We start from the raw sequence: 57,671 nt of genomic DNA on the forward strand, positions 1-57,671 counted from the left end.
AATATGAAAAACAATATAAAATTTATCTTTTTAGCACTTATTTTGTTGTCTGGTACCGCCTTTTCTCAAGTCGGAATAAACACAAAAAATCCACAAGGTGTTTTCAATATAGATGGTGGAAAAGACAATCCTGAAACTGGAAATGCACATACCGCTGAACAGCAACTAAATGACCTAACGGTTTTAGACAACGGAAATATGGGACTTGGAACAATAAACCCATCACACAAAGTTCACATTGTAACTGGTGGTGATGCAACAACTCCAGTAAGAGGTTTTAAACTGACTGATGGAAATGAGGGCGACCAACGAGTTCTTGCTACTATAAGTGGAGCAGGAATCGGAACTTGGAAAAAACTTGATGCTACAAAGAAACTAGTAGAAGGTGATTTTTCTGCAGTATCTCATATAACATCCGATAATAGCGGTGGAGCAAAATATTCTGGAGCAAAAATTACCCTTACTCCTGGTGTATGGATTGTGAATCTTGGGATGACTTTCTACTACCCAACCACAGGTGCAGGTAGTACTTACGAAAATCCTTACTGGTTACACGTTTATCTATCTACCAGTACTACAACCAATACAAAAGCTGGTTACACACCACTTGGTCCATCTGGAGGAAACAGTGGATATGCAGGTGTGATACTAAAAACCACTGACCCAGGTTCTCCAAATTTTCTTTCTGGTTCTATGGTAATCCGTGTAAATGGCACAGACCCAAGAGAGATTTATGTATTGATAGAAAATAAATCTTTAGTAAGTCCAGCAACAGGTGGTAGTATGTGGGGATATAACAATAGTAGCTGGGAAAATTACCTTTATGCAATTCCTGTAAACGAATAACGCTTTAAACAAAATCAAAATGAAAAAATATATACTTGTACTATGTACATTTTTAGGATATACTTCGGTATTTTCTCAAGTGGGAATCAATACCAATACACCACAAGGTATTTTTAATATAGATGGTGGAAAAGACAATGCAAATCCGCCAACCGCTACACAACAACTCAACGATTTGGTCGTTCTCCCGAACGGAAATATGGGGTTAGGAACTACTACACCCACTACCAAACTAGATATTGTAACAGGGGGTACCAGTGCTTCGCCCGTTACAGGTTTCAAATTATTTGACGGTACACAGGGTACCAATAAATATTTGCGAAGCGATGCCAATGGTGTAGGAACTTGGCAAGAGATTAATATTACAAGAAAAGTACAACTAGGCAAGTTTCCATCATCTCAGACAACAGTATTGTCCGATGGTGGCGCAACGCCCAAATATTCTACAACTTACCTAACATTAGGGCCAGGGAAATGGGTGGTACACGTTGGTTTAACGATTTCTGTGACGTCAGGACTTGCTAATGGAGAAAATTATCCTATTAGACTATATTTATCATCAAATCAAACAGTATTAGAAAATACGACTTTTAATTTTATCGGTAACAACCAAATAAGAGGAAGAATGATAAGAAATACTTGGAGCGGTTCTCCTGTATTAATACAAGGTGTAAATGTAATTGATGTAACAGACCCAGCAGGTACAACGATATATGTAATGATAGAAAACAAATCTGCCTCTACAGAACAATGGCGTTTTGTTACCACAAACTGGGAAAATTATCTACACGCATTCCCAGTAAACTAAGATTCTAAAAACACAACATAAATGAACTTCAAAAAAAATTCCCTATCACACAAATGATGAGAGAGAGGTTGCAGAAAGTGGGATAGCAATATCCCACATCTGTAACTAAAAAAAGTTGCAATAAAATCTATTGATGTAAAAGGTGAATTTTAAAAATATTCATATAGGCACTTTAATCAACCAAGCTGTTACAGAAAGCGGGATAGCAATGTCCCGCATCTGTAATTTTATGAAATGTGAGGAAGAAGAAGTAAAACAAATATATCTACAGGAAAACCTGTCCACCGACATTCTCCTAAAATGGTGCAAACTATTTCTCTATTCGTCCTCCGCCTGTGGTTGAATTTATTTCGAGTATGTAATTAGAAAAAATTAATTCAAATTTTAAAACAAATGAAACAAAAAATACTAGTGTTGGCACTTTTGTCAATTTCATTATCAGTATATAGCCAAGTTGGAATAAAAACCGAAAAACCAATTGGTATTTTCAATATTGATGGACAGAAAGACAATGCAGGTTCTTTAACACCAACTGCAGCACAACAACTTAATGATGTGGTAGTTCTCGCAAATGGAAATGTCGGATTAGGGGCAACTTCACCTAATGTTAAATTCACCGTTGTTACTGGAGGTACATCAACTTCACCAAAACCAGATATAAAAATTGTGGATGGCAACCAGACCGCAGGGCATACAATGATTAGCGATGCAAACGGTATAGGAACTTGGAAGTTACTGAATTTAGGGGTAACATCTACAATATCACCAATTGCAAATCAGTCGTCGTCGACTACTATTTCTTCGGATAATTCAGGTGCCACATTCATCAACACAGGGGAAACGTTGCATATCCCCGAAGGCAGATGGATCGTTAATGTTGGTATGAGGTTTAACTATGTAGCTTCAGGAGGAACAATTGATTACAAAAGTAGTTATTACCTTAATGGATATATTTCTTCCAGTCCAACAACAATTTCGCAAACTGGTTTTACAGTTGAGAGTGTAACCAATAATCCTGATTTTTCGTTTGGTGGTGTTATTATACGAGGTTCAAATTATATTTCAGGTACAGCTAATGACAATAATGGTAGCTTTATACAAGGAAGCTCAATAATTAATGTAGGACCTGGTGGTGTAGATTTGCATATTTTAATAGAAAACATTCCAACTCCTGCTGGTGCAACAGGTGCAGCGTGGCAATATACACCTACAAATGCAGAAAATATTTTTTACGCAGTTCCCATTAATCCAGCTTAAAAGTAATAATATTATAAATAAGCATAATAATTTAATATGTCTACAATGAAAAAAAATATAATTATACTCATTTCATCTTTATTTTGTGGAACTTTATTTTCACAAGTCGGAATTAATACTCCAAACCCTCAAGGTGTTTTTAATATTGATGGAGGAAAAGATAACCCTAAAACTGGTTCCGCACATACACCAGCACAACAACTAAATGATGTTACCGTACTACAAAACGGTAACGTAGGACTTGGAACAATAACCCCTACTGCTAAATTAGAAATACAGACAGGCGGAACTACTGCAGTGCCTGTACCCGGATTCAAATTGATTGATGGTTCTCAATCGGCTGGTGCCATGCTTACTTCAACTACCGATCAAGGAAATGCAAAATGGACAATCTTGGGAACAGCCAAAGGAGCTGTAGTCGGCACTATAGAAACACCTGGCTTAATTGTTACGTCTGATGAAAATAGTGGTCAATATAGATATACCAATTATAAAATTGAATTAACTACGGGCAATTGGATTGTAAATACAGGACTGAGACTGAATAATACAATGAATGTAAATATTGGTGATGGAACATGGGTACATGGTCTTGTATCTACCGATAAAGTTGTAAGACAACAGATTGGGTTTTCTCAGGATGGTAATGTTAATGCTGGTTATGCAGCTGCTCTAATCAAGAATGAAACGGCAAATTCTCCTAATTTTTTTGCTGGAACAACCAACATAACGGTAACTGCTCCATCTGTTACGCTCTATTTACTCTTAGATAATGTTAAGAGATATGGTGGTGCTACATCTGGCGTGCAATGGTCGCTTGATCCAAATGCAAAAGGAAATTATTTTTATGCAATTCCTGTTAACAAGTAATATCTAAAATTTAACTACAATGAAAAAAAATATATTATTCATATTATCCTTTATAATTTGTGGAGGACTTTCGGCTCAAGTGGGCGTAAATACAGGTAATCCCCAAGGAACTTTTCACATTGATGCGGACAAAAACAATCCTACTTCTGGAAGTACCTTTACTTTTGCAGAACAAAATAATGATGTAATTGTAATGCCTGACGGAAAAATGGGAATAGGAACAATACATCCTGATACTAAGTTGGATATTAGATCCGTTGATGCAACTCTAACAAATCCTACATATAATACAGGTTTTAGATTAGTAGATGGTAATGAAAAGACTGGAAGAGTTTTACAAACAGACGCAAATGGACTTGCTACATGGAAGGACATCAGTAAACGAGATATTGTAATAGGGAGGTTTTCTGCTCCACCTCGAGTTTTTTCTGATAATGACCCTGCTGTAGTAGCAACAGTTCCTTATAAACTGATAGGTGCAACAATAAATCTAAAACCCGGAAAATACGCTGTATATTTAGGTATATCAGTATATTTACCTGTTTCATATCCATTGGGTTACAGCTATTATTTACCAGTATTTTTCAGTTCATCAAATACATCTATTGATACAACAGGTTTTAGTTATCAATCTGGTGCAGGTACTGCAGCTGCTTTTGGAGGTAGGATGGTTAAAAACAGAGGTAATACCAGTCTCAATATGATACAAGGAAGCTTAATTGTGAATGTAACCAATCCCGCAGGCATTACACTTTACACTTTTTTAAAAAACATACCGCTATATAATGATGTTACACTGACTGCTACCCAGCCAACACCCCCACTTACAAGCTATAGATTCGATGCCGGAAACTGGGAAAATTTCTTTTATGCATTACCTATAAACTAAGAAGCGATTCTAATAACACAAAATGATTTTCAAACCTCACGGATTTCCAAAACCCGTGAGGTTTTATACCAATTATAAAAAACTCGTTTAAAAAAGCGATTCTAAGAACACAAACAAATGACTTTCAAAGAAATAAACATAGGACAAATGATTGAAAAAGCAGTTACAGAAAGCGGGATAGAAATGTCCCGTATCTGTAACTTCTTTAAATGCAAAGAAAAAGAAGTTACTGAAATGTATCAGGCTAAAAGTTTAGATACAGAAATTTTATTGAAATGGAGCAAGCTCTTAGAATATGATTTTTTTAGAATATACACACAGCATCTTATTTTGTATGCACCACCAGTCAAACAAGAAGAGAATGAAAATAATAAAAAATCATCACTCCCGCAATTCCGAAAAAATATCTATACCAAGGAAATAATCGATTTTATTCTAGAACAGATTTCAAATGGTAAGATGACAAAAAATGAAGTAATAGAACGGTACAGAATACCAAAAACTACTTTGTACAAATGGATAAGTAAATATAGCGAGATAAAATAAGCAACCATAAACCAAGAGGATGGACTTAACTAAACCATTTTAAACCTAAATTCAAGTTCTGCTAACTGTTGAAAATATGGTTAGCAGTTTTTTTATAATGAACATTTTGAAAAAAAATACTTCAAACAAAGAAGATAAGGTAATAGTTTAATACACAAAAAATAAATATGAAAAATAATCAGCCCAACTATAGAAAAATTTATTCAGATATCCTCAACAAACACCCAGAAAAGAAAGCGGAATGTCATCCCTTATTGAAAAAGGAGAATCTTTCGGTTTTAGACATCATCGAACTTAACAAAATAATATTTGGTATTGTTGATAAACAAAAACAAGCAGAAAACCAAAAACACCGCTCTTATAGCAAATCTGATATTCTTAAGATATTGGATTATCAGAAAAAAAACAATCTGAATAATACTCAATTGGCAAATAATTTTTCATTAAGCAGAAACACTATTGCCAAATGGAAAAAAATGTTTTTAATTATATAATACATTATACAAATCAAACATCAAAACCCAAGACTGTAATAGAGCTTTTCTATGTTCTTATTTCCTTACTGCCAAAAAAGAATAAATTTTCCTCACCATTCCGGTATATTTCATGTTAAAAGATATGATTTTGACAGATGATGAAAAAACAGAAATTGATCTACTTGGTACAAATCAAGAATAATATTAATTTTATCGAATGTTAGCAAAGCATTCGATTTTTACGAAAATGAATGAATTGGGAGCTGCAAAAGTTCCCTTTTTTTTTATGATCGATTTTTTGAAAGAAAATGGAGAAGTAATTCCGTTAAATGAATTACCTGATGAGATAAAATTTGAAATAGATTCGCGAAAAAAAGAATCTTTTCAGAAAGATTTTAAATTCAATAAATTCCCGATTTCCTTTGACGAATATTTGCCAAAATTCAATTATGTTCATGAGAATCTTTTGTTTGGAAATTCATATTTAACGAATTTAACGCTTCCAACAAAAATCGAAACTGATTTGTCTTTAGACGAAATTTTTCAGTTTTCTGAAGCAAAATATAAATTGAAATATAAAGATGAATTTGTTTGTTTTTCTCCCGAACGTTTTGTGAAAATTGAAGATCAAAAAATCTTTTCAAACCCAATGAAAGGAACTATTGATGCCTCGATTCCAAATGCGAAACAACTCATTTTAAATGATGAAAAAGAAGCTGCCGAACATGCTACAATTGTCGATTTAATCAGAAATGATTTGAGCCTTGTTTCCGAAAATGTTGAGGTGACAAATTATCGATATATCGATGAGGTGAAGACAAATGATGCAACACTTTTACAAGTGAGTTCTGAGATAAAAGGTGATTTGAATGATGATTATTACCAAAACTTAGGAACGATTTTCGATCAACTTCTACCTGCTGGTTCTATTTGTGGTGCTCCAAAAAAGAAAACCATCGAAATTATTTTAGAAGCAGAAAAGTATCATCGAAATTTTTATACAGGTGTTTTCGGTATTTTTGATGGCGAAAATCTTGATAGTGCTGTGATGATTCGTTTCATTGAAAATAATCAAGGCGGATTGTTTTTCAAGAGTGGAGGAGGAATAACGGCAAAAAGCAAAGCGAAAGCAGAATACGAAGAATTAATTCAGAAAGTATATGTTCCAATTTATTGAATCGATTTGTTGTGTGAATAAACAACTTCGAAATTTAGAATTTCATCAAGCGAGATTTGATCGGACAAGAAATGATAATTTTACTGAAATCAATCCGATTTTATTGAACGAAATTATTAAGTTTCCAACAGATTTAACGGATGAAAAATATAAAGTTAGAATTGTTTATGATCGAGAAATTCAATCGGTAGAATTTCAACCGTATCAAATCAAACCAATTGAAAGTATTCAACTTTTTGAAATCGAAAATAAAATTGATTATTCCTACAAATATTTAGATCGTTGGTTTTTTGATGAGTATTTAAAAGAATCAGAAACAGATGATTTGGTGTTGGTAAAATCAAATTATATTACAGATTGTATTTATTCGAATATTGTTTTTTTTGATGGTTCGCAATGGGTCACGCCACGAACTTTTTTGTTGAAAGGAACAATGCGAGAAGCTTTGTTGCAATCAGGCGAAATCATTCAGAAAAATATAAAGGTTTCAGATTTAGTTAATTTTAAATCATTCAAACGAATCAATGCAATGATGAATTTGGATGAAAGTCAAGAATTAGATATTTCATTGTTAATTCAATAACTCTATAAAATTGATAGAGTATTATTTGCTTTTTCATTTTTTAACATTACCTTTGCACAACTTATCAAGAAAGGTGGAGGGATTGGCCCTGTGAAACCTTAGCAACCAGATGACTTATAATCTAAGGTGCTAAATCCAACCTATTAGAGGGAAAGATGAGTAAAAGTATTTCACTTTTATCTGTTGGTTTCTTGAGAGTTTTATGAAAATTAAAAATGAAAAGAAACAAATTTTTACTTGCTTCATTCGCATTTATTTGCGCATCTACACTTTTCGCTCAAGAAGTTGAAAAAGAGGAAACAAATCTTAACGAAGTTATTTTAATCGGTGGTCGTACATCAGAAAGAACGGTGGTTAATTCGTCGGTTCCTGTCGATATTATCGATGTTGAGAAATTGAAAACGTCTTCTCCTCAATTGAGTGTGAATGATATTTTGAATGTGGTTATTCCTTCTTTTAATTCGGTTCGTCAATCATCTGCCGATGGAACGGAGCATATCGATCCTGTGACGTTGCGTGGAATGGGACCAGATCAGGTTTTGGTTTTGATTAATGGAAAACGTCGTCACACAACATCTTTAGTGAATTACCAAAATACGGTAGGGAATGGTTCTGTAGGAACAGATTTAGGCGCAATTCCGATTTCAGCGATTGATAAAATTGAAGTTTTACGTGATGGTGCAGCTGCGCAATATGGTTCTGATGCGATTGCGGGGGTTGTAAATATTGTTTTGAAATCTAAACCAGGTGGTGACGCGTCTTTAACGTATGGTCAGACTTCTCGAAATGATGGAGAAACGTACAATTTTAACGGCAGTTATGGAACGAAATTAGGACAATCGGGTTCGATTGTTTTTTCGGCAGTTGTAAGTGAGCGCAAGAAAACGAATCGTTCGAAAGATCATAATTTAGATATTTTTGGAGATAATTTCGCCTACGATTTTGCAGATGATCCAGATGCTGCAAGAGCTGCGGATGACGCTAAAATTGCTGCTTTAGGGCTTTCGAGAAAAGATTTTAGATTTCAAATTGGAGATGCGGCAATCAAAAATCAACAATTTTTTGTAAATGCTGAAACGGCGATTAATGATCGATTAGATTTTTATTCATTTGGAGGCGTTTCATTACGCCAAGGAAATGGATTCGGTTTTAGAAGATTGCCAAGCGAATTGTCTGAAGATGCGTTAAAAATTTATCCAAATGGTTTTCAAGCAACGTTAAAATCTAATGTAAATGATTATTCAAATTCGACAGGATTACGTTATTCATATGATGGATGGAAAGTTGACTTGAGTAATACTTTTGGTTTAAATTCATTCAAATATGATTTAGAAAATTCAATTAATCAATCATTAGGTTTAAATTCTCCAACCGATTTTTACGCAGGGAAACATCAATTTTTACAAAATACAGTCAATTTAGATTTTTCAAAACGAATCAACCAAAATGTTAGTTTAGCGTTTGGAGGAGAATATCGTTTTGAACAATATAAAATCGAAGCTGGAGATGAAGCTTCTTACTCAGGTTCTGGATCTGAATCTTTTGTAGGATTTTCTCCGTTAAATGCTGTAAAAGGTGATCGTCATTCTGTTGCGGCTTATGTAGATGGAGAATTGAAATTTGGAGATTTTACGGCTGATTTAGCAGGACGTTTCGAAAATTACTCAGATTTTGGAAGTACAATCAACGGAAAATTAGCGATGCGATATGAATATGCAAAAGGATATTCGGTTCGTGGTGCGATTTCGACAGGATTTAGAGCGCCTTCTCTACAACAAAAATACTTCAGTAATTCATATACCGATTTATTCTTGAATGATAATGGTGATCAAGTTTTGGTAACAAAAGGAATTATCCGAAATGAGTCTGAATTGTCGAAAGAAATTGGTTTGGATAAATTGAAAGAAGAAAAATCAATCAATGCAAGCTTAGGTTTAACATTTCGTCCGACTTCAAAATTATTCATCACATTGGATGGATATTTTATAAAAGTTGATGACCGAATTGTCTTGACTTCTGATATCACAGATCCTGCTTTAGAAAAATATAATGTTGCGACAGCGCGTATTTTTACGAATGCAATTGATACTGAAACCAAAGGTTTGGATTTAGTAATTTCCTATGATACTCGTTTAGGTCGAGGAAAATTGAATGCAAGTTTATCAGGAAATATCAATGAAACAAAGATTGTCGGTTATCATTTTCCAACAGCTTTGACAATTCCAACAGAAGAATTTTTTGGTCCTGATCAAGTCAATATTATCGAATCATTAAGCCCAAAAACAAAAGCAACTTTAGGATTAAATTATGCAATTTCTGGATTCAATTTTATGGTACGTAACACGTATTTCGGAAAAGTGACAAAAGATGGATATCCTTGGGGAAGTATCCAAGAACACACGGGAAAAGTGGTGACGGATGCTTCGATTGGTTATGATATTACAAAGAATTTCAACTTTACAATTGGTGCAAATAATTTGTTTGATGTTTTCCCAGACAAGCAAGTTTACGAAAATTCTTATTATGGAGTTTTTCCGTATGCACCGGTGCAAATGGGGATGACAGGAGCGTATTATTTTGCGCGTGCAAGTTTTAAATTTTAATCAATAATAAAATATTCTAAGTGTCAATTTTAATGTAAATTCAAACATTCAATTGGCACTTTTTTGTGTATGGCACATTCAAAAATTGGTTGGAAAACCGCAGCAGCATTAGTGATTTCGAATATGATCGGAACAGGTGTTTTTACCAGTTTGGGTTATCAAATTTCTGATCTAAAAAATACAACTTCTATCTTATTATTGTGGGCAATAGGAGGATTGTTAGCGTTGATTGGCGCATTTATTTATTCGGAATTAGCGTCAAAATTTAAACAATCAGGTGGAGATTATATTTATTTATCTCGGACATTTCATCCCGTTTTTGGTTATTTATCAAGTTGGATTTCTTTGTTTGTAGGTTTCTCTGCTCCAATATCTTTAGCGGCTTTGGCAATGGGAAAATACCTCAATGTTTTTGGATTGGATTTAGGAAAAGAATTTGCAATAGCAATGATTTTGATAGTCGCAGTTTTTCAATCATTCAGTCTAAATTTGAGTAGTAAATTTCAGAATGTTTTTACTATTCTAAAAGTTGTATTTATCATCGTTTTAATTGCTTTAGGTTTTTATTTTGCTCCAGCAGTTGAGCCAAACGCGGTACTTTTTGATTCGACTTGGAAAAATGAACTATTACTTCCAGCATTTGCGACTTCTTTGGTTTATGTCACTTTCGCATATACAGGTTGGAATTCGGCTTCATATATCGTAGAAGAAATTGAGCAACCAAAACGAAACTTACCAAAAGCGTTATTTATAGGTGTTATTTTTGTCACGATTTCTTATGTTTTATTAAATTATGTTTTCTTGAAACATTCATCATCAGAAGCTTTGGTTGGACAAGAAAATGTGGCGAATATTTCGTTTGGTAATCTACTTGGAAATAATGTAAAATGGGTGAGTTGTTTTATTGCTTTGCAATTGATTGCGACGATTAGTGGTTATTTGTGGATTGGTTCTCGTTTGACGCAAGCCACAGCGCGTGAAAATAAATTGTGGAATTTTATGGCGAAAGAGAATAAAAATAGAATTCCGGTTCGCGCAATTTGGGTGCATACAGCAATTAGTATTTTGCTGATTTTCTCAGGAGATTTTGAAGTGATTTTTACTTACACATCTTTCGTTTTACAAATATTAGCAACATTAGCAGTTTGTACAGCGTTCTTCATCAAACAAGATCAATTAACCATTATCAAAAGTAAATTCTTTTATGTTTTACCTGCCATATTTTTAGCATTTAGTTTATACATCTGTTATTTCGTTTTGATGCAAAAACCAAAAGAAAGTTTATTTGGTTTAGGTATTATTGCATTAGGAATTGTATTATTTTATTTTGATAAGAGAATTGAGGAAAAAGATTAAATATAAGTTCATAATAACACAAAACCCACTCAAATTTGAGTGGGTTTTTATTTTTTTTAATCTTTTATTCCATTAAAAATATATTGTAAAATCGGATTGATTTCTGGATTTTCAAGATGTTTTTTGAAAATTTTGGTATGATATTTCGGTTTATTAATCATTTTACGTTCAACTAATTCGTCAATTGTATCAATGTATTCAACCGAAGTTTTTCCAATCAATAAGTTATCCAAAGAACGTCCTTGATCAACATAATTCAAAATTGTTTTCAAACCTTTCAAGTAAAGCGCATCTTTTGTAAAACCACCACCACGATAAACACGAGTTGTCAGATAAAATGCGTCTTCTGGTAGCATTTTGTATTCTTCCATCAACGTCATAAATGTTTCGTTGAACGATTTTCCATTTGTCAACATATGTACCGCCATAACGCGCAAACCAAGTTCTCTTAAACGGCTATGATTAATAGAATCAGAATAATACTCACTTAAAATCGCCAAACCTTCTTGCGTCAACGTATTCACAGGTAAACCAATACTAAAGATTTTTAATGGTTGATCCAATGCGTTCATCGTTGTCACCATATGAACTCCAATTTCGTGCTCAATTAAACCATTTGTAAAACGTTTATCAAACTTAACGCCACGCTTAATCACAACTTTTCTTTTGCTATTAATCACAAGCGCTTTTGATGCGATATCATCCGAAACTTCGATGTCAAATTTGAAACCATAATCATTTGTAGCATTTCTAAAAAGATTAACCACTTCTTCCTCTGTATAATTTCCTTGTTTATCCATTCTAAACTCGGGACAATAAAGGATAAAGTTCGCGTTTTCGATATCTTTTTTAGATGGTTCGCCAAAATAACGCAACGAATTGTACAGAAATTTATCCGTACCAAGATTCGCCAACAAATCTACCTTGTCAAAATAAGCGTTAATCGTGTTAACATACATATTTTGAATACTAATATCATTGATTTTTTCGACTTTAATATTCGATAATTTTCGTTTAAATTCGAATGGATCAATGTTAAGCGGATTGTACTTAAATTGTGGTTCGTATGTATATTTTGAAGCTAAGAATTTCTTCTTTTCAAATTCTAAATTAATTGGATTGATAACACTTAACAGCTCAAAATTCTGAACCAATTGATACAATTGTTTATCAATTTTGACCAAATCAGATTCTAATTCATTGTGCAAAATATTCACTTGCTTAGAACCTACTTTATATGTCGTTTCCGTTTTTACAAACTCGTAAGCGTGGTTAAGAATCGCCGATTTGAAACCTTCTTTTATTTGGTTAATAATCTCTGGAAAAGATTCTCCAGTCAATTCATCGCAATAAATTTTTGAAACTTCTGTGGCTAAAACCAATGTATTTTTGAATCGATTTGTAACAAATTCTAACAAATATCCTCGTCCATAAAATACATCGTTAATTGCTGAATAATTGTGAATATTTTCTAACTCAATATTCGCTAATTCATCGCGCCAACTTTCTACATAGTTTCCGTAGCGTTCGTTATCAACTCGCTCTGCACCAATGTTGAATACAGGAACCGGACGATCCCAACGTTTCCAATTGTACGAATGAATATCATAAACCAAACACGATTTAAATTTAGTTTCAAGTTTGTTAATTAAAGCTTCTAAAACTTCATAAAAAGCGTGATGTTTTGCAATACTTTTTTGTTTTTGAGAAACCGACAAAGGCTCTTTCCAAACCTGTTTTCCCCAAGCTTCTTCGTACACAGCAGTTTCTGGACCACGATTTAGATCGTATTCAAATCGAGAATCGCAACCTTGAATTAAGATTGGAAAAGTTTCTACAAACTCAGCTGTATGCGGATCTTCCTCGTACCAACGTTCATAATTGCTTAATAAACATTTTTCGCGAATATCTTCGCGCATTTGTCCACCATCATGAATGGCAGCACAAACGTAAGGAATGTATTCGTCGATTTTTATTTTGAATGATTCGTCTTCTGCATAAGCTTCAAATACAATTTCGTTCTCAATATTATCTAAAATTTGCTGTATACTTATGGATTTCATGCTTTAAATTCTTTATATTTCTCCAATAACATCGACACAATTTGTTTCTGAATTTCGTTGTTATTGTTTACATTATTGTGAGGAACAATTCCTCCAGGACTTACGACATTTAGCTCAACCATTTTCCCGTTAATCAAATCGATTCCGCAAAAATAAATTCCATCTTCATTTAGTTGTTTTCCTATTTTACGGCACAATTCTAACTCATGTTCACTCATGTCATGTCTAATCGCAGAACCACCAGCCGAAATATTAGAACGGTGATCGCCTTCTGCAGGAACACGCATAATTGCACCAATCGGTTCACCATTAATCACAATGGCGCGAACATCACCTTTTTCTGCACCTTCTATATAATTTTGACAAATAATAGGCTGAGAATTTCCGGTATGATTGATATAAAAATCGCAGATCGAGCTTAAGTTACCAATATTTTTTCGTTCGAAAAGTATAACTCCTTTACCTCCCATTCCGTCTAATGGTTTGATGATAAATTTCTCGAAATTATTTTCCTCTACAAACGATTTTATCAAATCGATGTCTTTTGTAATAAGCGTTTGAGGAACAATTGTTTCTTGACCATCATCAAAAGAAGCAGCGTATATTTTGTTATTTGCTTTACGTAATCCCGAAATTTTGTTAACGAAGAAAACTTTTTCTTCAATTAACTCTAACATATTCAACAAAAGCGGATCAATTGGTGGATCGGCTCTCATAAAAATTATGTCAAATTCGGTCAAATCTTTTATACTACTTTCAAATTTCATGGTGTGATAAAATTCAACACAATCATTTGTTTCTGTAGTTATCATCTTTTTGCAGTTTCCTACAACTTTGCCCTTGGCAATAGAGATATCTTTTTTTGTTAAATAGGATACTTCAAATCCACGATCTACGCATTCTTTAATAATTCGCATAGTGGTGTCTTTTCCTGGTTCAACCTTGTCCCAAGGATACATTACGAAGCATATTTTCATATAAATAAAAAGGGTATTAAAATCAATGCAATAATAACTAAAAGTTTGATACAAAAAATGATCTATAAAAAATTATAGAATATTTATTTTTATTCTATGAAAGATATTGATTTCTAATGATTAATAAAAGAAAATGGTGATTGATTTTTCAATTTCAATCACCATTTGGTTGGTAAACTATAAACTATTTATTTCTTAAACGATCAATTGTTTCTTGAACTTTAGGATCATCAGCTTTTACGCTGTAGTAATCTGCAATTTTTCCATTTTGATCAAGAACCAAATATCTCGGTATCCAATTTAAATCAATCCCTGTGCCAAAATTGCCTTTCCAGTTGTTTCCTAAGTAAAAGTGTTGACCCTCAATTTGATATTTTTCAATACCATTTTTCCAAGCTTCCTCATTCTTGTCCATTGAAAGGTAAACAAAGGTTACATCAGGATTTTTTTCGTGCAACGATTTCAAAGCTGGCATGTTTTTGATACAATCTCCACACCAAGTTGCCCATAAATCTAATAGAACAATTTTTCCTTTATAATTCGAAAAAACTTTTTCTATAGTTGTCGAATTTCCATCCAAATCAACTACACTATCTTGCAAAGCAGCAGCGGGAAATTCAGTTTTCATCACCGACGGAATATTTTGCGCAAACGCATTCATTCCAATAAATAATATAAAAACGCTAATTATTTTGTTCATGATAAATTTTTATCGATTTCTTGTATTTTCAAAATCTATACCAATTTAGTAGATTTTAAAGCGAAGTTAAATATTTATTTCGAATCATTGCAAAAAGATGTAATTTTGTTTCATGCAAAAATATCTGATTATTGGGCTTGGTAATATTGGTGCTCAATACGAAAATACTCGTCATAATATTGGCTTCAAGATTGTTGAAGAAGTTGCTAAAAAAGTTGATGCTAAATTTTCGCCATCAAATTTTGGTGAAGTGGCTCAATTCAAATACAAAGCGCGTCCAGTTACGTTGTTAAAACCAAATACATACATGAATTTGAGTGGGGATGCAGTTCGTTTTTGGATGAAAAAAGAAAATATTTCGCTAGAAAATATTTTTGTCATTACAGATGATTTGAACTTGCCTTTCGGAACAATTCGTATGCGTGGAAAAGGTAGCGATGGTGGACACAATGGTTTGAAGGATATTCAGAATAAAGTTGGCGGACAAAATTATGCGCGATTACGCTTTGGTGTAGGAAATGAGTTTTTGGAAGGTAAACAAGTGGATTACGTATTAGGCGATTGGTCGGCAGAAGAAAATGAAAAAATGAATGAACGATTAAATTTGGCTGCTGATGCAGTTTTGTCGTTTATTTTTCAAGGATTAGGGAATACAATGAATCAATATAATGGTAAATAAAATTTTAGGAGTTGCAATGATTGCAGGAACACTTTTTTTAGGTTCTTGTGCAAGTAATTCGTCAAGTTCAGAAGGAAAAGAAGCGAAAATAGAAGAAGTAACTTCGACTTTAGACAATGTAAATGAAATCAATTTCAAGAACAAAAAGAATGTTTTGTTAGACGTTCGTACACCTGAAGAATTTGCTGAAGGTCATGTTCCTGGAGCGGTAAACATTGATGTGAAAAATCCAAATTTCGAAGAAGAAATTCAGAAATTAGATACAAAAAAGAATTATTTCATTTATTGTAAATCTGGTGTTAGAGCAAAATTAGCAACAGAAAAAATGCAAGAAAAAGGTTTCAAAAATGCGAAGAATTTCAAAGATGGAATGTCGACGTACAAAGGAACTGTAGCAAAATAATGGAAGGATTTCGTCCCGAAATATTAAAAGAAATTGTCACAACAAAAATGCCTTTCGGTAAATACGAAGGGCGATTGTTGTGCGATTTACCTGTTTCTTATTTGGAATGGTTTGTTGGTAAAGGTGGTTTTCCGAAAGGAAAATTAGGCGTTTTATTATCGACCGTTTACGAAATAAAACTAAATGGTTTAGAAGATATTATCTACGAATTGAAACGTCAATTTGGCTAAACTTCCCATTCATAAAAATTAGCATCATCGCGTAATTGAAATCCAGCACTTGGATACAACGAATTTCCAATATCATTCGTAACACTGGTTTCTAACAACATCGCGCAAGCATCTGTTTTGCGACATAAACTTTTTGCTTCTTCTATCAATTCTCTTGAAAAACCTTGTCCGCGAAATTCTGGCGAAACAAATAAATCGTTCAAAATCCAGAAACGTTTCATTCGTGTAGATGAAAATGAAGGAAATAATTGTACAAAACCAACTGCTTTTTCGTCTTCATTATAGGCTAAAAAGATAACCGATTCATCATTTACAATTCTGGCTTCTAGAAATTCTTCCGCTGCTTTTACATCAGATTTCTTACTATAAAATTGACGATACGCATCAAATAAAGGAACTAATTCGTCTAAATTATTTATAGTAGCTTGTTTTGTCATGATTTTTTAGTTTACGATAAATTATTAGTGTATATAAGATTAGAGAAGTGGAGAAAACTGTAATTAAGAAATATTTTGTTTGATTAAATTCAGATTTTGATATTAAAATATTTTTGCCTTTTTCTAATTGAATGATAGAAATTGTATTTTGATATTTTTGAGGTTTTTCATAATAAATGTTTACATAATCTCCTTTTTTAATTTTTTGAGTTATAAGGTGTTTTTTGATTGAATACGAATATTTATTTGAATCATTTTCCAATTTTAGAAAAAACACCATCTTTTTATTAGAAAGATTTCGAAGACTTTTTTGTCTATATATACTTTCAGTTAAACCAATCTCTGATACTTTTCCTTTAATTAAATTGCTTTCAGAAGTATTTATATCTATGATAGAATTAATTATTAAAAAAATTAATACTATTGGAAGAATAGAAAAGGCTATCCATTTTTTTAAATCAGAAATACTCAAATTATTAAATTAAAATTAAAAAATTAACCATACAAATTACTTCCATCCAAATATTCCCAAACTTTTGGAGGTAACATAGGCTTGATATTTTTTCCATTTTTGATTGCATTTCTGATAAATGTAGAAGAAATTTCCATCAAAGGGGCTTCAACCATTTCGACATTATCGAAATTTTCTTCTTGCGAATAACCAGGACGCGGATAAACATACAATTGATAATCGCGCATTAAAATATCGGCATTTTTCCATTTCGAGATTCCATCCAAATTATCAGAACCCATAATCAGTGCAAAGTCATGTTCAGGAAATTTTTCGTTCAGATGAATTAACGTATCAATTGTATACGACGGTTTTGGTAACGTAAATTCGATGTTCGACGCACGCAGATTAGGATAATCTTTTATCGCTAATTCTACCATTTCTAATCGATCATATTCATTTGCCAAAGAACTTTTTTTCTTCAACGGATTTTGAGGCGAAACCACAAACCAAACCTGATCCAAATCGGTGAATTGTTGAAAATGATTGGCAATAATTAAATGTCCGACATGAATAGGATTGAATGATCCAAAATATAAACCGACCTTCATAAAATTGATTTTTTAGAAAAACAAAAATACGATAATTGTAGAATAAAAAAATCCAGCCGAAGCTGGATGATATGTTTAGAATTTTACCAATTCTTTATATAGCTTATGCGTAGGAAGTCCCATTACATTGAAATAACTTCCATTCATATTGTCCACACCAATGTAACCAATCCATTCCTGAACGCCGTAAGCACCGGCTTTATCAAAAGGTTTGTAATTATCGATATAGAAATATATTTCTTCGTCCGTTAAATCTGCGAAAGTCACTTGCGTTTCGTCCGAAAAAGTAACTTCTTTCTCTAAAGAACGAATCGTAACTGATGTATAAACAGAATGTGTTTTTCCGTTTAATTTTTTAATCATTTCGTACGCTTCTTCTCTATTCGAAGCTTTTTCTAACGACTCATCATCAACCCAAACAGTTGTATCCGAAGTAATAATCAAATCATTTGGTTGAATATCCGTATAAGCTTTGGCTTTTTTAGCGGAAAGATATTCGGTGATTTGTTCTTTCTTGAATTCGTTGCGATCAAATGTTTCGTCAATATCCAATGAAATTGTCGAAAATTGTAATCCTAATCCAGCTAAAAGTTCTTTTCTTCTTGGCGATTGTGATGCCAAAATGATATTGGTATCTTTTAATTTTTCTGTTAATAACATTTTTATGATTTGTTATTCTGATGAATTCTTATCTGTTATTTCTGACTAAAATTTTATACTTCTTTCATTTTTGTCTTGACACAAAAACGAAACAAAAAAGTCAAGGCTGTAAATCTATTCACTAAAAATGTTTTCATTTCACTAAAGATTTTAAAAACCCAACGGGCTAAAATCTTCTTAACGTTACATTCGAACATTTTCTTAACGTGATAGATTTAATACCGATTTTAAGCAGAAAATTAAATATTTAATTTGTTCAATTCTTTTATATAGAAGCTACTTCTTCTACATTATACCATTTGTTTTGAACTTTCAAGATTTGTTCTAATAAATCGCGAACACATCCTTTTCCTCCATTTTCTGGTGAAATATATTCCGACGCTTTGCGGACATCCATACACGCATCATTTGGACAAGCAGATAATCCTACTAAATTCATCACAGCTAAATCTGGATAATCATCGCCCATATACGCAATTTCATCAGGATCTAATCCATAAGAAAAAAGTAAATCTTCAAAGGCTTCTACTTTATCACGTTTGTTCACGTAAATATCTGTTAAGCCTAAATATTTTAAACGATTCACAACAGCTTCATCTCTTCCGCCTGTAATCACCGCAATTCGTATTCCTTGTTTGATGGCTAATTGCATTGCATAACCATCGCGCGTATTCATTGTTCTCACCATTTCGCCAGTTGGTAATAAAATTAAATTTCCATCTGTCAAAACTCCATCTACATCTAAAATAACGGTTTTAATGTTATTTAGTTTTTCTTTATAACTTATCATTTTTCGTAAACTCGTTTGATTGAATCTGTCAATATTTGGTAAATCTGTAATAATCTCGAATCATCTTGTAAGGCCTCTAAATGACGATCAATAATCACTTGATCTCCACGTTTTGCTGGACCAGTTTGCGCATCTTTTGGACTCATTTCGATGACTTTATTTGCTGTTTCCTGTATAAGAGGTAACAAAACATCGAACGGAACATTGTTTTGCTCACAAATATTTCCAGCGATATAATATAAATGATTGACAAAATTATTTGCCCAAACACCTGTCATATGCACTTGCATTCTACTTGCAAAATTTAGTTCATGAACTTCGTTTGAAATACGATTCCCTAATTCATTCAATTTCTTCAAATCTTCAGAATTTTCCGCCTCGATGAAAAATGGAATATTATCATAACGCATTGTTCTTTCTTTCGAAAAAGTTTGCAATGGATAAAAAACGCCTTTTCGGTAATCGCCTTTCAGAACAGACATTGGAGACGAACCAGAAGTATGCACAACCAAAACATCATCATACGGAATATAATGAGAAAACTCTTCGATTCCAGAATCGGCACTCGCAATAATATAAATGTCTGCTTTTTCTATTTCAGAAATTTTATCGGTATACGAAATTCTATTTGCTTCTCCGATTTCTCTAGCGTGTTCTAATGTTCTATTGAAAATTTGTCGAACATTGCAAGTGTTTTCGATTAATGCACGAGTTAAGTGAAACGCAACATTTCCCGCACCTAATATGACAATTGAACTCAATGTTTTAGCAATTTTTTGATTAATATTAATTGAATGATAAATGTAAGTTTTTCAGTCGAGGAAAAAAATTTTTAAAAAAAATTAAAAATTCTTGTAACATTTTGAAAGTTGTTGCGTCTTATTAGTAAAATCATGCAACGATTAGGTTTACGTATTATGTAAAACATAGTACTTGAAAAATTTGAAAAAAGTTTAAATATTTTGTAACAAAACATTTTTTAAAACGTCTAATTAGGAAAAAGTACGGACAACTCTTATTATGTATTATGTAAAACATAGTACTATTAAAAAATATTAACTATGAGATTAAACAAATTTACTTTAGCTATTCTTTTCTCCGTTTGCTCTATTTACGGATTCTCACAGGAACAACATCCTGTGAAAGGAAAGATTGAAAATGCAAAAAATGAAGCGGTTGGTATGGCTGCAATTCAGATTTATAAAGCAGATTCAAAAGAATTATTCGATGAAGTGTATGCAAATGAAGACGGAACATTTGAGATTCCAGATTTGGAAGACGGAAATTATCGTTTGGTGATTACAGAATTTGGTTATCAACAATCTGTAACAACTGCAGAGGTAAAAGGAGGTGAATTAAATTTAGGTAACATCATTTTACAAGTAGAAAAAGCGGAAACCGTAGAACTGAAAGGTGCATTTGTTCGTGCGCAAACTTCTCAATATCGTAATGAAATTGATAAACGTATTGTTGAAGTTGGGAACGATTTGGTATCTGCTGGATCTGATGCTGCTTCTGTTCTGAATAATATTCCGTCTGTAAATGTGGATCAACAAACAGGAGCATTGTCATTAAGAGGAAACGAGAATGTAAAAGTTTTTGTAGATGGTAAACCTTCTTCTCAGTCAGCAGCGCAATTGTTAAAGCAAATTCCTTCGAATCAAATTCAACGAATTGAAATTATTACCAATCCTTCAGCAAAATATGAAGCGGATGGAAACTCTGGAATCATCAATATTGTTTTGGTTAAAGGAACTAAGAAAGGTTATAATATTGGGTTAATTGCAGGTTATGAACAAGGGAAGAAAAGCCGTTTTAATACATCATTGAATACAAATGTGAATGTAGGGAAATTCAATTTATTTGGAAATATTAATTACGCTGATCGTCCATCAAAACAAAATGGTATTGGTCGTAATTATGATGATCAAATTGATCAATTATTTGATATTCAAAATACAAAAAATAGAAATTTATCATATAAAGCAGGATTCGATTGGTTTATCAATGATAAAAATGCTTTAACGATTTATACTAATCAGTGGGATGGAGATCATGCTGCTTTAATCAATACAAATGTTTTAAAAACTAATTTTAATAAATTAAATAGAAATGATATTTGGTCAGATTCGAGAAGTTCTGATTATAGTTTGAATTATAAATTAGATTTCAATAAAAAAGATCACAATCTTGTTTTAGATGCATTTTATTCGATTAATAAAGAGGATGATGATAGAGATTACTTAAATACATTTCCAAAAGACGAGTTTTATCAAGAATATCGTTACGATAAAACGCAAACAACTCGTATTAATTTAGATTATACCAATCAAATTGAAAATGCAGGAAAGTTAGAAGCAGGAATTCAATATCGTAAAGAGTCTAATGATAATGATATGGATTCTACTAAAGAATTAACAAATCCTCTTAATGGAAATATATACAATCCGTCAGTAGATTTTCAGTTCGATCGTTCGTTTTATTCTGCTTATACAAATTACAAACAGAAATTTAATAAGTTTGGAGCGCAAGTTGGATTACGTTTAGAGCGTGTTGAAGATAATGCAGATTGGTTTTATTCACCAAATGAAGCAGGAACTCTGAAAAAAGATTATACAGATTTATTTCCTTCGGCTTTCTTAACGTATGATTTGACTGAAAAAGCGCAATTATCATTAAACTATAGCCGACGAATTAATCGACCAGGAATTTATCAATTAACTCCAGTTCCTCAATATTCTACAGCATTAATGTCGAGCGAAGGAAATCCAAATCTTCGTCCAGAATATACAGATTCTTATGAAATTGGTTATTTAAAACAATTAACAAAAGGTTCTATTTCTGCGAATTTATTTTACAGAAGTGTAAAAGATAATATCATTCAATCATTCAAAAAGGATGAAGATATCGAGTCAGCAATTATTCAGTACAATTTGAACTACGATAAAGTAAATAAATTTGGAGTTGAAGCAAGCTGGAATTATAAATTGGCTAAATGGATGAATGTTTATTTGGCAGGAGATTTCACTTCTTCTGAGATGCAAAATGATCACAAGAAAATTACAGCAAATGTATTTTCTGCTCGTATGAATAATACGTATAATTTATCTAAAAAATTAAGTTTACAACAATTTGGATTCTTTAGAGGCAAAACTAAATTTTTGCAAGGAGAAATGTTAGAAATGTGGCGAATGGATTTAGGCTTACGTTACACGTTTATGGACGGAAAAGCAGCTTTATCAGCTCGTGTTAATGATGTTTTCAAAACGATGCGAGCAAGAGTTCATATGGATGATCCATATTATGGATATGCAAACTTTAACTGGGAATCTCAAACAGCTTACTTAGGATTTACATACAATTTCGGAGGAAAAGTTAAATCAAGAGCCGAAGCTCAGCAAAATAAAACAGAGCAAAACGGTGGTGGAATCGGTATACAATAAAGAACATTCTTCATTTATTTAAATATTCTTAAAACTAAAAAGAGTTCCAATATTTTTGGAACTCTTTTTTTATTTGGGTTAATATTTTTTTTATTGAACTTCTTTCTTGAATAATTTATTCAACGTTACAGCAATAGCTCCATCTCCAGTTACATTTCCTGCTGTTCCAAAACTATCCATTGCGATATAAAGTGCAATCATCAATGCTTGATTTTCTGCATTAAATCCTAACATCGAAGCAATAATTCCAATCGCTGCCATAATCGCTCCACCAGGAACGCCAGGCGCTGCAACCATCGCAATTCCAAGCATCATCATAAATCCTAAAAATTGAACAAAATCAATTTCTATTCCTTGGATTAACATCAATGCTAAACAACAACAAACGATTTTTAACATCGAACCAGATAAGTGAATTGTTGCACACAAAGGCACTGCGAAATTGGCAATTTCGTCGCGAACACCAATTTTCTTTACTTGCGCAATTGTTACAGGAATTGTAGCCGCCGAAGATTGTGTTCCTAATGCTGTGAAATAGGCGGGTAACATCAATTTCAACATAGTAAAAGGATTCTTTTTTGCAATAATTCCGGCAATTGTAAATTGAAGCACTAACAAGAAAACATGTAGCACGAAAATTACACCAATAATTTTCAAAAATACATTCATAATTGTTACCACTTGTCCTGAATATGACATGTTCAAGAAGATTCCGAAAATGAAAATTGGTAATAGTGGAATGATTAAATTTTGAATTAAATACGTAATAATTGATTCGAAATCATCTGCAAATTTTCCAAAAGTCGAATCTTTCAATCGTGATAATCCAATTCCGAAAAGAAATGAAAAAACTAAACCTGGCATTACACCAAATAATGGAGGAAATTCTATCGAAAAGTACGGTGCAAATTCTTTGGCTTTTTCGGCTAAATTAATTTGACCAGTTTGATGTTCTAATAAACTTGGAAATACAGACATACTTACAGAATAACCTAATAATCCTGAAAAAATGGTTGATCCGTAAGCGATTAAAACAGTTGCTAATAATAATTTTCCGGCTGTTTGTCCTAATCTCCCAATTGATGGAACAATTAATCCAACAATGATTAATGGAATTAAAAAGTTAAGTAATTCGCTAAAAAAATCATTGAAAGTCATAAAAATACGACCAACAGCTTCTGGGATAATTCCACCGAGTACAATTCCGAGTACAATGGCTAGAATAACTTTTACGAGTAAATTGTCTTTAAGTTTGTGCATAGTCAAATTTAGAAAAAATCCGTTCAATACAAGGTTTTAATTCAAAATGTTGATAAAAAGAAAAAAGCGATGCTAAAATTTAGCATCGCTTTTTGGTATATAATTTTTGATAAAATTATTTTTTAGGTAAACGAACAATTCGGCTAGCATCGTTCGTATAAGCTTTACTTCCGCTTATTTTTTTGTATGCAAACTTCGATGCCAAACGTGTATTTTCTGTTGTAATATTGTTGGTAACATCACCTTTATTATTCATTCTGTCCACAATATCATACGTTACATCGTAGCCTAATTGCTCGTAACGCGTCGGAAATTCACAATAAACTTCCTTGAAATCTTTGATCACACTTTGCACTTCCGTATCTCTTGTATTGATTAATCGCGCAGTACTAAACACAAAACCAAATTCGCGGAACGCATCGATATTTTTCGCATTATCTGCACTATAAACATCATAAACCGAAACCGATTTTATTCCGTAAGCTTTGATATTGTCTTTGTTAAATGTTTTTAATTTTTCTAAATATTGTTTTCCCAAATTATCATCATCACCAACTAAAACCGTAATAATTGGTGTGTAATAATCTTCGCCGTTCACTTTATCGTGTGGTTGAACAATTTTTGCAGCACTATCTACAATGACAACATTTGCTTTCAACTGTTTTTCTAATTGCTTTTTCGTGTAATTTGCTAACTCTTGATCATCACGATTTGTCAACAAATAAACTTGTTCTCCTGCAAAGTTTTTTCCAATTTCTTCGATAATTTGATCTGCAATTACTTCATCTTTTGGATTAGAAATCAATAAATCATTGAAAGAATTTAACGAATCGTCATTTGCATAAGGCGAAATCACCGCGATTCCAGAATTGCTGAAGAAATTCGCAACTTCCGTGACATCAGACGTATTCAATGGACCAATAACGGCATCCGTTTTACTAAAATCTGTTGTAGATAAAATATCTTGTAAGTTTCCGCTTTTCGTGTCGATCACTTTTACATTTACATTTTTACCTTTTTTTGCTAAACGAGTCAACGCCAATTTAGCTCCAGTAAAAAATTGCATCGCTTGCGAATTTTTCAATTGCGGATTATTTGCAACATCAAAAGGTAGCATAATCGCAACATTAATTTCGTTGTCGTTCGCACGTTTCAGCTTTCCTGCAGTTCCGTATTTGATGATTTTAGCATTTTTTTGCAATGGAATTTTAAGTGTCATTCCAGCTTTTAAACCATTTATTAAATCAGGATTTAAACGCAATAATTCATCTAAATTCGTATTATATTTTTCTAAAATTCCGTAAGCCGAATCTCCATTCTGAACAACATAATTGATCGTATTTTCTTCAATCACAACAGAACCAGATTTTTTAGGAATCGTAATCACCATTCCTTCTTTTACACCTGTTTGTAAAGCTGGATTTTCTGCATATAAATCGTCAACACTTACATTATATTGTTTTGCTAAAGTGTATAAAGTTTCTCCTTTTTTGATTAAATGTGTTCCTTTTGGAACAGAAAAAACTTTGTTTGACACATCTTTTGGAAGCTTGATTACGTCACCAACTTCTAAACCTCTTTCTTTGATTTGAGGGTTTAATGAGTTCAATGTTTCTTCCGAAATTTTATATTTTTTTGTCAAATTGTAAACCGTTTCTTTTGGCTCAATTGTAATATATTGATAATTATCGTCCGAAGTATTTACGTTTGACGTAGTCGTTTGTGTATTGGTTTCAGTTGGTTTGGTTGTCGTAGTTCCTTTACCTGGAATCACAATCAAATCACCTGGATGAATCCCATTTTTTTCAATTTTAGGATTGGCTTTATACAATTCTTCTTGCGAAACACCATATTGTTTCGAAATTCCGTAAACGGTTTCTTTTGCTTGAACTGTATGCGTTTTTTGTTGAGCATAAAGTGCTGATGCACCAACAAATAACAATAAAGCTAATATTTTTTTCATTTAGATGAATTTTCGTGGTCAAATATACAAATTATGTTTTGTTTAGAGTTCCTCTTTCAATGTATTTATGATGAACTCAAAATCAAAAGGTCGAAGACTATCTTCAATAAAATCAATGAAATACTGAATATTAATGTAATCAAAATCAGCAAAATTTTTCACACGTTCTTGTAAACCATTTTGTTGAGAAAGATCATTCAGTAATTGCTCGATTCTCTTCAATAAATCCTCATTTTTTTTCACTTCTGCATGCACCAAACGTTGTTTTATTTTCTCAAAACCTTTCAACTGTTTTGTACGCTGCGCTTGTATCATATCCGCAAAAGAAGATTCTGTTAACGAACTCAAATGTTCCAAACGATCAAAAATACTTTTTAATTCTTCTTCCAATTCAGGAAGTTTTGGAGCAATTTCTGAAGAATTTATCGAACGTTTTTTTGTGATTGCTAAACTATTTGAAAATAAATCTTCGTTTGATAAATCTAATTTTTGTTGTTTTTCGTGTTGTTTTTCAGTTCGGATTAATAATGAATTTCTCAAAACTAAAAGTGGAAAATCAACTTCAAATTGATTGAACATTTCTTTCAATTGTAACCAATAAGCCATTTCGCCACCTCCACCAACATAGGCAATATTTGGTAAAATTGTTTCTTGGTACAAAGGTCTCAAAATCACATTTGGACTAAATTTATCTGGATTTTGATGTAAATCGGCAACAATTTCTTCTTTCGAAAATTTGATTGAAGTGTTATTGACAAAATACGTTCCATTTTGTTCAACAATACGTTCACGAGAATTATTTTGATTGATATAAAACAAGTTTATCTCACGAGGATTTACTTGAATAGAATAACCCAATTGTTCTAATTTCTCATTTTGAGGTATTACTTTTTTGAATGATGTTGACTGAATTAATTCTTCCTCAAAAGTCGGAATCATTAGTTTTTTCAATTCTTTATCATCTCCATCAATCATTAACAATCCAAGATCTTTGAATAATAAATGAACCAATTTTCGTGTTGCATCCGTCAAATTATCATTCGATAAATAAGAGGCTTCAATTAGATTTTGTAATTCAGTTTTCTTTTTTCCGTTTGGAATTAATGACAAAAATGAATCAAAAACTTTTTGTAAACCATCTGTTGATAAACGTCCAACTGGTCCGCCAAACTCTTTTTCCCAATGAATAATTCGATCTCCAAATTTGAAATGATTAATTTCTTCAAAATCGTGATCTTCTGTCGCCATCCAAAACATCGGAACAAAATTGATTTCATTTTGTTCTTTATTCAATTCCTCGCATGCTTTGATGACTTGCAAAATTTTATAAAAAAAGAAAATTGGACCTGTAAATAAATTTAATTGATGCCCAGTCGTAATCGTTACTGTATTCTTTTCTCTTAATTTTTTTAGATTATTTTGTTGCTTTTCCGATAAATCTAAATGACTCAATTGTTTCGAAATTTGGTCAACAAGAATTGCTCTATTTTTATAATGTTCAAGCTTATTTTGTGCTTGTTTTATATAGTTTTCTTTGGTTGGAAATAGGTTGTAGAAGTCTTTCAAATTCTCGTCTTGATTGATATAATTTAGCATCAATTTTGAGAAATAATTTGAATCCTTAAGTGATATTGTTTCCATTTAATTTTTATTAATCGTTTGATGTACATCCATTGCTCTGTCCGTTGCAAAAATGTCGACACCATCTTTTTCTAAATCGCGGTAAAGTTGTCCATTTCTCGCCGAAGCACTTTTGTCTAAGTTTCCTAACGTTCCAAAAATGACCAAAATATCCTTGTCATGAATTTTATTTATAAATGATTCATCATTGCGTCGAGTTCCCGTAAATGCAACCATTTTGTCAGTCGGAATCCCACTGTTTATCATTTCATTAAATTCACGTTCGTTTCGCATCGAAACAGACAATAACATATCTGGCGCAAGTTGATGCAATTTTTTCGCTTGACCAACTGTATACGTCACCAAAACAACCTGATTTTGCATGTTTGCTTGCTCTATTGTTTTCACAATATCACGATAATCAACACCTTTTTTGATGTCAACCATAAAATAAATTGGTTTACTTTTTCCCCAATTTAACGCTTCTGCAAAAGTTGGAATTTTGTATGACGTTTGTTGTCCAAAATGATCTACCAAAAAGTATTCCTTAATGGTTTTTAAGTCAACTTGATTGACATCTTGTCGCCCAGTACTTGTCCGTTGCAACGAATTATCGTGCATTAAAATAAGTTGATTATCCTTTGTTTCGGCAACATCAATCTCAAAAATTTGTATTCCTTTTTGATAAAGATGATCCAAAGTTTCGATACAATTTTCAGGAAAACCATGTATGCCACTTCCACCACGATGCGCGCTGACAAAATTTTTGTTTTTGGTCGAATATTTGAAGGTTATTTCTTCGGATGTATTATTTTGATGTATTTCGGATTGATTTTTATTCGGATTACAACTAAAAATAGTCAGTAAACTGAACATTAAAATTCCGAGATAATATCGTTTAAAATAGTTGAAATTCATATTTTTAAATAAAAAATTAAATTAATTCATTCTAAAATTGCAAATGAAGCTGTAAATTTAAACTGAAAATAATCAACAAAATAAATTATTATGGGACTTAGAACTTTTTTGAAAAGAATTTTAGGAAAAACGGAAACTGCGATTGATGTTGCGGGAGATAAATTTGACGATGTTTCGGCAACAGTAAAGAAAACAGGAACCTTGATTGCAGATGATGCATCGGATTTTGCGCGAAAAACAATCAATAATATAAAAGATGCTTCGGGAGATTTGAAAGCGCAATCGAAAGAAGCTGCAAAAGATTTTAAAGAAAGATCGAAGCAAGATTATAACGAAGTAAAAGATATTGCGGAAAAGCAAATGAAAGAAACAAGTGCTTTTGTGAAAGAGAAAGTTTCAGATTTGAAAGAGACTTTTAAAGAAGAAAAAACAGATTTGGAAGAAAAAGCAGATGAATTGAAAACGGAAGCCGAAAATAAATTGGATGAAGTTTCTGAAAACATTAAAAAAGAGACAAACGACTAAGATTTTGATCAATTTGTAGAATTTTGCTACAATTCTTAAATGTTAAATTTTTCATTAGTTATAGACATTTACAAAAATGGTTTAATTTTTGTGTCGAAGTTTATTCTTCGAAATAATTAAAATGACAGAATATAAAGATCTCGAGCCCTCTACAAATCCTAAACATAAAAAAGAGTTCGTAAAAAACATTATTATAGCTGTTTTAGCTGTAGCCTTGTTATTGGCTATTGGGTATATTGTATATTCTAAAGAAGCAAATGCAAAATCTTCGATAGAAATGCAAAGTGATATCAATGATTTGGAACGATCTAGAGAAATTCTGAAACAAGAATTACGTATTATTAGATCTGATTTTGACGATGCTAAAACTCGTGTTGTAAAAAAAGATTCTTCTTTAAGTTATCAAGATCGATTGATTTTGGAGAAACAAAAAGAGATTCAATCAATCTTAAATAAAGAAGGAATTACAAGTGGAGAATTGCAGCGTGCTAAACGTTTGATTACTTCTTTGCAAGCAGATATTAAGGTTTATAAAGAAGAAATTGTTCGCTTGAAAGACGAAAATAAAAAGCTGACAAACAAGAATACAGAGTTAACTTCGGAAAATTCTCATTTGAATGAGCAGAAAAAAACTGTTGAATCAAATTTGAGTACTGAAAAAGAAAATCATCAGAATTTAATCAAAGAAACGAATTCCACTTTATCGATTTCAAATTATACGATTAAAGGTTTGCGAGTAAAATCAAGCGGAAAAGAAGTGGAAACAACGCGAGCAAGAAGAATTGATAAGGTTAGAGTATCTTTCGATTTGGATAAAAACTTGAATGCGACTTCAGAAACCAAAGAATTGTATGTATCTATTTATAAACCAAACGGCGAGATAGGAAAATTTAAAGGTGCTGATGCTGGTGAAACAACTTTACGTTCTGGATCTTCTGTAGAATATTCTGATCGTGTAAAAGTTAATTACAATAATATGTCTGGTTCAAGAGTTAATTTTGACTGGGTTGATTATGACTTTCCAAAAGGTGAATATAAAATCGATATTTACCAAAATGGATACAAAGTTGGTCAAAATGTGATTACACTTCGATAAATATTAAAATTATAAATACATAAAAAAATCTCTTCAGTATTATTGAAGAGATTTTTTTATTTAACAATATTTTTTTTTCACCCCAAAACCAACCAAACTAATAAAACCACTCATTCCGATAACGACAATGATGTTGCCTAATCCAATTTCTATTGGAAAGAAAACTAATCGTATTGCAGAAATAATTGTTGTGAATAAGATTATTTTTAACCAAAAGAAGTAATCAAATTTAGTTTTAGGAAGGATTTGTTTTGGCATTTTATACATCCCAAAAGCAATAAAAATCGCACCGATAAATGTGCTAAAATGTTGTAGAAATTTATAACCTTTTACTTCGAAATTATTGAAAGGAATTTGAAACCAAGTTTCTTCTAAAGCTGGAATTAATTTCGAAAAATATCCCCATTCGTGAGTAAAAGCATCCCAAAAAAGATGCGAATAAGCTCCTATTATAATTGAAAGAATCACAATTATCCAATGTTTTTTAAAATAGTAAATCCAATCAAAATTTAGAAATTGAGCAAATCGTTCTTTTAAAAAAATTGGTAAATGATTGATTAAAATGTTTCGAACAAATATGTGAAAAACGAAACAATAAATAAGAGCAATTGGTAAATCGAAATACAAAACACCCCAAAACAAATGACTGTGCGTTGCTACAATCTCCATTCGAGAGAAATATTCTAAATCTGGCGACATCGAACCAATAATTAATCCTGTCATCGAAAACCAATTTGATTTTAGCTTTTTTAGCGGAAGAATAATTGCTGGATGGCAAAAAGTTAGTGGCATTTAGATTTTATTGTGATACAAAGTAAATCAAAATACCCATTAACTACCAAAACGTTTAATGTTAACTTTTCGTTCCTTAATTTTAAGAATAAGCGGTTCATATTCTGTATTTTGTTCCTTTTCTACCGTCACTTTATTCAAATATGTTTTCGCATAAACATGTTCTGGCAAACTATTTTCTACAAGATGAAATGTATAATTTCCAACAGGTAAAAAAGCTGTATACTCACCTCTATCATTCGTTTTAACTGTAAAAACCTGTCCATTTTCGTGATTAAAAATCAATGTAAATCCAAATAAATTTGCCGAAACTTGATATTCTAATTTTGAAGACAGTTCATATTCAACTTTCCCTCTCACAACTCCAGTTTGTTGCATTGGAATAGAAATAGAAGTCGTTTTCGCATTGATATTAATCGCATAATCTTGCGCAAACCATTTTTGACCAGGAAGTTTAACCAAATAATTTCCATAAGGTACTTTTTTATACTTGATATTCCCTTCTAAATCTGTAATAAAATTCGTTTCATTTATCTTCACATTACGACTATCAGCCACTTTATCACCTTCATCAAAAATACCATTTGCATTGTAATCATAAAACACAAACAAATTTAATGTTCCGTCTTTTACATCTGTCACAGTACGTTTCGCAGGCAAATTATATTGTACACCAACTTGCAAATAAGTTTGTTTGCTATTCAATGTTTTCGAATCGTAATGGCTAAAATTCGTTTGTGTACTCACAATAAAATTATCAATTGGTTGATAATCCACAGAAGCTCCAAAAGTTAGGGTATTTCCAAAATTTTTGTCAATATTATAATAAGTAGAAACTGCTGTATTCAATTTTTTTTGAAAAAAACTTTGACGAAAACTCGCCGAAGTTGTAAAACGTTCTAATTGATGATTAAGATTATTCGTCGAATAAACCTCTGCAATCATCATACTTCCTCGTTGATAAATTGAGTTTAACTGAAAGTTTTTCACATTCCACGTTAATTGTCCATAAACAATTGGATCAACCTTACTCAATTCGTTTAGCTCAGAAAACCCTCCCAAAGCATTCAACACCAACTGATGCACACGTGAATTAGACAACCAAGTAAATGTTCCGTTTAAATAAGTCGATTTAAAATCCATCGGCATGTACGTAAACGTCTCATAATTCAGAATATTTGATTTTTCTATATTGAATTTTGGAGAAATCGAAAGATTAAAATGATTTGCTAATTTGAACGAAATTCCCGTCTCAAAACGCAACGTTTTCGACTCATTTGCTTGCATATAATTAATCAAATACGGATCGATAGATTTCGGATTGTTATTCGTAATCGTTAACGAAGACCACAACGAAAATTTAGAAAACGTACGTTGCAAACGCTGATTCAGATACAAAGCTCCACGTCGCGTTCCAGGATAATATCCTGAGCTGTAATAATTGGAACTATAAAAATCAAATTTGCCTATTGTTCCTGAAACATTTGCAGAAACTGATAATGAATTTTCGACATCATTTGTCTCTTTAAATTTTGACAAACCATACCCAAATTTCACCGAGTGATTCCACTTATTTGGCGTAATCCATTTGTAACCATTTGTCAAAACAAAGTCCGTTGTCGAATAATTTCTATCAAATAAAGCGGTTGTTTCTAATTCGTTTTTATCTTTTATCAAAAATCGTCCATTCGCAAAAGTTGTATGACTATTCTTGAAAACATCATTACTCAAATCATCTAATAAATTATAATTTTTTTCGACTGTTCCAACTACAATTCGGTTATCATTCTTATCATAATTATTAAACAACATCACGCCTCGTCCATTAATTGGAATATCAAAATCGTTGTTGTTGATTGATCCGATTAAAATTCCCTTGTCTTTTCGTTGATATTTCACCCAAGAATCCGTCAAAACCATGTCTTGATCGTTATTCCAAGTTGTTCCATTAATATTATATGCAAATTCATTCAACCCAACCGAAAATTCTTGATGCGCCATTAAATTATAATTCGCATTAGCAGAATTGATATCACGAGCAGTTAATCGAACATAATTTGTAGAAAAATTGGTCCAATTCTGATTTAACATTGTTGGATCTCTATATACACGATTGGAACTTGCATTCTGAATGGTAAAAAACACATTTCCTGCAAAATCTTTGGTCGTTGTATAACCCGAAACATTTGCCTGAAAACTTTCAATTTTCATCATATCGCGGTCTACATATTTAGAAAATCGAACAATTTTTTCTTGAAAAGCTTCAACTATAATTCGCTTGTTTTCAGAAGTAAAATTACCTCTGAAGTCGGGAAGAACATTGGTTAACAAAACTTCTTCTGCTTGATTTCCCATATTCATTACTTTCAATTCATAATGAATAGAATCTCCTTCTTGACGATAAAAAATATTACTCTGGACAGGAAAAATTTTGATGTTTCTCTTCTGCAAAACAACAACCGAAGTAACGGATTTTCCTATTTCTTTTTTGCTTAAAAAATCAATAATACTGAATTCTAAATCTAATTTTCCAGCCATTTGCGATTTGTTCACCGTAAACTGCATTGGAATAAAAGCCTTCTTGTTTGGATTGATTTTTATTTGAAGATTATCTTGCGAATACGATCTTATTGCTGAAGGAATTTTAATTCCTAGACGAGCATTTATCGTATCATTGGTTGTATTTTCTAATTGAAGAATAACAGAAAAGTTGTTGCCATCTTCTAATTTAACTTCTTTTATTGTGCTAAATTTCAATCCATTATTTATAGTTTGAGCACGCAAATTTTGTCCGCTAACAAGGATAAGCAGAATAAAAAATACGCTTCGAAAATAATTGATTGAAAAGAACATATTGTTTTACAAAGGTGTAATCGTGTACAGCAAAGAAGTTGAATAATTCCCCGGTTTGCTATTTAAAATTTTATTATCCGACGGAGTTGTAGAATAAATAATATTGTACTTTTTTGAAGCCGTTTTAGAACTATTCGTCATCAATGATTGATTGTAATTTGAAAGTTTTATAACCTTAGAAAGATTATTTGTTTCGGTATCTTTTATCTGAACATTAATCGAATTTAATTCCAAATTCTGTGCATCACTCGATTGTAAATATTGATTAAGCGACGAAACTTGAATATCGTAAGCTGTATCAGAAGAAACAATCAACCCGTTTTGATATTCTTTCTTCACACCATTTTTATAATCTTGTATCGTATTGAAAACCAATTCTCCATTTACAGCAGAACCATCGACCGCAATAGAAAGCGTTGGAACTGGTTCGTAATTTCCGTTTGGACTAATTTGCATTTCAATCGAAAAAAGACTTGTTCCAATCACAGTTCCAAATTCATTCAATAAAGAAAACTCTAATTGAATAGGATAATTGTTCCAAGATTTTAGAGGATTTAGATATGTTCCTGCATCAATCACAATATCATAATTCAAGACAATTGCACCATATTTTCCTGTAGTTGTAGCAATAGTTAAAGGAGAATTTCGAATAAAATAATTTGGAGAAAAACTCATCGCGATATTATTCTGTATAACTCCTAATTGATTTAGGGTAGGATAATTCTCTGAATAATATTGAGAAGTTGTATAATTATTGAATTTCAATTTCAGTTTTTCGACAGGAAATTCTTTTTTCTGAGAATTTACAATAGGCGAAACAACACGCGCAACTAAAGACCAATTTTTATAATTTAAAGCACCAGACATGTGCATTTCTACAGCCACAATATTAGTCGCCGTAACTCCACTACTTCCATTTACTTGCACCCAACCGTTATTGTGCGCATTAATCGTAAACTGAGCAGACACTGCCATTGTCAACAATACTGTAATTGTTGAAACTATTTTCTGAAACAAATTATTATTTATCATTTGAGAACGTCAATTCAGCAATTTTCAATTGATCATCTTTCTCAAAACTTAAAGTTGAGGTAACAATATACGAACCTTTTGGCAAATCCTTTGGCAATGGTATATATACAATTCTTTTATCATTTGGTAAACTATAAAAAACTGCATCTTGCAATTTTATTTGTTGACCATTTTCTTGATTAATGATTTCATTTCTAATCGTTCCTTCGCTCCAAACATTTCCATCATTCGAAATATTTAACACCAAACGATTTTCAGTTTTATCGTAAACAAAATTTGTAAACTCAACATTTGTATCACGCGCAATATTTAATCGTTGATAAATTTTGACACCTGTACGAATCGAGATTTTAATATTTTCTCCACTTTTGTTTTGTCCATCGATCGGATTTGTTTGCGTGATGTACATCATCGTAGTATGCACACTTTCTGCATTTATCTTTTCTGGAACTTGCATCAGAACTTCTATTTCTTTCGATTCTCTTGGCAAAAGTGTAAATGTATTACTCGGTAAAACTGTGATCCAGTTTGCATTACTTGTTGGTAAAGTATTAATTTCAGAAACTACATTAGCTCCTAATTCATCATACTTCCAATCATTAAAAGAAACTGATAACTCTAATGTATGTACATCACTTACATTGGTTACCATAATCTTTTTACGCTCAGACTCACCAGGATTTAACGCAAAATAAGTCCTTGGTGGACTTACAGATATACCTGATTGCGCACTAATCTTAGTTGAAATGATTAATGCTAAAAAAGAAACGATTGTTAAAAAACGAAGAACTTTCATAAGCAAAAACAGAAGTGATATTTTTCAATACCACTTCCTATTTTTTTATATTATTGTGCTTCTATTGTGTAAGTTACATTAGTTGTATACACGTTAGGATTCTCAACATTGTAATATTTGTTTACATAATCGTTGTTTCCTTTTCCGTTATACGCAACGTTGAATTTTAAATCTGTACCACCAACTGTACTAGAAATCAAGTTTTTGTCTGATTTATCTAAAACAACTTTACTGAAAGAAGATGAATTTAATACATTTCCAGTACCTAAAGTCGCTTGTAAATTAATTGTATTAGCTGCAATGTTATCTGTTGTAGAACCTTTTGTAAAAACTAAGTTTTCATTTTCAGATTTTACTTTTACAGCAAAACCACCAGTACTATATACAATTAAGTGGTCGTTCATAGTTTTTGTAACACCGTTAGAATAATCTTCTTTTGTTTGATATTCTAAGTTAACTGTATTATCAGTACCAATAAGAATAGTTTGAATTGGGTATAATTTTACATTCAATGTTGCTGAAGCTGTTTTTTGAGCTAAAGCCATTCCAGAAACTAATGCACAGAAAATCGTTAAAATAAATGCTAATTTTTTCATCATTTTATAATTTGTTAAAAATTTATTAAAAAATATTTGTTAAATAATCTGGTAGTTTATATATTTAAGATTGGTTATTCTCAAATGCGATTGCAAATGTAGAAGATGTTTTTGTTCTTAAAAGATTAAATCATACCAAAAGATGATGAAAAACGACATTTCTAACTATTTAATTCGGAGTGCTTTGTCTGAATTTAGTCGGAGAAATCCCAGTATTTTTTTTGAAAAACGCCGTAAAATTGGTCTCTTGGAGGAAATTGAGTTCCAGCGCAATGTCTTTTATTGACATTTTTGAGTTGACTAATAAAATCTTTGCATTTTTCATCAATTCTTCCACAATCATTTCTTTTGCTGTTTTTCCAAAAACGATTTGAGTTGCTTTATCTAACCTTCTTTTTGTAATAAAAAGTTTATCAATGTAAAAAGATACTTGTTTGTTTTCATTGACATTTTCTTGCAATAGTTTTTTGAATTTAGTTGCCAACTCTACATCAAAATCATCTTGTATAAATTGGCTCTGCATATCAAATGTTTCCATTTGACCATTGATAATAATACGTTCCAAAAGATTATGAGCAAGCTTCATATCTAATTCATTTTCGAATGCAGTAAAGAAATATTGCAAATAATTAGCCTCAAAAATTGGCGCAGAACAAATTGTATTCTCAACAATATTTATGATATCTCGCGAAAAAAGTGTAGAATTTTCTAATTTCAAATTCTCTTCGATTGATTTCGAATAAAATTCTTGTTTAAAAACGATATAATAAGCATCAGTACGACTAGTTTGTTTCACAAAATCTTGAGAGATATTGGGAGCTATAAAAAGAAAATGGTTTTTAGGAATCGAATATTCTTTTCCATTTATTTTATGAATAAATTTTTTAGAACCAGACCAAATAATACCATAATAATCGTTAATTGAAAATTCATTTTTCCAATCTTCAATTAAACTAATACTATTAAGCTCGAAAGCTGTCAAACCAATTTCAAAACTTTTTTTATTGTAAACTTTACGACTATTCAACAACATACGTCTATACTATTTTATCAATGTTATCTATGCAAAATTACGACCATTTTTAATCAAATCACTTGATATAAATTAAGTTATAATTTTAGGGCTCCAAAAATAATGAAATACAATATGCTATTTAAGTATTTTTAGAAATTAACTAAAAAAGGAAGCTTATTTTTAATGAATAAAAAAAGTCCCAATAAATATTGAGACTTTTAAACGTATTATAATGTAGAAATTTTCTAATAACCTTCTGCTCCTTGCTCTCCTTTTACAATCGCCAAAGCAGACGAAGTTCCAATTCTTTTCACGCCTAAAGCGATCATTTTTTCAGCTTCTTCTGTTGTGCGAACTCCGCCAGAAGCTTTCACTGGAAGCGAACCTGAATTTTCAAGCATTAATTTAATAACATGCTCGTTTGCTCCATTTGGTTCTCCATTTTCAGTTTTATAAAAACCTGTAGAAGATTTTACAAAAACTTTTGATGCATTTTCTTCACCTGCTTTTTCTAAAACAGTATCACGAATTAATTGTGTTATATCAACAATCTGTTCATCTGTTAAAGCAGCAGTTTCGATAATCCATTTTACAACTTTACCTTCACGCAATGCGACTAATGTTGCAGCTTCTACTTCTTCTTTTACTTTATCGCTATCACCTTTTTTGAATGCTTCGTAGTTGACTACAAAATCTAATTCATCGGCTCCATCAGCAATTGCTTTTTGCGCTTCTCTCAACTTTTCATTCAAATCGTAAGTCCCTTCAGGAAAACCAATTACAGTTCCCAAAACAACATTCGATTTTTTCTCATCCAATAATTCACGAACTGATCTCACATAATCAGGACGAATCATTACTGCATAGATATCATTATCAATAGCTTCTTGTGCCAACTTATGCACCATATCTAATGTATCAGAATTCGAAATACCTGCTTGTTCAGGTGTTTTAAGATACGTCGAGTCTAAATATTGATTAATATTCATCTTTGTATATTAAAGTTTTATTTGTCTATCTATTGGTTGCTCCAACGAAATTATAGTTTCTGTACGTGTAACCCCATCAATTTGCTGAATTTTTTTGTTCAACACATTCATTAAATGTAGATTATCACGACTCAAAATTTTAAGGAAAATCCCATAATTTCCTGTTGTAAAATGAGCTTCCACCACTTCTGGAATTTCTTCCAAAGCTTTCACAACTAATTTATAAGAAGAAGGTTTGTCCATAAAAACACCAACGAATGACATCGTTGAATAGCCTAAAATTGCAGGATTTACAATTACTTTTGTCGAATCAATCACACCAGAAGCCTCTAATTTCTTAATGCGTTGATGAACTGCCGTATTTGATATACCTAATTCTTTTGCTAATTGTGAAACAGGTATGTTAGCATTATCCATAAAGGCATTCAGAATCAACTTATCGATTCCGTCAATCTCAACCTGACCATTTTCGTGGATTCTCACCTATTCTAAAAATTATACCGCTACAAATTTAATATTTTAAAATGGTATAAACGGGAAAATGGTCGCTATATCCACCGAAATATTTTCCGCCAACAAAAGTTCTGAATGGCAAACCAGTTGATTTTCCGCCTGTATTCTTCAAAAAATCAGCATCAAAAATATCTGTTTTTATATATTCTAAATTTGATTGAGAAGCAAAAAATCCTTTCGAAAAAAGCTGTTGATCAAACAACATCCATTGTTTTTTAAAAATCATCGAACCCCTTTTATACGATTGTAGACTGACCATTGGATTGAATAATTCGTTTCGGTTTATCTCTTCTTGTTTGGAACGTGTATCCAATTCATCAATTAAGTCAGAATTTGTTGGAGAATCATTAAAATCTCCCATCACAACAATTTTCTCCGAATAATTTTCGGTTAACAAATCGTTAATTCTTTTTCGAATTGTTTTAAAAATATGTTGACGTTTTAATTGATTGATTTCTTTATCAATTTTAGAAGGTAAATGAACAATAAAAAGATGAACAATTTCGCCAACTAAATTTCCTTTTACATATAAAATATCACGTGTATAAGACTTTGTATCATACTGATCTTTAAAGATAAATCTAATTGGTTCGCTTTCTAAAACTTCAAAAAATTGTTGACGATAAATTAATCCAACATTTATTTTTCGTTCATCTAATGATTCATATAAAAGTGTTCTATAATCGCCATCTTTCAAAAAATCATTTTGAATCAAATCTTGCAAAACCTCTTCATTTTCAACCTCAGCCAATCCAACCAAATAAGGTAATTCGTTCGTTTCTAATTTGCCAATTTTAGAGATGCAAAATGCAATCTTATTTACCTTTGTATCGTAACGATTATCTTTCCATTTGATAAAATTACTAGGCAAAAAAGATTCGTCTGAAGATTTAGAATAAAAATTTTCGACATTATAAAATGCGATTGTCGCTAAATTTTGTTTCAAAAGAATTGTTTTATGCAAAATTAAGAAAGAAACTAAGTTTATAAAAATTGGTTTCTTAAGAAGAATTGAAAAGACGATTTTCTCAAAAGTCAACTTATACATGAAGTTGAAAAAAAAATCAATCAAAAATTATCAACTTGAACAATTTTCTTTCAATAAATTATCAACTTGACGACCTATCAAAAATCATGTTAAAAATTATACTAAAATTAGTGTAAATGATTGATTTATGGTCAACTTAATCTGCTAAATATTGTATATTTGCAAAGTTTGCAGTATCTGCATTCAAAATTGAAAAGATGTATTTTTAATTGACTATTATTAAAATAGTCTCAAAAAAATTTAAAACATAATGTCAAAAATTCATTACACACTTACGGATGAAGCTCCGATGTTGGCAACTCACTCATTTTTGCCAATCGTACAAGGATTCACGAAAACAGCTGATATTACAATCGAAGTTCCAGATATTTCTTTAGCTGGACGTATTTTAGCTAACTTCCCAGAATTCTTAAAAGAAGAACAAAGAATTCCTGATGCTTTAGCAGAATTAGGAGCTTTGGCGACTACTCCGGAAGCAAATATCATTAAGTTACCTAATATTTCGGCTTCTGTTCCTCAGTTAGACGAAGCGATTGCAGAATTGCAAGCGAAAGGTTTTGCTGTACCAAATTATCCAGCTGAACCAAAAAATGAAGATGAAAAAGCAATTAAAGCTAGATACGGAAAAGTTTTAGGTTCTGCTGTAAACCCAGTTTTACGTGAAGGAAACTCTGACCGTCGTGCACCAAAAGCTGTTAAAAACTATGCAAAAGCTAATCCTCACAAAATGGGAGCTTGGGCTACAGATAGCAAAACAGAAGTTGCTTATATGAAATCTGGTGATTTTTACGGTACTGAAAATTCTACTACGTTAGAAAACGCAACTGAATATACAATCAAATTTTACGGAGAAGATGGTTCTGTACAAGAATTAAAATCAGCAGCGCCTTTAAAAGCTGGTGAAGTAATTGATTCTTCTGTAATGAACTTAAACTCTTTAAGATCATTTGTTCAAGAAGCAATTCAAGAAGCAAAAGATAAAAACGTATTATTGTCTGCTCACTTAAAAGCAACAATGATGAAAGTTTCTGATCCAGTTATTTTTGGAGCAATCGTTGAAACTTTCTTCAAAGATGTTTTCGTAAAATATGCTGATACTTTCAAAGCATTAGATATTAATCCAAACAATGGTTTAGCAGATTTATTCGAAAAAATCAAAGGTCAACCTCAAGAAGCAGAAATTAAAGCTGCAATTGAAGCTGATTTAGCAAACGGACCACGTGTAGCAATGGTTAATTCTGATAAAGGAATTACGAACTTCCATGTTCCTTCTGATATTATTGTTGACGCATCTATGGCTGCATTGGTAAGAAACGGAGGTAAAATGTGGAACAAAGATGGTGCTGAAGAAGATACTGTAGCGATCATTCCAGACCGTTCTTACGCTGGTTTCTACGAAGCTGTTGTAGACGATATGAAAGCTAACGGAGCTTTAGATCCTACAACAATGGGTTCAGTTCCTAATGTTGGATTAATGGCTCAAAAAGCGGAAGAATATGGTTCTCACGACAAAACTTTCCAAGCTCCTGCAAACGGAACTATCAAAGTTGAAGACGTAAACGGAAACACTTTATTAGAGCAAAAAGTTGAAACTTCTGATATTTTCAGAATGTCTCAAACGAAAGACGCTCCTATTCAAGACTGGGTTAAATTAGCGGTTAATAGATCTCGTTTATCTGATACTCCAGCAATTTTCTGGTTAGATAAAGGAAGAGCTCACGATCAACAAATCATCAAAAAAGTTGAAAAATACTTAGCTGATCACGATACAACAGGTTTAGATATTCGTATCATGGACGTTAAAGATGCTATGAAAGAAACTTTAAGCCGTGCAAGAGAAGGAAAAGATACTATTTCTGTTTCTGGTAATGTTTTACGTGACTACTTAACAGATTTATTCCCGATTTTAGAATTAGGAACTTCTGCTAAAATGTTATCTATTGTTCCGTTAATGAACGGAGGTGGATTATTCGAAACTGGTGCGGGAGGATCTGCTCCAAAACACATCGAACAATTCGTAGAAGAAGGTTACTTACGTTGGGATTCTTTAGGTGAGTTCTTAGCATTACAAGCTTCTTTAGAGCACGTTTCTCAAACACAAGGAAACGCAAAAGCTCAAACTTTAGCTGATGCTTTAGATGAAGCAAATGCTAAATTCTTAGCGACTGACAAATCTCCAGGTCGTAAATTAGGAACTATTGATAACCGTGGTTCTCACTTCTATTTAGCAATGTACTGGGCAGAAGCGTTAGCAAATCAAACAAAAGATGCTGATTTAGCTGCTAAATTTGCTCCTGTTGCAAAAGCTATGGAAGAAAACGAAGCAAAAATTAACGAAGAGTTAATCGGTGCGCAAGGTAAACCTCAAGATATTGGTGGTTACTACAAAGCAGATTTTGCTAAAACAACTGCTGCAATGCGTCCATCTGCAACATTAAATGCAATTGTTGACGGAATCTAATCCAACAACATTTCTTTATAAATTTAAAACCTCGAGAAATTCTCGAGGTTTTTTTATTTAATGTCTTTTAATTAAATTCATTAACAAAAATTAACATTATTCGAGAAGAAAAATCATCATTCAATCAAAAGTTATGATAAACTTTAATAAAAAGTATGAATGAAAATCGTCTAAATAATGATAATTTTAAGAGTTCAAATTCATTCTATTTGATTAATCATTCTCGCATGAAATATATTTATTTACTCGCATTATACTTTTGCTCGATTACAACTTTTGCGCAATCAAAACTGGAAACGGCCATAAAAAGTCTGGATACAAATTATGCTCAAGAAAAAGTCTATTTATTATTTGATAAGGAAGATTACATTGCTGGCGACAATATTTGGTTTAAAGCTTATACATTAAATGGCTACAAACCGAGCTTAATTTCTACAAATCTTATTGTTGAATTATACGATAAAGACAAAAAATTAATCGACCGAAAATTGGTTCCTGTTGTGAACGGAGAAAGTGATGGAACACTGAATACCAAAAACGAAAACGAGGAAGGAATTTACTTTGTAAGAGCCTATACAACTTACATGACTTTCTTTTCAGAAGAATTTCAATACATCAATCAAATTAAAATTTTTAATCCAAATTCTAAGCTAAAACTTGTTCCAAATCCAAATTTAAAATGGAATGCGAAAGCTTTTGCTGAAGGTGGGAATTTTATTCAAAATCAGACAACTAAATTTGCTGTAAGACTAAAGTCAGACGGAAATTTACCAAAAAAATGGAATGGTTTTGTATTCGAGAAAAATAATCCTGCCAATAAAATTTCAACATTTGATAATTTAGATGAAAACGTCGCGACTTTTGCGTTGAGAGCAGAAGAAGGTAAATCTTATCAAGTGCAATTGAATGACGAAAAAGGAAATCAACAAATTATTGATTTACCCGAAGCTAAAAAAGATGGAATTCTGTTAAAAGTTGTTCGAAATAGCAAAGATATTGTGATTCAATTAAAAAGTATCAATCAAGAAAATCCTTTATTGAATTATAAAATTATTGGAACAATTAACAACGAACTTGTGATGAGTTCTCAAATTGTAAAAAGTGTGGAATCGGTTTCTACTTATGTTCCAAAAGAGGTTTTAGACAATGATAAAGGTATTTTGAACATTGCCATTTTTGATGCAAATGATATTCAAGTTGCCAATCGTTTGATATTTATCAATCCAAAAGAATCATACAAAAAACCAGAAATTTCTTTCGAAACAACAACAAATCCGCGAGAATTAAATACAATTAAGGTAAAATATCCTGAAGAAATTAATTTTTCGGCTGTTATCAAAGATCAAAAAAATAATGATGAAGATAATTTAATTTCAGCGATGTTGTTGACGCGAGATTTTAGTTCGAAAATTAATCATCCGACACAATATTTTAAAAATAATGAATTCTCAGAAAATCTTGATGCACTTCTAATAACAGAAAAATGGAAAAGATTTAATTGGGAAGATTTAGTGGTTGGAAATATCGTAAAACCTACTATTGACAATGATCGTAGATATCTTTCGTACAAAGTAAAAGTGTATAATAACGGAAGAGAATTGAGTAATGCTTCGTTGAGTATTATCTATAAAATGCAAAATAATGGAAAAGAATTTGCTTCGCTTGATACGGATTACGAAGGTAATTTCGAAATGAATAATTTGTTTTATTATGGACCAATGGCGATGAATTATTTCTTGAATTCGGAAAATGGAAAATCTGCCAATAATGGAACTTTAACTTTATCTGTTGTACCAAATTATAAAAGCACAAGTTATAAATCTAAATTGCCAGCAACGCCATATTTATTAGAAGAAATCACGAATAAAGAGGAAGTCGAGAAGCAAAATACGTATAAACAGAACATCAAAATTATCAATGATAAAAGTATTCGCTTGAAAGAAGTTGTTGTAAAAGCGGACAAAAAAACGAAAACAGAGAAGCTGAACAATGAATTAAGTAGCGGAATGTTCAATAATATAAACGAAACTGTGATAGATTTTGTAAACGAATCTCAGCCAATAGAAGGTTATACAAATATTATGGACTTTTTAGCTGGACGAGTTGCAGGATTAACGGTTTCTAACGGAGTTCCTAAAATCAGAAATTCTGAGGTTGCAATTTATTGGAACGAAATGAAAATGACTGCGGATAATATAACCAGCATTAATCCTAGAGATATTGCAATGGTAAAAATTTTCAAAGGCGCTGGTTTACTTGGAAATGCAATTGCAATTTATTCGAAACGAGGAAGTGATGCGCCAGTTGATAACACGCCGATGTTACCAAATAATTTAATTCAGATTGGTGGCTACAATCAATCTCTGCCATATTTTAGCAATGATGATTACGAGTCGCTTTACAACGATATTCCAAATGATATAAGAAGCACTTTATTTTGGAATCCTAATTTGTATACAGCTCCAGGAGAAAACACAGAAATAGAATATTTCAACAATGATAAACCAAAAGATTATCAATTAACCATAATTGGTTTCGACGAAAAAGGAAATCCTGTTTATTATGAAGGGAAAATAAATTAAACCAAAAAACCTCGAGAATCTCTCGAGGTTTTTTGGTTTGTATAATTTACTATTTCAAAGTATTGATTATTTTGTTATCTTAACAAAACCAAATAATTAATATAAATGAAATTCTATTTTCTCATTATCATTTCGATATTTTCATTATTTACAAAAGCACAAACCAAACTTGATTTAGCTATTAAAAATCTTGAAGAAAATTATGCGCAAGAAAAGGTTTATATCTTATTCAATAAAGAGGATTATATCGCTGGAGAAAATATTTGGTTTAAGGCATTTGTATTTGATGGATACAAAAAAAGTAATATTTCGACTAATCTTTTTGTCGAATTATATGACAAGAATAAAACTTTAATTGATAAAAAACTACTGCCAATAATTAGTGGTCAAAGTGATGGAAGCTTTACTCTTAAGGATGATTTAGAAGAAAATGTCTATTACATAAGAGCTTATACAACTTATATGACTTATTTTTCTGAAGATTTTCAATACATAAAACCGCTTTTAATTTACAATCCCAAGTCTAAATTAAAATTAGTTAAAAATAATGATCTAAAATGGAATGCTTCTGTTTATCCTGAAGGTGGAACATTTATAGAAAATCAGACAACTAAATTTGCTGTGAGACTTAAATCTATTGGAGATTTACCAGAAAAATGGAATGGTTTTGTTTTCGAAAAAAATAATCCTTCAACCAAAATAATTAAATTCAATAATCTTGATGAAAATATTGCTGCGTTTTATTTACGTGCAGAACCAAATAAAACTTACCAATTACAAGTAAATGATGAAAAAGGAAATCAACAAATTATTGATTTGCCAATTGCTAAAAAAGATGGTATTTCATTTAAAGTAATTAATGAAGGAAATGAAATTGGTTATCAACTAAAAAGTATAGGAATTACCCAACAATTATTAGGGTATAAAGTTATAGGTACAATTAATAATACTATTGTATATTCAGTAAAATTCACCAAGAATATTCAAACTATTTCTCAAAAAATTCCACATACAAGCTTTAGTAAAAATAGCGGAATTTTACAACTTTACGTTTTTGATGCTAATGATAATATGGTAGCTCAACGATTAGCCTTTATTAACCATAATAAAACATTATTAAAACCTAACCTCAATTTTGATACTAATAACGAAGCAAGAACAATAAATACTATTACATTAAAATCTGAAACTCCTCAAATTTTAGCAGCTGTTATCAATGATAAAACTAGTCATAGTAATAATTTTATTTCCTCTCTTTGGCTAACCGAAGATATTATAAATCCTATCTACAATCCAAATCAATATTTTCAGGAAAAGAATAATCAAGAAGCATTAGATGTTTTATTAATTTCAGAAGAATGGAAAAGATACAATTGGCAAGACCTTATGAATAATTCTAAAAAAATACCAAACACTAATTCGAGTTCATATTTATCATATAAAGGAAAAGCTTATTTAAATGGTCAAGATTTAAAAAATTCAGACTTAAACCTTTTCATAGAATATCCTGGTTCAGAAAAATTTTTAATTCCTACCTCAACAGATTCTAACGGAAATTTCGAATTGAAGAATTTTATTTCGTATGATAACTTTAATGTTTATTATTATTTAAATAATCAATCTCAAAAAGCTAAAAAACAAGAAGATAAGATTATTTTATCAGTTCTACCTTTATATAATCATATAAAATTTAACTCTAATTTTCCTACAACTGATTATATTTTAACAGAAATAAAATCAAATGAAAATCTTACTGAAGAGAAAACACAAACAGAACAAATCAAAATAAATAAAATTATAAATGACAAAAGTATTCGTCTAAAAGAAGCTATTGTAAAAGCTCAAATTGTTTCGAAAACGGAAAAAATGAACAATGAATTAAGTAGCTCAATGTTCAAAAGTATTAATGAAACGGTTATTGATTTTGTGAATGATAATCAAAATGCTAATGCTTCCAATAATATTTTTGATTTTTTAGCTGGAAGAGTACCCGGATTAACTACTACTCTAAAACAAGGTGTTATAACACCAATGATTCGAAACGGAAATGCAACCGTTTATTTAGATGAAATGCGACTTTCTAACGAAACTCTTAGCGGTATTAATATAAATGATATTGCAATGGTAAAAATTTTCAAAGGCGCTGGTTTACTTGGAAATGCAATTGCTATCTATACTAGAAGAGGTAATATGGGAGATAGTTCTTCCTCAAAATCCCTTAATGTTTTGTCTGTAAAAGGTTATGATAAAACTACATCTTTTTTAAGTAATGACGATTACGAAACTTTATATAAAGATATTTCTAATGATAATAGAAAAACTCTTTACTGGAATCCAAATTTAATCTCAGAACCAAATAAAGAAACGATTATCGAATATTTCAACAACGATAAACCAAAAGATTATCAATTAACCATAATTGGTTTCGACGAAAAAGGAAATCCTGTTTATTATGAAGGAAAAATAAATTAAACAAAAAACCTCGAGAGATTCTCGAGGTTTTTTGTTTTAATCAAATTCGTCGATAATATAATAGGGTTTGTCGATTTTAAAGTTCAAAAAGAATCGATTTGGAGAATATTTGTTTAAAATTAATTCAACATGAAAACATTTATTCAACTTATCATTTTATTTAGCTCAAGTTTTCTATTTGCTCAAAATTATACTTTAACAGGCGAAGTTATGGAGCAAAACAAAGCGCTTCCTTATGTTGATATAACCTTATCTAATCAAGATACAATCATCAATTTAACAACAGATGAACTTGGAAAGTTCGCTATTGAAGCAAAGAAAAATACGTACAAATTTGAAATCAACTATTTTGAAGAAATTGTTTTTCAGAAAGATATTCAATTGAATAATTCTATCGATTTAGGAAAGATTGAAATTAAAACATCTACAAACTTGAGAGAAGTTGTCGTTGGAGCGGAAAAGAAAATCATGGAGCGAAAAATCGATCGTTTTGTTTTCAATGTAGAAAATTCTACTTCAGCTGCTGGCGGAACTGCAATGGATGTTTTGCGCGTCACTCCTGGTTTGAATGTAACAAATGACAATATTGCGGTTTCTGGAAAAAATTCTGTAATGGTTTTGATTGATGATAAACCAACTTATATGTCGCAAACGGATTTGATTAATTATCTAGAAAGTATGAGCGCTTCTGATATTTCAAAAATTGAAGTCATTACGACTCCCCCTGCAAAATACGAGGCAGAAGGAAATAGTGGAATTGTAAATATTGTAACAAAAAAAATAAAAAATAATAGCTGGAATTCCACTGTTGGCGCATCATATACGCGAAGTAAAAGAAACACAGAACGCTACAATGCAGCTTACAATTTACAAAAAGATAAATGGACAATTCAGACTTCGTTGAATGCTGGAGATAGAAGATTTCTAAGAACATGGAACAACGAATTATTTTTCTCTGACGCGCGCAGACATAACATTTCTTACACAGATTATATCAACAAATATCTTGGAGGACGATTCTCTGTTGATTATAAATTAACCGATAAATGGACAATTGGCTCTAAATTTTCGTTCAACAATTCGAAATATAATTCAGAAAATCCACAAGAAATGTTTTTCAAGAATTTAGCGAACGAAGTTTATCAAACAAATAAAGGAAATTCATTCGAAAATGGTAAAACAAATCAATCTTTGGTCAATCTTTATTCAGAATTTACACTTGATTCATTAGGTAAAAAAATTTCGTTTGATGCCGATTACGCCAATTATTCATCTCCAATGAATAGAACTTATGCAACCAATTCTTACAAAAATAATCAGTTAATAGAAGATTCTTTTTTTGGTGGAAAAAGTAATTTAAACAATCGAATTGAGAATTTTTCTTCAAAAATTGATGTAGAACTTCCTTTAACAAATTTCAATTGGAGTTTTGGTGCTAAATTTTCGCAATCAAAATCAAATAATTTGGTTGAAGCATATAAAGCAGACGAAAATTACAACTATACATTTGATGAAAATTTGTCGAATCTTTTCAAATACAAAGAAAATAACGAAGCAATTTATTTGAACGGAAGTAAAAAGTTTGGAGAAAAATGGCAGATGCAAGCTGGTTTGAGATTAGAAGCAACGCAAACAGAAGGTTTTTCGAGAGAAAATAATCAAACGAACAAAACAGATTATATCAAACTGTTTCCGTCATTTTATTTGTTGCATACTTTTGATAAAAGCAAAAGTTTAGGAATTAATTATTCGCGTCGCATCAATCGTCCAAATTACGAAAGTTTAAATCCTTTTCGAATGATACAAAACGAATATGTTTACAACGAAGGAAATCCTTTCTTGAAACCAGCTTTTACACACAATTTAGAACTTACTTTTACTTACAAAAAGTTTGATACGCGACTTTATTATTCAAGTTTGAGAGATGGTGTCAATCAAGCTTCAATCATTGATGAGAACACAAAACATAATACTTTTGTTTGGATGAATTTTGTAGATTCGGATAGCTTTGGTTTGAGCCAAAATATGACAATTAATCCTACAAAATGGTGGTCAAGCGTTACTACTTTTGAAGTTTCATATTCGAGCTCAAATGTCGCAATTTCTTCTAAGCGATTCAAAGGTTGGTCGAGTTCATTATTTTCGACAAATGATTTTACACTTAATCAACAAAAAACAATGTTTATTAACTTGATTTATTTTCAAAATTTTGGAGAAACTTTCCAAAATTATAAACTAAAACCTTATGCACATTTCAATCTTTCGTTCAAATATTTGATGTTAGATAAAAAATTAGAATTGAGTTTGAATGCAACAGATATTTTCAAAGCGCAAGAATATTTATCGCAAAATAATAATGGAATCGTACAAACTTTTGCAAATGTGTGGGATTCGCAAAGCATAAGAATTGGATTGAATTATAAATTCGGAAGTAATAAATTATCGGTAAAAAATCGCGAAACTGGAAATCAGGATGAAGTAAATAGAATGTAGAAAAATAATAAAAGACGATTTTATAAAATCGTCTTTTATTATTTTAAAACCTAGCCTGCACTTGTACACTTCCCGTATGTATTGGTTTATTTTCTTCAGTTTTTCGTCCATCATACGAAATATTCAATTGCAAAAAACTTGTGATTTGTCGTTGAATTTGTAACTGCCAAACAAAATTATTTCCAGCGCGCAAACCTTCCATTATTTGATTTCCAACAACAGATTCTTGGTTTCCGATAAATTTATTGTTAATAAAACTAAAACTTCCCAACATACTCATTTTATCCGAACTATTCCATTGAATTTCTGTTCCCAAATCCGACTGATTTAAATGCTCTTCACCCGAAACATTCTTCTTATTTTGATAATTATAAAACAATGACGCAACAAGATTTTTTTCTGTTTGATAAGTAATTTTTGGTGATAAACGAAGATTATTTAACTTATATCGTCTACTCAAAAATAATTCTGAATCGCTGTTAATCACCATATATTCGGTATCGAAACTTGCGATTAAATCTTGCAAAATCTTATAACGCGTTTGCAACAAATAACTGTCCGAATCACGATATTCAGAACCTGTATAAACATAGGTTTGGGATTGTTGTTGATTGTAAATAAAATTCGACGACCATTTATATTGTGTTCCTTGATTAAAGAAAATCGATGAACGAATACTTCTTGTTTTGCCTAAAATTTGAGCAGAATTGGTAAAAGGATTCCATTCTAACGTCGTTCCTTCCTTGCGCAACGAATTACTTGCCGAGATATTTTGCTGAAACATCCAACGATTCCAAAATTCATTTTCGGTATTGAAAACTTGTTTTGGACGAAAACGAAACGTAAAATTAAATTGATTTTTATTCGTTTTCAAATACTCAATTGTATTCGTATACACACGAATATAATTTGCCTGATCGATAAATTCTGCCACTTCAAACTCATCAATTTGCTCAATTCCATCACCGTTATAATCCGTCCATTTGTAAATTCCCATTCCATCCGAAACTTTTACGTACTGAAATTCACGCTGCGGTTCTACGCCGCTTCCCACTTCATAATCTACATTTAATTGCAAACCTTGATTGAAAAAAGCTTTGTACCACTTCACGCTTCCTGTCATAAAATCTTCGTTCGGCGCATCTAAAAATTGATAATTAACTCGTCGATAATGGAAATTTAAACTTAATTGATGATTTTGTTTTTGGATTAAAGTTGAATTAAAAATAGCGCCTTTACTTTGTTGAATATTTTGCCAAGTTCCTAAACGAACCGAATCGTCTTGACGTTGATAAACCGTCAAATCAATTTTATGACCTATCGAATCTGCAAAACCTCCTTTCAATTGAAATTCATTCCATTTAAAACTCAAATCTGATTTTTGATTTTTTGTCAAATCATCCATGTCATTATTTTCGCCCCAAACTCTTGCTCCAACCCAAAATTTATTTCCAATTTTTCGTTTTCCATCCACCATATAACGCGCGAAATTGGTATTTTGAAACGTTGCTTTTGTTGACAAAATATTTGCTTGCGCAACAATTTCATCTTTTTCAGTTTTGTAATTCGCATCAAGTTGATTTCTCAAACCTTTGTACAAACCAGTATTTTCAAGATAATCGAATTTATATTGCGCAGTAAATTTTTCTTTCCAAGATGAATTAATTTTCGCTGTGATAAAACTCTGATTAACACCACTTAATTCTTGATCTAAATTAAAATCTCGTGCAAATTCAACAGCTCGTAAACGCTCGGCACTTTTATAATTTTTGTTGATAAAATTCCATTCTGCATAAGGTGTAATTTTCCAATTTTTGAAAGAAAATGTTTTTTCACCATAAACACGAGTTGCTAAACCAGAATTGTTTTGATCATCAATCGAAGAAAATAAATTTTGATCATAATTACTCAAACCTAAATTAAAACCAACATTTCCATTATTTTTCAATTGATATTGACCATTCAACGTATAAATTTGCAATTTTTTAGGTGAAATTAATTGCTTTATTGGTTCATAATCACCTTGTAAAACGCCAGCAATTGCTTCGTTATATTGAAAGACTTTCCCGTTCTGATTCGCATTTATTTGTCGATAATTTCCTTGATTAGCTCCAACATACGTGAAAGCCACTTGATACAATTCATCGTTTGGATCCGTCGAATATTCAAAAATATCTAAACCATTTTGATTTACTTTTCGATACAAAATTTTATTCGAATCATAGGTCGTTTTCTCAGCAGAAACTGTGTACATTTTATCAGGATCATTTCCTGCATTTGCCAAAATTTGCTTTTCAGCATCTGTCAAATCATTTCCAAGCGAATTATTTTTCGAATCTCCTTGAGAAAAGAAAAAACCTGACAATTTTAATCGTTCCGATTCGTATTCAGCGCCTCCATAAAGTAAAACTTGTGAATAATTTCGAGAATTGTACAAATACTCCACATTAATGCGCGTATTTGCGGTAATCAATCGATTTGAAGTAAAAGAAATTTCGCCCGTATTGTAATTAATCACATAATCATTTTGCTCTCCTCGCTCCAACAAAACGCCATCAATATATACTTTTTCACTTCCCGAAATAATAATCACATACAATTCGTTATTTTTTCCAGAAAGCCTGTAAGGACCTTGATTTCCGTCTTGTCCAACAAAATTAACGCGCATAAATTCTCCTCGTGTAATACTTCCCGAAGAAAAAATATTGGTCGAGGATTTTTCGCCTTTCAACTGAGTTGATAATTGTAATCCTGTTACTTTTTGATTAAATGGATTGAAAAAATCTCTTTCTTGATTTGTATTAATATCAATATGACCAGCTCGAATTTTCGAATTTTTACTCGCTAATTCAATATAAACTTTGTCAAATTCTTGCAAATTTTGTGTGTAACCATCCGATTCTATTGGCACATTATTATCTGCTATCGCCGCATTTACCGTAATATCATCTGATAATTTTCCTGACAATTCTAAATCCAACGAAGATTGCACAGACGCACTTTGATTATTTCCAAAACGAATTCCACGAACCATCGAACCTTTGCTATTCAAACCATCAAAAACATCTTTGTTCGCTTGTTTTGAATTAGGTTCTATTTGATGAAAAATATCAACTGGTTTCGCATCGTTGACAATAATGTTCGGATTTTTAGCATAAAAAATAGATTCGGCTAATTTTGGATTAACAAAATACTGAATTTTCACCATTTGTTTGGCAATTGATGAATTAAAATAAACTTCGTTTCGTTCGAAATTTATCGTATAAAATTCTTTTGAAATTGGATCTCCTGTTGAATCTAAAATTTGAAATTTTTCGGATAAAATTCCTTTATTTTTCAGCTTTATCGTATCAGAAAGTTGAACAGAATCTTGTTTAAAATTAGGATTTTTCCACCCAAAATGTTGAGCAAAAACAAAACTGTTCACTAACCAAAAACATAGAAAAAATAGAATCCGAAACTGCAAAAGATTTTATTAGAATAACGAAAATTTAAGCTAAAAATTTTACTCGAAATTTAATCACTTTTTTTGAATCAAATAATAGTTTCTTTGAATACGATCGTTATAATTTTTTTGATCTTTTGAAGAATGATTCAAATCGACCACACCAATTTTTTTGATTGAATAATTATTAAAATGATTAGCAAAAAAAGTAGAATCTGACGGACTAGCTAACATTCCAAACTTCTCTTCTTTCGGGAAAATAGTTTTCTTTCCATCGTTAATTGCATGAATTGAAGTCCCATAATCCAACACTATTTCTGGAACAAAACTTTGCCATTCGTATGTTTTAATTTGATTTTGTTGTTCTAATTTCTTTAGATTTTTAGCAGAAGCATACAACTCTTCAGAAAAAGTTAATTTAGAAAGTGGAAATCCAAATGCTACAACCGAGCACATCAATAAAATAGTTGAGTAAAATATCTGTTCAAATGATTTTATCTTCAATCCTTTAAAAATTGAGATTCCTAAAATTAATCCAACAACAGCAAAAGGAATCGACCAAATTAAAAATTCTGACAAACGATCTTTTGTATAAATAAAAACACCAACTGAAATCGCAATTCCTATTATTCCGTATAAACCAAACGTAAAATTGGTAAAATATCGTTCGGTTTTATTTGATAAATTTTTGAATTCTAATCGTAAATATTCGATGTAAAAGCCAATATTCATCGCTAATGGAATTAAAACTGGTAATAAATATCTTGATTTTTTTTCTGGAATTACAGATAATAAAACCACCGATAAAATTGTCCATAACCAAGCAAATTGATAAGCTTTTTTGTTTGCAACTTTATTTTTTAGATAAGGATAAATCAAGCTAACCAAAGCTGGAATTGTCCATAAACCCGATTGCGTAAAGAAACTCCAATAATAATAAATTGGGCGAGTGTTGTAACTGTGCCAATTGTTTACTTCTTTTTGAGAAGCTGCTAAAAAATGTTCTGCATCAAAGTATTTGACATACATCATCCATGCAAATCCTACAACGCAACCTAATATTATCGTTAAAATTGTGATTCCTAAATTTCTTCCTAATTTGTATCTATAAACAATAAAATAAGCAATTAAAAACGGTAAAAATAACGCATACAACGAAACTGGACCTTTGCTCATTATCGAACATCCTAACAAGAAAAATGCAGCAATAAAGTTGAAAAAATTAAATTTTGATGATTGAAATTCTTTCACTAAAAACAATATCGCTCCCATCACAAAACTATGCGTGTACATGTCCCAATTGTTGTCTCTTCCAGAGAAAAACACGTAAAATGAAGTAATTAAAACCAATGAAGAATTAACAACTTGTTGTTTTGTTAAATCGAAATGCGTTAATGTTTTATAGAACCAAACGACCAATAAAATGGTAATTAGAACAACTGGAATGCGTAACCAAAAAAAGTTTTCGAAACCAAAAACACTTCCAAAAGCAGCGGTAATCCAAGTTGGTAAAGGTGGCTTTTCATAGCGAGGCAAGCCGTTAAGCGTAGTAAAAATCCAGTTTCCATCGTGTACCATTTCTCGCGCCGAAATAATGTTTCGAGCTTCCATAATGTTCGTTTGTAAAACGCCAAGATTGACAAACAACATCAAAATTGTTACGATGATTAAAAATAAAACTGAATTTTGCTTAATCCACTGAACCATTTTTTTCTTTTCGTTTGATTAATATATTTCGAGCATAAACGATAAATCCCATAAAATGACCAACAAATAAGACGGGATCTTTTCGAATAATCGCGTAAGTTAAAATCAACAATGATCCTGTTAAACTAATGGCCCAAAATCCCATTGGTAATTGCGATTCGTGTTTTCGTTCGGAATAAATCCATTGATAGACGAAACGAAATGTGAAAAGTACCTGAGATACGACTCCTAAAGATAAAAGCCACATCGGAATTTTTTCGTTTTTGAATAATAAATCTACATCAAAAATTCCGTTATTGAAACCATATAAAACAATTAATGCAGGAAAAATATACAAGAAAATGCGTACTATTTTCGGAAATTCTTTCCAATGATTTTGAAGTTGAATATTTCTTATATAGATATAATACGTCAATGTTTGTCCCAACATAATCGAAAAATCATGACGTAAATAACCATATAAAAATAGCAAAACAGAGGCAAACAAGCTAACTTCCCAAAATAATTTTGGTGTAAGAACTTTCTTATTCTTTTCGGAAACAATCCATTGTAAAATAAGACGACTCGAAAAAAGTGCTTGTGCAAGAAAACCAATACTGATGATAACCCAATTTGGCATTACGCTCTTTCTTGAATTTTATAATTGATGTATTTTTTCTTCATCCAAACAAATGCAAAACAATCCATTAACGGTCCTAATAAACGGTTCCATAAATTGAATTTTGATTCGCCTGCAATACGAGGAAAATGCTTGACAGGAACTTGAGTAACCGTTCCATTTTGTAATAAAATCATAGCTGGTAAAAAACGGTGCAATCCTTTGAACATCGGAATTTTTTTCGCTTTTTCAGCATCTATAACTTTTAATGGACAACCCGTATCATCCATTCCATCATTGGTAAATGCTCTACGAATAGAATTGGCAATTTTAGATGACATGTTTTTCACGAAAGAATCTTTGCGATCTGCACGAACTCCAGTCACCAAATCATATTGATCTGCTAACGCTAATAATTTATTGAAATCTTCTGGATCAGTCTGTAAATCAGCATCGATATAACCAACCCATTTTGATTCCACTGTATCAAAACCAGCTTTTATAGCAGCAGATAAACCATAGTTTTTGTCAAAAGAAATATAATGAAAAGCTTGATTTCTATTACAAATCTCTTTGATAAGAGCCAAACTTTTGTCTTTAGAACCATCATTAATCAATAAAATTTCAGTCTGTTTTATTGACTTTGACAGATATTGATTCATTGTTTCTTCCAATCTTATCAAGTTATCTTCCTCATTATAAATTGGGATGATAATTGTAAACTCTGTTGACATTTTTAAATTATTTCAGAGGACAAAGCTATGAAATAATCAAACGAAATTAAAATATTTTTGTTGAAGCTAATTTATTTCATATCAAACCAATACAAACTTTATTTAATGATAAAAAACAGCTTTTTTAAACCAATAATTTATCCATTTCTTGAATAAGAATACCCTTATCTTCATTATTAATCAAGACTACAGCATTCCCGTTTCCATAAGGTTTATAACGCTCTAAGAAGCTTTGATCTTTAAACAAACCAATTGTTTTTGTAGGCGCTGCACAACTCAAATGCATCATACCAGAATCGGCTGCAATCACAAATTCACAACTTTTCATCACGGCTGCAATTTCTCTCACATCTTTACTGTAATAAGTAGGCAATCTATGATTTAGCATCGAAATATTTTCGACAGGTAAAATTTCAATTAAATTATATTCTTGCGAATATTTTGGATGAAATAAATTGTAAAATTCTGTCCACCATTCTTCATCATAACATTTTGCACCAGTTGCATACGTAAAAAATGCAAGTGTTTTCTTTGAAGGATCTTGAATCAATTCATTTAACATTTCTATTCCTTTTGTAGACTCTTGCTCTGTTAACTGAATATTTAGAGTTGGAATATTTAGAGTTTCTTCTTGATTTTTAAATAATTCTAAATATTTTCTGAATTGATGAACTGGATATTGTGCTTGATGAATATGAATTTCTTGATTCAAATTCATTTCAAATTCATTTCCGAAAATTTTATATTTAGAATTCGCAAAAGAAGTTGAAAGTCGTCCTGAAGATGAATTTTTATCAACATTAATCACTAAATCGTAATCCTTTTTCTTGATTTTTAGCCAAACTTTAGCGTATTGAATCAATTCTTTGAAAGGTTTTTTAGGTAATTCTATAATTTGATCAACTTGAGGATAGTTCTCAAAAATAATCGGAGCGACCTTTCCTTTTACAAATAAGTCAATTTTAACATCTGGATTATATCGGATAATTTCCTGAATCAAAGGTGTAATCAATAGAATATTCCCCAGACGCTGATTGGGTCTGTTTATCAGCACTCTATTAAGTTCAAGAGGTTTTTCTTTGTCTACTTTTGGTAAATTACCATCACCTATTCCTCCTGTTAATCGACGCATAATTGTACGACGAAAATGATTGACTGATTTTTTAAAACTCATTAAAAAGGATTCATTAAAAAAATACCTTTATTGTATTTCTTATTTTTCCACGAAACTATGTAAACTATTGGTAATTACGAAATATTTTCTTCATAAAAAAAGATCTCTTATCGAGATCTTTAAATTATTTTGTT

49 protein-coding genes and 1 riboswitch (1 of these 50 running past the window's edge) are annotated in these 57,671 nt (G+C 31.4%); of the genes, 21 read left to right on the plus strand and 28 right to left on the minus strand.

Going from position 1 to position 57,671, the window contains the following annotated elements:
* The 11 genes from N5D90_RS04590 to N5D90_RS04640 form a co-directional block, all read left to right on the plus strand.
* A partial coding sequence (locus N5D90_RS04590; RefSeq protein ID WP_280061719.1) for a hypothetical protein occupies window positions 1-846 on the plus strand: 846 nt, incomplete at its 5' end.
* 19 nt (window positions 847-865) lie between these two features.
* Window positions 866-1,654, plus strand: a complete 789-nt coding sequence (locus N5D90_RS04595; RefSeq protein WP_280061720.1) for a hypothetical protein — start codon at window positions 866-868, stop codon at window positions 1,652-1,654.
* Window positions 1,655-2,047: 393 nt separating this feature from the next.
* Window positions 2,048-2,911, plus strand: coding sequence for a hypothetical protein (locus tag N5D90_RS04600; protein ID WP_280061721.1), 864 nt, complete (start codon window positions 2,048-2,050; stop codon window positions 2,909-2,911).
* A 297-nt stretch (window positions 2,912-3,208) separates the two neighbouring features.
* A complete protein-coding gene (locus tag N5D90_RS04605; protein ID WP_280061722.1) occupies window positions 3,209-3,781 on the plus strand; it encodes a hypothetical protein in 573 nt (190 codons plus the stop codon).
* A 19-nt stretch (window positions 3,782-3,800) separates the two neighbouring features.
* Complete coding sequence (locus N5D90_RS04610) at window positions 3,801-4,670, plus strand: hypothetical protein (RefSeq protein ID WP_280061723.1); 870 nt, start codon at window positions 3,801-3,803, stop codon at window positions 4,668-4,670.
* A gap of 117 nt (window positions 4,671-4,787) precedes the next feature.
* Window positions 4,788-5,216 carry a transposase gene (locus N5D90_RS04615; protein ID WP_280061724.1) on the plus strand — a complete coding sequence of 143 codons (429 nt, stop codon included), beginning with the start codon at window positions 4,788-4,790 and terminating at the stop codon, window positions 5,214-5,216.
* Window positions 5,217-5,383: 167 nt separating this feature from the next.
* Window positions 5,384-5,710 carry a helix-turn-helix domain-containing protein gene (locus tag N5D90_RS04620; protein WP_280061725.1) on the plus strand — a complete coding sequence of 109 codons (327 nt, stop codon included), beginning with the start codon at window positions 5,384-5,386 and terminating at the stop codon, window positions 5,708-5,710.
* Window positions 5,711-5,909: 199 nt separating this feature from the next.
* A complete protein-coding gene (locus tag N5D90_RS04625; protein WP_280061726.1) occupies window positions 5,910-6,869 on the plus strand; it encodes an aminodeoxychorismate synthase component I in 960 nt (319 codons plus the stop codon).
* Entirely contained in the window at window positions 6,853-7,452 is a 600-nt protein-coding gene (locus tag N5D90_RS04630; protein ID WP_280061727.1) for an aminotransferase class IV, read from the plus strand. Before N5D90_RS04625 ends, N5D90_RS04630 begins: the two co-directional genes overlap by 17 nt.
* A 58-nt stretch (window positions 7,453-7,510) precedes the next feature.
* Window positions 7,511-7,614: riboswitch (SAM riboswitch) on the plus strand.
* 53 nt (window positions 7,615-7,667) lie between these two features.
* On the plus strand, window positions 7,668-10,055 hold the full coding sequence (locus tag N5D90_RS04635) for a TonB-dependent receptor (protein ID WP_280061728.1): 2,388 nt from the start codon (window positions 7,668-7,670) through the stop codon (window positions 10,053-10,055).
* Window positions 10,056-10,124: 69 nt separating this feature from the next.
* Window positions 10,125-11,411 carry an APC family permease gene (locus tag N5D90_RS04640; RefSeq protein ID WP_280061729.1) on the plus strand — a complete coding sequence of 429 codons (1,287 nt, stop codon included), beginning with the start codon at window positions 10,125-10,127 and terminating at the stop codon, window positions 11,409-11,411.
* A gap of 56 nt (window positions 11,412-11,467) precedes the next feature.
* Here N5D90_RS04640 and N5D90_RS04645 read toward each other — a convergent pair whose 3' ends face one another.
* The 3 genes from N5D90_RS04645 to N5D90_RS04655 all read right to left on the minus strand — a co-directional run bounded on the left by N5D90_RS04645 (window position 11,468) and on the right by N5D90_RS04655 (window position 15,151).
* Window positions 11,468-13,474: a flavohemoglobin expression-modulating QEGLA motif protein gene (locus tag N5D90_RS04645; protein WP_280061730.1), complete on the minus strand. Its 2,007-nt coding sequence runs from the start codon at window positions 13,472-13,474 to the stop codon at window positions 11,468-11,470.
* On the minus strand, window positions 13,471-14,451 hold the full coding sequence (gene gshB / locus N5D90_RS04650) for a glutathione synthase (protein WP_280061731.1): 981 nt from the start codon (window positions 14,449-14,451) through the stop codon (window positions 13,471-13,473). Before gshB ends, N5D90_RS04645 begins: the two co-directional genes overlap by 4 nt.
* Before the next feature lie 184 nt (window positions 14,452-14,635).
* Complete coding sequence (locus tag N5D90_RS04655) at window positions 14,636-15,151, minus strand: TlpA disulfide reductase family protein (RefSeq protein WP_280061732.1); 516 nt, start codon at window positions 15,149-15,151, stop codon at window positions 14,636-14,638.
* Window positions 15,152-15,263: 112 nt separating this feature from the next.
* Here N5D90_RS04655 and pth point away from each other — a divergent pair, with 112 nt between their 5' ends.
* The 3 genes from pth to N5D90_RS04670 are packed head-to-tail and all read left to right on the plus strand — an operon-like array spanning window position 15,264 to window position 16,463.
* Complete coding sequence (gene pth / locus N5D90_RS04660) at window positions 15,264-15,830, plus strand: aminoacyl-tRNA hydrolase (protein WP_280061733.1); 567 nt, start codon at window positions 15,264-15,266, stop codon at window positions 15,828-15,830.
* Window positions 15,820-16,233 carry a rhodanese-like domain-containing protein gene (locus N5D90_RS04665; protein WP_114998727.1) on the plus strand — a complete coding sequence of 138 codons (414 nt, stop codon included), beginning with the start codon at window positions 15,820-15,822 and terminating at the stop codon, window positions 16,231-16,233. Before pth ends, N5D90_RS04665 begins: the two co-directional genes overlap by 11 nt.
* The gene (locus N5D90_RS04670; RefSeq protein WP_114998729.1) at window positions 16,233-16,463 is read left to right on the plus strand and encodes a DUF3820 family protein; all 231 of its coding nucleotides are present in this window, start codon (window positions 16,233-16,235) and stop codon (window positions 16,461-16,463) included. The genes N5D90_RS04665 and N5D90_RS04670 overlap by 1 nt, the downstream gene beginning before the upstream one ends.
* Here the strand turns inward: N5D90_RS04670 and N5D90_RS04675 are convergent.
* The 6 genes from N5D90_RS04675 to N5D90_RS04700 all read right to left on the minus strand — a co-directional run bounded on the left by N5D90_RS04675 (window position 16,460) and on the right by N5D90_RS04700 (window position 20,173).
* On the minus strand, window positions 16,460-16,900 hold the full coding sequence (locus N5D90_RS04675) for an N-acetyltransferase (protein ID WP_280061734.1): 441 nt from the start codon (window positions 16,898-16,900) through the stop codon (window positions 16,460-16,462). The genes N5D90_RS04670 and N5D90_RS04675 overlap by 4 nt on opposite strands.
* Entirely contained in the window at window positions 16,875-17,372 is a 498-nt protein-coding gene (locus N5D90_RS04680; protein WP_280061735.1) for a hypothetical protein, read from the minus strand. Before N5D90_RS04680 ends, N5D90_RS04675 begins: the two co-directional genes overlap by 26 nt.
* A gap of 23 nt (window positions 17,373-17,395) precedes the next feature.
* Window positions 17,396-17,962: a nicotinate (nicotinamide) nucleotide adenylyltransferase gene (nadD, locus tag N5D90_RS04685; RefSeq protein WP_280061736.1), complete on the minus strand. Its 567-nt coding sequence runs from the start codon at window positions 17,960-17,962 to the stop codon at window positions 17,396-17,398.
* Window positions 17,963-18,037: 75 nt separating this feature from the next.
* Window positions 18,038-18,622 (minus strand): Maf family nucleotide pyrophosphatase, encoded by a 585-nt coding sequence (locus N5D90_RS04690; RefSeq protein ID WP_114998733.1) that lies wholly within the window; start codon window positions 18,620-18,622, stop codon window positions 18,038-18,040.
* Between the two features lie 265 nt (window positions 18,623-18,887).
* Window positions 18,888-19,412, minus strand: a complete 525-nt coding sequence (locus tag N5D90_RS04695) for an HAD family hydrolase (protein WP_084106935.1) — start codon at window positions 19,410-19,412, stop codon at window positions 18,888-18,890.
* Window positions 19,409-20,173, minus strand: a complete 765-nt coding sequence (locus N5D90_RS04700) for a Rossmann-like and DUF2520 domain-containing protein (protein ID WP_038336382.1) — start codon at window positions 20,171-20,173, stop codon at window positions 19,409-19,411. Before N5D90_RS04700 ends, N5D90_RS04695 begins: the two co-directional genes overlap by 4 nt.
* 300 nt (window positions 20,174-20,473) lie before the next feature.
* On the opposite strand from N5D90_RS04700, the gene N5D90_RS04705 reads away from it, so the two are divergent.
* A complete protein-coding gene (locus tag N5D90_RS04705) occupies window positions 20,474-22,855 on the plus strand; it encodes a TonB-dependent receptor domain-containing protein (RefSeq protein WP_038336379.1) in 2,382 nt (793 codons plus the stop codon).
* 90 nt (window positions 22,856-22,945) lie between these two features.
* Here the strand turns inward: N5D90_RS04705 and N5D90_RS04710 are convergent, their stop codons facing one another.
* The 4 genes from N5D90_RS04710 to N5D90_RS04725 all read right to left on the minus strand — a co-directional run bounded on the left by N5D90_RS04710 (window position 22,946) and on the right by N5D90_RS04725 (window position 28,574).
* Window positions 22,946-24,115, minus strand: a complete 1,170-nt coding sequence (locus tag N5D90_RS04710; protein WP_280061737.1) for a dicarboxylate/amino acid:cation symporter — start codon at window positions 24,113-24,115, stop codon at window positions 22,946-22,948.
* 115 nt (window positions 24,116-24,230) lie between these two features.
* The gene (locus N5D90_RS04715) at window positions 24,231-26,078 is read right to left on the minus strand and encodes a LysM peptidoglycan-binding domain-containing protein (RefSeq protein WP_280061738.1); all 1,848 of its coding nucleotides are present in this window, start codon (window positions 26,076-26,078) and stop codon (window positions 24,231-24,233) included.
* A gap of 42 nt (window positions 26,079-26,120) precedes the next feature.
* A complete protein-coding gene (gene bshC / locus N5D90_RS04720) occupies window positions 26,121-27,719 on the minus strand; it encodes a bacillithiol biosynthesis cysteine-adding enzyme BshC (RefSeq protein WP_280061739.1) in 1,599 nt (532 codons plus the stop codon).
* Entirely contained in the window at window positions 27,720-28,574 is an 855-nt protein-coding gene (locus N5D90_RS04725) for a glycerophosphodiester phosphodiesterase family protein (RefSeq protein ID WP_280061740.1), read from the minus strand.
* Window positions 28,575-28,706: 132 nt separating this feature from the next.
* Here N5D90_RS04725 and N5D90_RS04730 point away from each other — a divergent pair, with 132 nt between their 5' ends.
* The gene (locus tag N5D90_RS04730; RefSeq protein WP_280061741.1) at window positions 28,707-29,141 is read left to right on the plus strand and encodes a hypothetical protein; all 435 of its coding nucleotides are present in this window, start codon (window positions 28,707-28,709) and stop codon (window positions 29,139-29,141) included.
* A 121-nt stretch (window positions 29,142-29,262) separates the two neighbouring features.
* Window positions 29,263-30,237, plus strand: coding sequence for a hypothetical protein (locus N5D90_RS04735; RefSeq protein WP_280061742.1), 975 nt, complete (start codon window positions 29,263-29,265; stop codon window positions 30,235-30,237).
* A gap of 60 nt (window positions 30,238-30,297) precedes the next feature.
* Here the strand turns inward: N5D90_RS04735 and N5D90_RS04740 are convergent, their stop codons facing one another.
* From N5D90_RS04740 to N5D90_RS04780, 9 genes are all read right to left on the minus strand, one after another.
* Window positions 30,298-31,029: a DUF4184 family protein gene (locus N5D90_RS04740; protein ID WP_280061743.1), complete on the minus strand. Its 732-nt coding sequence runs from the start codon at window positions 31,027-31,029 to the stop codon at window positions 30,298-30,300.
* A gap of 39 nt (window positions 31,030-31,068) precedes the next feature.
* The gene (locus N5D90_RS04745) at window positions 31,069-33,786 is read right to left on the minus strand and encodes a hypothetical protein (protein WP_280061744.1); all 2,718 of its coding nucleotides are present in this window, start codon (window positions 33,784-33,786) and stop codon (window positions 31,069-31,071) included.
* Window positions 33,787-33,888: 102 nt separating this feature from the next.
* Complete coding sequence (locus N5D90_RS04750) at window positions 33,889-34,914, minus strand: hypothetical protein (RefSeq protein WP_280061745.1); 1,026 nt, start codon at window positions 34,912-34,914, stop codon at window positions 33,889-33,891.
* Entirely contained in the window at window positions 34,904-35,710 is an 807-nt protein-coding gene (locus N5D90_RS04755; protein WP_280061746.1) for a molecular chaperone, read from the minus strand. The genes N5D90_RS04750 and N5D90_RS04755 overlap by 11 nt, the downstream gene beginning before the upstream one ends.
* Before the next feature lie 50 nt (window positions 35,711-35,760).
* On the minus strand, window positions 35,761-36,306 hold the full coding sequence (locus tag N5D90_RS04760) for a hypothetical protein (protein ID WP_280061747.1): 546 nt from the start codon (window positions 36,304-36,306) through the stop codon (window positions 35,761-35,763).
* Between the two features lie 169 nt (window positions 36,307-36,475).
* Window positions 36,476-37,339, minus strand: a complete 864-nt coding sequence (locus N5D90_RS04765; protein ID WP_280061748.1) for an AraC family transcriptional regulator — start codon at window positions 37,337-37,339, stop codon at window positions 36,476-36,478.
* A 227-nt stretch (window positions 37,340-37,566) separates the two neighbouring features.
* Window positions 37,567-38,310 (minus strand): deoxyribose-phosphate aldolase, encoded by a 744-nt coding sequence (gene deoC, locus N5D90_RS04770; protein WP_280061749.1) that lies wholly within the window; start codon window positions 38,308-38,310, stop codon window positions 37,567-37,569.
* 9 nt (window positions 38,311-38,319) lie between these two features.
* Window positions 38,320-38,793: an Lrp/AsnC ligand binding domain-containing protein gene (locus N5D90_RS04775; protein ID WP_125350002.1), complete on the minus strand. Its 474-nt coding sequence runs from the start codon at window positions 38,791-38,793 to the stop codon at window positions 38,320-38,322.
* 28 nt (window positions 38,794-38,821) lie between these two features.
* The gene (locus N5D90_RS04780; protein WP_280061750.1) at window positions 38,822-39,769 is read right to left on the minus strand and encodes an endonuclease; all 948 of its coding nucleotides are present in this window, start codon (window positions 39,767-39,769) and stop codon (window positions 38,822-38,824) included.
* Between the two features lie 352 nt (window positions 39,770-40,121).
* Here N5D90_RS04780 and N5D90_RS04785 point away from each other — a divergent pair, with 352 nt between their 5' ends.
* The 4 genes from N5D90_RS04785 (at window position 40,122) to N5D90_RS04800 (ending at window position 49,879) form a co-directional block, all read left to right on the plus strand.
* Window positions 40,122-42,332, plus strand: a complete 2,211-nt coding sequence (locus N5D90_RS04785) for an NADP-dependent isocitrate dehydrogenase (RefSeq protein ID WP_280061751.1) — start codon at window positions 40,122-40,124, stop codon at window positions 42,330-42,332.
* 155 nt (window positions 42,333-42,487) lie between these two features.
* On the plus strand, window positions 42,488-44,914 hold the full coding sequence (locus tag N5D90_RS04790; RefSeq protein WP_280061752.1) for a hypothetical protein: 2,427 nt from the start codon (window positions 42,488-42,490) through the stop codon (window positions 44,912-44,914).
* A 105-nt stretch (window positions 44,915-45,019) separates the two neighbouring features.
* Complete coding sequence (locus N5D90_RS04795) at window positions 45,020-47,386, plus strand: hypothetical protein (RefSeq protein ID WP_038330785.1); 2,367 nt, start codon at window positions 45,020-45,022, stop codon at window positions 47,384-47,386.
* Window positions 47,387-47,515: 129 nt separating this feature from the next.
* Window positions 47,516-49,879, plus strand: coding sequence for a TonB-dependent receptor domain-containing protein (locus N5D90_RS04800; RefSeq protein WP_280061753.1), 2,364 nt, complete (start codon window positions 47,516-47,518; stop codon window positions 49,877-49,879).
* Between the two features lie 43 nt (window positions 49,880-49,922).
* On the opposite strand, the gene N5D90_RS04805 is transcribed toward N5D90_RS04800, so the two are convergent.
* The 6 genes from N5D90_RS04805 to N5D90_RS04830 all read right to left on the minus strand — a co-directional run.
* On the minus strand, window positions 49,923-53,306 hold the full coding sequence (locus N5D90_RS04805; RefSeq protein WP_280061754.1) for a hypothetical protein: 3,384 nt from the start codon (window positions 53,304-53,306) through the stop codon (window positions 49,923-49,925).
* A gap of 93 nt (window positions 53,307-53,399) precedes the next feature.
* Window positions 53,400-55,031 carry a glycosyltransferase family 39 protein gene (locus tag N5D90_RS04810; protein ID WP_280061755.1) on the minus strand — a complete coding sequence of 544 codons (1,632 nt, stop codon included), beginning with the start codon at window positions 55,029-55,031 and terminating at the stop codon, window positions 53,400-53,402.
* The gene (locus tag N5D90_RS04815; protein WP_180905754.1) at window positions 55,015-55,650 is read right to left on the minus strand and encodes a lipid-A-disaccharide synthase N-terminal domain-containing protein; all 636 of its coding nucleotides are present in this window, start codon (window positions 55,648-55,650) and stop codon (window positions 55,015-55,017) included. Before N5D90_RS04815 ends, N5D90_RS04810 begins: the two co-directional genes overlap by 17 nt.
* A complete protein-coding gene (locus N5D90_RS04820) occupies window positions 55,650-56,363 on the minus strand; it encodes a glycosyltransferase family 2 protein (protein WP_280050629.1) in 714 nt (237 codons plus the stop codon). The genes N5D90_RS04815 and N5D90_RS04820 overlap by 1 nt, the downstream gene beginning before the upstream one ends.
* Before the next feature lie 124 nt (window positions 56,364-56,487).
* Window positions 56,488-57,537, minus strand: coding sequence for a glycosyltransferase family 9 protein (locus N5D90_RS04825; protein WP_280061756.1), 1,050 nt, complete (start codon window positions 57,535-57,537; stop codon window positions 56,488-56,490).
* A gap of 124 nt (window positions 57,538-57,661) precedes the next feature.
* Window positions 57,662-57,671, minus strand: partial view of an SDR family oxidoreductase gene (locus tag N5D90_RS04830; RefSeq protein ID WP_038330800.1) — the 3' end only. 695 nt of this gene lie beyond the right edge of the window; 10 of the gene's 705 nt are visible here — the last part of the coding sequence; its start codon lies off the right edge, out of view; it ends in the stop codon at window positions 57,662-57,664.

The organism is Empedobacter sp. GD03797, from assembly GCF_029842105.1.
In the GTDB taxonomy this organism is placed as follows: domain Bacteria; phylum Bacteroidota; class Bacteroidia; order Flavobacteriales; family Weeksellaceae; genus Empedobacter; species Empedobacter falsenii_C.

Bases quoted from the DNA above. Each gene is read 5' to 3' on its own strand.
- N5D90_RS04735 (WP_280061742.1), top strand. From the start codon at position 29,263: ATGACAGAATATAAAGATCTCGAGCCCTCTACAAATCCTAAACATAAA.
- N5D90_RS04645 (WP_280061730.1), bottom strand. From the start codon at position 13,474: ATGAAATCCATAAGTATACAGCAAATTTTAGATAATATTGAGAACGAA.
- N5D90_RS04810 (WP_280061755.1), bottom strand. From the start codon at position 55,031: ATGGTTCAGTGGATTAAGCAAAATTCAGTTTTATTTTTAATCATCGTA.
- gshB (WP_280061731.1), bottom strand. From the start codon at position 14,451: ATGAAAATATGCTTCGTAATGTATCCTTGGGACAAGGTTGAACCAGGA.
- N5D90_RS04610 (WP_280061723.1), top strand. From the start codon at position 3,801: ATGAAAAAAAATATATTATTCATATTATCCTTTATAATTTGTGGAGGA.
- N5D90_RS04600 (WP_280061721.1), top strand. From the start codon at position 2,048: ATGAAACAAAAAATACTAGTGTTGGCACTTTTGTCAATTTCATTATCA.
- N5D90_RS04655 (WP_280061732.1), bottom strand. From the start codon at position 15,151: ATGAACAAAATAATTAGCGTTTTTATATTATTTATTGGAATGAATGCG.
- N5D90_RS04620 (WP_280061725.1), top strand. From the start codon at position 5,384: ATGAAAAATAATCAGCCCAACTATAGAAAAATTTATTCAGATATCCTC.
- N5D90_RS04670 (WP_114998729.1), top strand. From the start codon at position 16,233: ATGGAAGGATTTCGTCCCGAAATATTAAAAGAAATTGTCACAACAAAA.
- N5D90_RS04630 (WP_280061727.1), top strand. From the start codon at position 6,853: ATGTTCCAATTTATTGAATCGATTTGTTGTGTGAATAAACAACTTCGA.
- N5D90_RS04800 (WP_280061753.1), top strand. From the start codon at position 47,516: ATGAAAACATTTATTCAACTTATCATTTTATTTAGCTCAAGTTTTCTA.
- N5D90_RS04790 (WP_280061752.1), top strand. From the start codon at position 42,488: ATGAATGAAAATCGTCTAAATAATGATAATTTTAAGAGTTCAAATTCA.
- N5D90_RS04755 (WP_280061746.1), bottom strand. From the start codon at position 35,710: ATGAAAGTTCTTCGTTTTTTAACAATCGTTTCTTTTTTAGCATTAATC.
- N5D90_RS04710 (WP_280061737.1), bottom strand. From the start codon at position 24,115: ATGCACAAACTTAAAGACAATTTACTCGTAAAAGTTATTCTAGCCATT.
- N5D90_RS04795 (WP_038330785.1), top strand. From the start codon at position 45,020: ATGAAATTCTATTTTCTCATTATCATTTCGATATTTTCATTATTTACA.
- N5D90_RS04715 (WP_280061738.1), bottom strand. From the start codon at position 26,078: ATGAAAAAAATATTAGCTTTATTGTTATTTGTTGGTGCATCAGCACTT.
- N5D90_RS04765 (WP_280061748.1), bottom strand. From the start codon at position 37,339: ATGTTGTTGAATAGTCGTAAAGTTTACAATAAAAAAAGTTTTGAAATT.
- N5D90_RS04695 (WP_084106935.1), bottom strand. From the start codon at position 19,412: ATGATAAGTTATAAAGAAAAACTAAATAACATTAAAACCGTTATTTTA.
- N5D90_RS04750 (WP_280061745.1), bottom strand. From the start codon at position 34,914: ATGATAAATAATAATTTGTTTCAGAAAATAGTTTCAACAATTACAGTA.
- N5D90_RS04725 (WP_280061740.1), bottom strand. From the start codon at position 28,574: ATGTTCAGTTTACTGACTATTTTTAGTTGTAATCCGAATAAAAATCAA.
- N5D90_RS04760 (WP_280061747.1), bottom strand. From the start codon at position 36,306: ATGAAAAAATTAGCATTTATTTTAACGATTTTCTGTGCATTAGTTTCT.
- N5D90_RS04635 (WP_280061728.1), top strand. From the start codon at position 7,668: ATGAAAAGAAACAAATTTTTACTTGCTTCATTCGCATTTATTTGCGCA.
- N5D90_RS04675 (WP_280061734.1), bottom strand. From the start codon at position 16,900: ATGACAAAACAAGCTACTATAAATAATTTAGACGAATTAGTTCCTTTA.
- N5D90_RS04625 (WP_280061726.1), top strand. From the start codon at position 5,910: ATGTTAGCAAAGCATTCGATTTTTACGAAAATGAATGAATTGGGAGCT.
- N5D90_RS04640 (WP_280061729.1), top strand. From the start codon at position 10,125: ATGGCACATTCAAAAATTGGTTGGAAAACCGCAGCAGCATTAGTGATT.
- deoC (WP_280061749.1), bottom strand. From the start codon at position 38,310: ATGAATATTAATCAATATTTAGACTCGACGTATCTTAAAACACCTGAA.
- N5D90_RS04595 (WP_280061720.1), top strand. From the start codon at position 866: ATGAAAAAATATATACTTGTACTATGTACATTTTTAGGATATACTTCG.
- N5D90_RS04615 (WP_280061724.1), top strand. From the start codon at position 4,788: ATGACTTTCAAAGAAATAAACATAGGACAAATGATTGAAAAAGCAGTT.
- pth (WP_280061733.1), top strand. From the start codon at position 15,264: ATGCAAAAATATCTGATTATTGGGCTTGGTAATATTGGTGCTCAATAC.
- N5D90_RS04665 (WP_114998727.1), top strand. From the start codon at position 15,820: ATGGTAAATAAAATTTTAGGAGTTGCAATGATTGCAGGAACACTTTTT.
- N5D90_RS04740 (WP_280061743.1), bottom strand. From the start codon at position 31,029: ATGCCACTAACTTTTTGCCATCCAGCAATTATTCTTCCGCTAAAAAAG.
- N5D90_RS04820 (WP_280050629.1), bottom strand. From the start codon at position 56,363: ATGTCAACAGAGTTTACAATTATCATCCCAATTTATAATGAGGAAGAT.
- N5D90_RS04825 (WP_280061756.1), bottom strand. From the start codon at position 57,537: ATGAGTTTTAAAAAATCAGTCAATCATTTTCGTCGTACAATTATGCGT.
- N5D90_RS04815 (WP_180905754.1), bottom strand. From the start codon at position 55,650: ATGCCAAATTGGGTTATCATCAGTATTGGTTTTCTTGCACAAGCACTT.
- nadD (WP_280061736.1), bottom strand. From the start codon at position 17,962: ATGAAGGTCGGTTTATATTTTGGATCATTCAATCCTATTCATGTCGGA.
- N5D90_RS04730 (WP_280061741.1), top strand. From the start codon at position 28,707: ATGGGACTTAGAACTTTTTTGAAAAGAATTTTAGGAAAAACGGAAACT.
- N5D90_RS04785 (WP_280061751.1), top strand. From the start codon at position 40,122: ATGTCAAAAATTCATTACACACTTACGGATGAAGCTCCGATGTTGGCA.
- N5D90_RS04690 (WP_114998733.1), bottom strand. From the start codon at position 18,622: ATGTTATTAACAGAAAAATTAAAAGATACCAATATCATTTTGGCATCA.
- N5D90_RS04705 (WP_038336379.1), top strand. From the start codon at position 20,474: ATGAGATTAAACAAATTTACTTTAGCTATTCTTTTCTCCGTTTGCTCT.
- bshC (WP_280061739.1), bottom strand. From the start codon at position 27,719: ATGGAAACAATATCACTTAAGGATTCAAATTATTTCTCAAAATTGATG.